Source organism: Roseateles toxinivorans (genome assembly GCF_004362525.1).
Lineage (GTDB): Bacteria > Pseudomonadota > Gammaproteobacteria > Burkholderiales > Burkholderiaceae_C > Paucibacter > Paucibacter toxinivorans.
Window position 1 is genome coordinate 901,264 of record NZ_SNXS01000002.1, and the last position, 56,687, is coordinate 957,950.

The 56,687-nt window shown below is 64.5% G+C and carries 54 protein-coding genes and 1 pseudogene (2 of these 55 only partly in view); 31 read left to right on the top strand and 24 right to left on the bottom strand.

The window, feature by feature from the left end; translation table 11 throughout:
* Together DES47_RS09870 and DES47_RS09875 are read left to right on the top strand one after the other, a co-directional pair.
* Positions 1-985, top strand: the 3' portion of a protein-coding gene (locus DES47_RS09870) for an alpha-hydroxy acid oxidase (protein ID WP_133700485.1). It extends 110 nt beyond the left edge of the window; the window shows 985 of its 1,095 coding nt (coding positions 111-1,095); the start codon falls outside the window, past its left edge; it ends in the stop codon at positions 983-985.
* 217 nt (positions 986-1,202) lie between these two features.
* Positions 1,203-1,628: an SWIB/MDM2 domain-containing protein gene (locus tag DES47_RS09875; protein ID WP_133700486.1), complete on the top strand. Its 426-nt coding sequence runs from the start codon at positions 1,203-1,205 to the stop codon at positions 1,626-1,628.
* Between the two features lie 66 nt (positions 1,629-1,694).
* Here the strand turns inward: DES47_RS09875 and DES47_RS09880 are convergent, their stop codons facing one another.
* The gene (locus tag DES47_RS09880) at positions 1,695-2,090 is read right to left on the bottom strand and encodes a response regulator (protein ID WP_133700487.1); all 396 of its coding nucleotides are present in this window, start codon (positions 2,088-2,090) and stop codon (positions 1,695-1,697) included.
* A gap of 44 nt (positions 2,091-2,134) precedes the next feature.
* Entirely contained in the window at positions 2,135-3,043 is a 909-nt protein-coding gene (locus tag DES47_RS09885; RefSeq protein WP_133700488.1) for an amidohydrolase family protein, read from the bottom strand.
* Between the two features lie 274 nt (positions 3,044-3,317).
* Between DES47_RS09885 and DES47_RS09890 the strand changes: the two genes are divergently transcribed.
* Positions 3,318-4,133 (top strand): MHFG family PEP-CTERM protein, encoded by an 816-nt coding sequence (locus tag DES47_RS09890; protein WP_279537328.1) that lies wholly within the window; start codon positions 3,318-3,320, stop codon positions 4,131-4,133.
* A 59-nt stretch (positions 4,134-4,192) separates the two neighbouring features.
* Here the strand turns inward: DES47_RS09890 and uvrA are convergent, their stop codons facing one another.
* Entirely contained in the window at positions 4,193-7,117 is a 2,925-nt protein-coding gene (uvrA, locus tag DES47_RS09895; RefSeq protein WP_133700490.1) for an excinuclease ABC subunit UvrA, read from the bottom strand.
* A 223-nt stretch (positions 7,118-7,340) separates the two neighbouring features.
* On the opposite strand from uvrA, the gene DES47_RS09900 reads away from it, so the two are divergent.
* From DES47_RS09900 to DES47_RS09920, 5 genes are all read left to right on the top strand, one after another.
* On the top strand, positions 7,341-7,613 hold the full coding sequence (locus tag DES47_RS09900) for a hypothetical protein (RefSeq protein ID WP_133700491.1): 273 nt from the start codon (positions 7,341-7,343) through the stop codon (positions 7,611-7,613).
* A 141-nt stretch (positions 7,614-7,754) separates the two neighbouring features.
* The gene (locus DES47_RS09905) at positions 7,755-7,976 is read left to right on the top strand and encodes a hypothetical protein (protein ID WP_133700492.1); all 222 of its coding nucleotides are present in this window, start codon (positions 7,755-7,757) and stop codon (positions 7,974-7,976) included.
* 225 nt (positions 7,977-8,201) lie between these two features.
* Positions 8,202-10,265 carry an alpha/beta hydrolase family protein gene (locus DES47_RS09910; protein ID WP_166651940.1) on the top strand — a complete coding sequence of 688 codons (2,064 nt, stop codon included), beginning with the start codon at positions 8,202-8,204 and terminating at the stop codon, positions 10,263-10,265.
* 109 nt (positions 10,266-10,374) lie between these two features.
* The gene (locus DES47_RS09915; protein WP_133700494.1) at positions 10,375-12,390 is read left to right on the top strand and encodes a hybrid sensor histidine kinase/response regulator; all 2,016 of its coding nucleotides are present in this window, start codon (positions 10,375-10,377) and stop codon (positions 12,388-12,390) included.
* 89 nt (positions 12,391-12,479) lie between these two features.
* Entirely contained in the window at positions 12,480-14,495 is a 2,016-nt protein-coding gene (locus tag DES47_RS09920) for an alpha/beta hydrolase family protein (protein WP_133700495.1), read from the top strand.
* A gap of 300 nt (positions 14,496-14,795) precedes the next feature.
* Here DES47_RS09920 and DES47_RS09925 read toward each other — a convergent pair whose 3' ends face one another.
* Entirely contained in the window at positions 14,796-15,497 is a 702-nt protein-coding gene (locus DES47_RS09925; RefSeq protein ID WP_133700496.1) for a class I SAM-dependent methyltransferase, read from the bottom strand.
* A 104-nt stretch (positions 15,498-15,601) separates the two neighbouring features.
* Here DES47_RS09925 and DES47_RS09930 point away from each other — a divergent pair, with 104 nt between their 5' ends.
* Complete coding sequence (locus DES47_RS09930) at positions 15,602-16,483, top strand: LysR family transcriptional regulator (protein ID WP_133700497.1); 882 nt, start codon at positions 15,602-15,604, stop codon at positions 16,481-16,483.
* A gap of 51 nt (positions 16,484-16,534) precedes the next feature.
* Here the strand turns inward: DES47_RS09930 and recQ are convergent, their stop codons facing one another.
* Positions 16,535-18,415 carry a DNA helicase RecQ gene (gene recQ, locus DES47_RS09935; protein WP_133700498.1) on the bottom strand — a complete coding sequence of 627 codons (1,881 nt, stop codon included), beginning with the start codon at positions 18,413-18,415 and terminating at the stop codon, positions 16,535-16,537.
* Between the two features lie 14 nt (positions 18,416-18,429).
* Here recQ and DES47_RS09940 point away from each other — a divergent pair, with 14 nt between their 5' ends.
* Complete coding sequence (locus DES47_RS09940; RefSeq protein ID WP_133700499.1) at positions 18,430-18,918, top strand: cupin domain-containing protein; 489 nt, start codon at positions 18,430-18,432, stop codon at positions 18,916-18,918.
* A 1-nt stretch (position 18,919) separates the two neighbouring features.
* Here DES47_RS09940 and DES47_RS09945 read toward each other — a convergent pair whose 3' ends face one another.
* The 3 genes from DES47_RS09945 to DES47_RS09955 are packed head-to-tail and all read right to left on the bottom strand — an operon-like array spanning position 18,920 to position 21,548.
* On the bottom strand, positions 18,920-19,603 hold the full coding sequence (locus tag DES47_RS09945; protein ID WP_166651941.1) for a head GIN domain-containing protein: 684 nt from the start codon (positions 19,601-19,603) through the stop codon (positions 18,920-18,922).
* A 44-nt stretch (positions 19,604-19,647) separates the two neighbouring features.
* Positions 19,648-20,442 carry a LytR/AlgR family response regulator transcription factor gene (locus DES47_RS09950; RefSeq protein WP_133700501.1) on the bottom strand — a complete coding sequence of 265 codons (795 nt, stop codon included), beginning with the start codon at positions 20,440-20,442 and terminating at the stop codon, positions 19,648-19,650.
* Complete coding sequence (locus DES47_RS09955) at positions 20,439-21,548, bottom strand: sensor histidine kinase (RefSeq protein ID WP_133700502.1); 1,110 nt, start codon at positions 21,546-21,548, stop codon at positions 20,439-20,441. The genes DES47_RS09950 and DES47_RS09955 overlap by 4 nt, the downstream gene beginning before the upstream one ends.
* 217 nt (positions 21,549-21,765) lie before the next feature.
* On the opposite strand from DES47_RS09955, the gene DES47_RS09960 reads away from it, so the two are divergent.
* From DES47_RS09960 to DES47_RS09985, 6 genes are all read left to right on the top strand, one after another.
* Complete coding sequence (locus tag DES47_RS09960) at positions 21,766-23,331, top strand: cryptochrome/photolyase family protein (RefSeq protein WP_133700503.1); 1,566 nt, start codon at positions 21,766-21,768, stop codon at positions 23,329-23,331.
* A gap of 188 nt (positions 23,332-23,519) precedes the next feature.
* Positions 23,520-24,062, top strand: a complete 543-nt coding sequence (gene ssb, locus DES47_RS09965) for a single-stranded DNA-binding protein (RefSeq protein ID WP_133700504.1) — start codon at positions 23,520-23,522, stop codon at positions 24,060-24,062.
* Positions 24,063-24,347: 285 nt separating this feature from the next.
* A complete protein-coding gene (locus DES47_RS09970) occupies positions 24,348-25,475 on the top strand; it encodes a tyrosine-type recombinase/integrase (protein ID WP_166651942.1) in 1,128 nt (375 codons plus the stop codon).
* Between the two features lie 12 nt (positions 25,476-25,487).
* Positions 25,488-27,107, top strand: a complete 1,620-nt coding sequence (locus DES47_RS09975; protein WP_133700506.1) for a site-specific integrase — start codon at positions 25,488-25,490, stop codon at positions 27,105-27,107.
* On the top strand, positions 27,097-29,070 hold the full coding sequence (locus DES47_RS09980) for a hypothetical protein (RefSeq protein ID WP_133700507.1): 1,974 nt from the start codon (positions 27,097-27,099) through the stop codon (positions 29,068-29,070). Before DES47_RS09975 ends, DES47_RS09980 begins: the two co-directional genes overlap by 11 nt.
* Before the next feature lie 2 nt (positions 29,071-29,072).
* Complete coding sequence (locus DES47_RS09985; RefSeq protein WP_133700508.1) at positions 29,073-29,468, top strand: hypothetical protein; 396 nt, start codon at positions 29,073-29,075, stop codon at positions 29,466-29,468.
* Positions 29,469-29,561: 93 nt separating this feature from the next.
* Here the strand turns inward: DES47_RS09985 and DES47_RS09990 are convergent, their stop codons facing one another.
* The 14 genes and pseudogenes from DES47_RS09990 to DES47_RS10060 form a co-directional block, all read right to left on the bottom strand.
* Positions 29,562-29,846, bottom strand: coding sequence for a hypothetical protein (locus DES47_RS09990; RefSeq protein WP_133700509.1), 285 nt, complete (start codon positions 29,844-29,846; stop codon positions 29,562-29,564).
* A 106-nt stretch (positions 29,847-29,952) separates the two neighbouring features.
* A pseudogene (locus tag DES47_RS09995) lies at positions 29,953-30,111 on the bottom strand (transposase domain-containing protein); the annotation flags it as partial.
* Positions 30,112-30,195: 84 nt separating this feature from the next.
* Positions 30,196-31,410 (bottom strand): DNA cytosine methyltransferase, encoded by a 1,215-nt coding sequence (locus DES47_RS10000; protein WP_166651943.1) that lies wholly within the window; start codon positions 31,408-31,410, stop codon positions 30,196-30,198.
* 90 nt (positions 31,411-31,500) lie between these two features.
* Complete coding sequence (locus tag DES47_RS10005; RefSeq protein ID WP_133700511.1) at positions 31,501-32,226, bottom strand: DUF6339 family protein; 726 nt, start codon at positions 32,224-32,226, stop codon at positions 31,501-31,503.
* A 20-nt stretch (positions 32,227-32,246) separates the two neighbouring features.
* Positions 32,247-33,176, bottom strand: coding sequence for a hypothetical protein (locus tag DES47_RS10010; RefSeq protein ID WP_133700512.1), 930 nt, complete (start codon positions 33,174-33,176; stop codon positions 32,247-32,249).
* Positions 33,173-34,975 carry a hypothetical protein gene (locus DES47_RS10015; protein ID WP_133700513.1) on the bottom strand — a complete coding sequence of 601 codons (1,803 nt, stop codon included), beginning with the start codon at positions 34,973-34,975 and terminating at the stop codon, positions 33,173-33,175. The genes DES47_RS10010 and DES47_RS10015 overlap by 4 nt, the downstream gene beginning before the upstream one ends.
* 12 nt (positions 34,976-34,987) lie before the next feature.
* Entirely contained in the window at positions 34,988-35,152 is a 165-nt protein-coding gene (locus DES47_RS10020; protein ID WP_208114948.1) for a hypothetical protein, read from the bottom strand.
* Between the two features lie 586 nt (positions 35,153-35,738).
* Positions 35,739-36,107, bottom strand: a complete 369-nt coding sequence (locus tag DES47_RS29715) for a DUF1353 domain-containing protein (RefSeq protein WP_208114949.1) — start codon at positions 36,105-36,107, stop codon at positions 35,739-35,741.
* Positions 36,104-36,799, bottom strand: coding sequence for a hypothetical protein (locus DES47_RS10035; RefSeq protein ID WP_133700517.1), 696 nt, complete (start codon positions 36,797-36,799; stop codon positions 36,104-36,106). Before DES47_RS10035 ends, DES47_RS29715 begins: the two co-directional genes overlap by 4 nt.
* Positions 36,800-36,836: 37 nt before the next feature.
* Positions 36,837-37,343 carry a hypothetical protein gene (locus tag DES47_RS10040; RefSeq protein ID WP_133700518.1) on the bottom strand — a complete coding sequence of 169 codons (507 nt, stop codon included), beginning with the start codon at positions 37,341-37,343 and terminating at the stop codon, positions 36,837-36,839.
* Positions 37,344-37,348: 5 nt separating this feature from the next.
* Positions 37,349-37,672 carry a hypothetical protein gene (locus tag DES47_RS10045; RefSeq protein WP_133700519.1) on the bottom strand — a complete coding sequence of 108 codons (324 nt, stop codon included), beginning with the start codon at positions 37,670-37,672 and terminating at the stop codon, positions 37,349-37,351.
* 510 nt (positions 37,673-38,182) lie between these two features.
* Entirely contained in the window at positions 38,183-39,061 is an 879-nt protein-coding gene (locus tag DES47_RS10050; RefSeq protein ID WP_133700520.1) for a macro domain-containing protein, read from the bottom strand.
* Positions 39,058-39,558, bottom strand: a complete 501-nt coding sequence (locus tag DES47_RS10055) for a TIR domain-containing protein (protein WP_133700521.1) — start codon at positions 39,556-39,558, stop codon at positions 39,058-39,060. Before DES47_RS10055 ends, DES47_RS10050 begins: the two co-directional genes overlap by 4 nt.
* A gap of 314 nt (positions 39,559-39,872) precedes the next feature.
* A complete protein-coding gene (locus DES47_RS10060) occupies positions 39,873-40,763 on the bottom strand; it encodes a hypothetical protein (protein WP_133700522.1) in 891 nt (296 codons plus the stop codon).
* Between the two features lie 54 nt (positions 40,764-40,817).
* Between DES47_RS10060 and DES47_RS10065 the strand changes: the two genes are divergently transcribed.
* Positions 40,818-41,090: an HNH endonuclease gene (locus DES47_RS10065; protein WP_243748245.1), complete on the top strand. Its 273-nt coding sequence runs from the start codon at positions 40,818-40,820 to the stop codon at positions 41,088-41,090.
* Positions 41,091-41,280: 190 nt separating this feature from the next.
* Here the strand turns inward: DES47_RS10065 and DES47_RS29720 are convergent, their stop codons facing one another.
* Positions 41,281-41,589, bottom strand: coding sequence for an MbcA/ParS/Xre antitoxin family protein (locus DES47_RS29720; protein WP_425057421.1), 309 nt, complete (start codon positions 41,587-41,589; stop codon positions 41,281-41,283).
* Between the two features lie 199 nt (positions 41,590-41,788).
* Entirely contained in the window at positions 41,789-42,232 is a 444-nt protein-coding gene (locus DES47_RS10075; protein WP_133700524.1) for a hypothetical protein, read from the bottom strand.
* Positions 42,233-42,303: 71 nt separating this feature from the next.
* Between DES47_RS10075 and DES47_RS10080 the strand changes: the two genes are divergently transcribed.
* From DES47_RS10080 to DES47_RS10145, 14 genes are all read left to right on the top strand, one after another.
* A complete protein-coding gene (locus DES47_RS10080) occupies positions 42,304-42,549 on the top strand; it encodes a helix-turn-helix domain-containing protein (protein WP_208114950.1) in 246 nt (81 codons plus the stop codon).
* A gap of 201 nt (positions 42,550-42,750) precedes the next feature.
* Complete coding sequence (locus DES47_RS10085; RefSeq protein WP_133700525.1) at positions 42,751-44,739, top strand: hybrid sensor histidine kinase/response regulator; 1,989 nt, start codon at positions 42,751-42,753, stop codon at positions 44,737-44,739.
* 174 nt (positions 44,740-44,913) lie between these two features.
* A complete protein-coding gene (gene gspG, locus DES47_RS10090) occupies positions 44,914-45,345 on the top strand; it encodes a type II secretion system major pseudopilin GspG (protein WP_133700526.1) in 432 nt (143 codons plus the stop codon).
* A gap of 21 nt (positions 45,346-45,366) precedes the next feature.
* On the top strand, positions 45,367-46,578 hold the full coding sequence (locus DES47_RS10095; protein ID WP_133700527.1) for a type II secretion system F family protein: 1,212 nt from the start codon (positions 45,367-45,369) through the stop codon (positions 46,576-46,578).
* Positions 46,575-48,119: a GspE/PulE family protein gene (locus DES47_RS10100; RefSeq protein ID WP_133700528.1), complete on the top strand. Its 1,545-nt coding sequence runs from the start codon at positions 46,575-46,577 to the stop codon at positions 48,117-48,119. The genes DES47_RS10095 and DES47_RS10100 overlap by 4 nt, the downstream gene beginning before the upstream one ends.
* Entirely contained in the window at positions 48,112-49,494 is a 1,383-nt protein-coding gene (locus DES47_RS10105; RefSeq protein WP_133700529.1) for a hypothetical protein, read from the top strand. The genes DES47_RS10100 and DES47_RS10105 overlap by 8 nt, the downstream gene beginning before the upstream one ends.
* Entirely contained in the window at positions 49,491-50,045 is a 555-nt protein-coding gene (locus tag DES47_RS10110) for a hypothetical protein (protein ID WP_133700530.1), read from the top strand. Before DES47_RS10105 ends, DES47_RS10110 begins: the two co-directional genes overlap by 4 nt.
* Positions 50,042-50,563 carry a hypothetical protein gene (locus DES47_RS10115; protein WP_133700531.1) on the top strand — a complete coding sequence of 174 codons (522 nt, stop codon included), beginning with the start codon at positions 50,042-50,044 and terminating at the stop codon, positions 50,561-50,563. The genes DES47_RS10110 and DES47_RS10115 overlap by 4 nt, the downstream gene beginning before the upstream one ends.
* Complete coding sequence (locus tag DES47_RS10120) at positions 50,560-52,782, top strand: secretin N-terminal domain-containing protein (protein ID WP_133700532.1); 2,223 nt, start codon at positions 50,560-50,562, stop codon at positions 52,780-52,782. The genes DES47_RS10115 and DES47_RS10120 overlap by 4 nt, the downstream gene beginning before the upstream one ends.
* Positions 52,783-52,788: 6 nt before the next feature.
* The gene (locus DES47_RS10125) at positions 52,789-53,283 is read left to right on the top strand and encodes a type II secretion system protein (protein WP_133700533.1); all 495 of its coding nucleotides are present in this window, start codon (positions 52,789-52,791) and stop codon (positions 53,281-53,283) included.
* On the top strand, positions 53,283-53,663 hold the full coding sequence (locus DES47_RS10130; RefSeq protein ID WP_133700534.1) for a type II secretion system protein: 381 nt from the start codon (positions 53,283-53,285) through the stop codon (positions 53,661-53,663). The genes DES47_RS10125 and DES47_RS10130 overlap by 1 nt, the downstream gene beginning before the upstream one ends.
* Positions 53,650-54,183: a type II secretion system protein gene (locus DES47_RS10135; RefSeq protein WP_133700535.1), complete on the top strand. Its 534-nt coding sequence runs from the start codon at positions 53,650-53,652 to the stop codon at positions 54,181-54,183. Before DES47_RS10130 ends, DES47_RS10135 begins: the two co-directional genes overlap by 14 nt.
* Before the next feature lie 255 nt (positions 54,184-54,438).
* The gene (locus tag DES47_RS28710; RefSeq protein ID WP_166651945.1) at positions 54,439-55,170 is read left to right on the top strand and encodes an NF038120 family PEP-CTERM protein; all 732 of its coding nucleotides are present in this window, start codon (positions 54,439-54,441) and stop codon (positions 55,168-55,170) included.
* Between the two features lie 51 nt (positions 55,171-55,221).
* Positions 55,222-56,687, top strand: partial view of a S8 family peptidase gene (locus DES47_RS10145; protein ID WP_133700536.1) — the 5' end (the start) only. Its footprint extends 1,690 nt past the window's final position; 1,466 of the gene's 3,156 nt are visible here — the first part of the coding sequence; its start codon is at positions 55,222-55,224; the stop codon falls past the right edge of the window.

The following is a 56,687-nucleotide window of genomic DNA, read 5'->3' on the forward strand; positions in this document are numbered from 1 at the left end:
CGACGAACTGACGCTGCGCGCCAACCGCTGCGCCTGGGATGCGATCAAGCTGCAGCCCCGCGTGCTGCGAGACCTCAGCGGCGGCCACACCCGCCTGCCCCTGCTGGGCCGTGAGTTGGCCCATCCGATCCTGCTCGCACCGATTGCCTACCAGCGCCTGGCCCATGAGGACGGCGAGCTGGCCAGTGCCTACGCGGCCGCCGCGCAATCGGCCGGCATGGTGCTCAGTGCCCAATCCAGCGTCGAGATGGAGGCGGTGGCCAAGGCCTTTGCCGACGAGCCGCAGAGCGGTCCGCTGTGGTTCCAGCTCTATTGGCGCAATGATCCGGGCTTCATGCTGGAGTTGATACAGCGCGTCGAATGGGCCGGCTACCAGGCCCTGGTGCTGACCGTCGATGCCCCTGTGCATGGCGCGCGCGACCGCGAGCGCCGCGCCGGTTTCCAGCTGCCGGACGATGTGCGGGCCGTCAATCTGGGCGGGCGCAAGCAACCTATCGAACTGGCGCCGGGTCAGAGCATGATGTTCGACGGCCTGATGCCGCGCGCCGCGACCTGGCGCGAGATCGACTGGCTGCGTACACACAGCCGCTTGCCCCTGCTGCTCAAGGGTGTGAGCCATGCCGACGATGCGCGCGAGGCGCTGCAACGCGGTGTGTCGGGCCTGATCGTTTCCAACCACGGCGGCCGCACGCTCGACACCTTGCCGGCCACCGCCGAGCTGCTGCCGGTGTTGCGCGCGGCCGTCGGCGAGGCCGTGCCGCTGCTGGTCGATGGGGGCATCCGCCGTGGCACCGATGTGCTGAAGGCGCTGGCGCTGGGTGCCGATGCCGTGCTGCTGGGCCGGCCCTATGTGTTTGCTCTGGCGGCTGCCGGTGCGCTAGGTGTGGCCCATGGACTGCGCCTTTTGCGCGATGAATTCGAGATCGCGATGGCCCTCACCGGCTGCAAAACACCGGCCGATGCGGGGCCTCATTTGCTCTGGTAGCGCAGCTATCAAGCCCCGAGTGATGCAAGGCCGCGACAAACCAGGGTAAACAAGGGCCTGTTGAGTGCCACATAGGTCAATCTTCCCCTATGAAAGCCTTCTCAACGCCATAGGTGCGCAGTATCATTGCCCGCGCAGGGTGCTAGAGAGAAATGAAGGCTTATGCGGCCTTCACCCGGCCCGGCACATCAACTAACTTTTGATGGAGAGAATCCAAATGGCAACTGCGAAGAAGGCCGCACCCGCGAAATCGGCGGCACCGGCAAAGAAGGCCGCCCCGGCCAAGAAGGCGGCGGCACCTGCGGCTAAAAAGGCAGCACCGGCCAAGAAGGCGGCAGCTCCTGCTGCAAAGAAGGCGGCTCCCGCGAAGAAGGCTGCTGCTCCTGCAAAGAAGCGCACCCCCAACGCAGCCTTCATGAAGGCCATGACCCCGAGCGCAGCCCTGGCTGCCATCGTTGGCAGCACCCCGCTGCCGCGTACGGACGTGACCAAGAAGGTGTGGGAGTACATCAAGAAGAACAAGCTGCAGGATGAAGTGCAAAAGCGCATCATCATTGCCGACGCCAAGCTGAAGGAAATCTTCGGCAAGGCCAAGGCCGACATGTTCGAGATGACCAAGCTGATCAACAGCCACCTGAAGTGATGTTTGGTTGATCGGCCTGCTCCGTCAGGCCCTGATCAAGAAAGGCCCGGTTCTCCGGGCCTTTTTTTACGTCCGCGCGTTGTTGCTAAGACGGGCTTGCAGCGCGGTGTGCAAGGACTGCACATCAATCGGCTTGAGCCAATAGTCTGCAAAGCCGGCGGCTCGGGCCGCTGCCACTTGCTCGGGCAGTCCGTCGGCCGATAACGCGATACAGGGTGGCAGTGCGCGCGGCTGCAAGCGCAGCGCCTGCAGCAGCTGCAGGCCATTCATGTCGGGCAGGTTCATGTCCACCAGCAGCAGCGCGGGCGATTCGTCCAGCACGCATTGCAGGGCCTCGGCGCCGGTCTCGGCGATCAGCAGCTCCCATTGCGGGGTGTCACGGAACACCTCTTCCATCAGGACGATGTTGAGGCGGTCATCTTCTACGTACAAAACCTTCAGCCCCAGATCAGCGCTGTGCATGCGAACGTCTCCCCGGGCAAAAGCCGGCGCGGCATCATAGCTTCCTAGGGTGCCAGCAGGCCATAGAGCCGCGCGCCATTGCCCCAGGCAATGCTCTGTGCCACCGTCGGCGGCAGCTCGCCAAGCCAGACGCGGGCCTCCTGCATCAGCCCCTCGTAGTAGGCCCAGCGTTGATTGACCCAGGTGTCCGAGCCGATCAGAAATCGCTCGGGAAACTCCAGCATCAGGGCCCGCCAGGCGGTGCTCAGGCGACCGTTCTCGGTCAGGCCCGGGCGGTAGGACAGCTCGCCCATCAGACTCGGGTAGCGCCGCAGCAGCTCGCGCACGCGTGCCTCGGGCACGCCGCCGATGCCGGTATGGGCCCACACCAGCCTGGCCTGCGGCGCATGGGCCAGCAGCTTGTCGATCGCTACATCGTCCACATGGGCCAGCACTACCAGGTTGCGTTGCTGGGCCAGCTTCATCAGCGCCACCGCGGTGCTGCCATCGGCATTGGCGCTGTCGTACAGATGGAACTCACCCAGGCCGCGGTAGGGGCCGGCCGGCGTGCCCTGGGCCAGCTCACGTTCCACCATGGCGATGATGCTGGGGTCGCGGAACCAGCTGGAATAGTCGTCCCGGTTGCGGTAAAGGCGCACAAAAGGCACGACCGTCACGCCCGCCGCAGCGGCGGCCGCCCTGGCTGTGGCCAGGGTCAAGGTGCCATCATTGGGTCGGCTGTTGGCGACGATGGCGCGCACGCCGCTGCGCTGCATGCGGCCCAGCACATCGGTCAGTGGATGCGGCGCTTGCGCCTCCACGTTGTAGTGCAGGTGAGCATCGAACAGGGGCCCGGCATAGGGCGGCGGCGCATCGGCCGCGAGCGCTGCGCTGCTCAGTAGCAGCACAAGGGCAGGTATCAGTGCGATGGCCCTCCGGCTGCGGGGTCGGGTGTTGATAGAGTTCGCGGCCATGCTGACTCCGTGCTGCGCATTGGAGTGGGCAGTCTAGTTCGGTTTGATCATTTGCGCCTTGCGGGGCACAGGGGGCCACAAGGTGTGACAAAGCACCGCCGCCGCTCCCCGCGATCCGGGGGGTTGGGCTGCCCTTCGGGGGGCTTGCCTTTTGTAAACTTCCTGTATCGGATCTGCCCACCGGTGACTCCAGGGTGATTGGGCACACGAGAGCAGCGCGAAGAGGGCAGCAAGGCCCCGGCGTCGCAGGACTCTCACAACAAAAGTAAATACTATGTCGTTGGTTGCCTCTCTCGCGCTTGCCGCATCCGTGTCCGCGCCGACCTTGCCCAGTTGTTCCTGGGACAGGCCCGGGGTGAATCCCTTCATGGGAGATGTGGTCGCGGCCGTGGACCGCTACAAAGACATCCCTGAAGCGGTGCGCAACAAGCTGAAGGCCCGCATGACGGCGCGTAGCTATGACGAGATGGTCAGCATCAAGCGCGACGGCATCGACGGCAAGCAGCTCTACGCCAGCGAGATCCGCGACATGCACTTCGGTGCCGGCAGCGTCTGCGGCACAGTGACCCGCGCCAAGTGGACCGACAAGATGGAAGAGCGCGGCCTCGTCTATTGCGAAGACGGCCACTGCATCCTGGTGCCCACCGTCTGCCGCAACGTCAGTCGCATCACGCGCCTGGCGCCACGCAAGACGGCCGAGGCGCCGGCCCAGGCCACCAACGTGGCCTCGTCTGCGCGCGATGGCGATGACGATGCCGACAGCGAACTGATCTCCGAGGCCCCCGGCGCCGGCGTGCCGGCACTCGGTGCGGGTGGTGGCCAGACGCCTCCGAGCTTCACGCAGATGTCGGGTTCGGGCGGCTCCGATGCGGGGCCCAGCCTGATCGGTGGTGGCGGCGGGCCCGGCCCCTCGGGCGGCCCTGGGCCCGGTTTCCCCGGCACCGGCCTCGTCCCCCCGGGCGGCATTCCCGATGGCGACAACCCCACGCCACCGGTGCCCCCGCCCAATCCGGTGCCTGAGCCCGGCACCTGGGCCTTGATGGCGCTGGGTCTGAGCGCGATGGCCTGGAAGCGCCGCCGCCGCGCTTGATTGTCAGCGCCATATGAAAAAGGGTCGCCTCGGCGACCCTTTTGCTTGGCGCTACCGCATCAGAGCAGCGTCTTCAGATAGCGCCCGGTGTGGCTGCCCTCGAAGGCCGCCACTTCCTCCGGCGTGCCGGCCAGCAACAACTGGCCCCCACCCGAGCCACCCTCGGGGCCCATGTCTATGACCCAGTCGGCGGTCTTGATCACGTCCAGGTTGTGCTCGATCACGACGATGGTGTTGCCTGCGTCGCGCAGCTGGTGCAGCACCTTCAGCAGCAGCGCAATGTCGGCGAAGTGCAGGCCGGTGGTCGGCTCGTCGAGGATGTAGAGCGTGCGGCCGGTGTCACGCTTGGAGAGCTCCAGCGCCAGCTTGACCCGCTGCGCCTCGCCGCCCGACAGCGTGGTGGCGCTCTGGCCCAGCTTGACGTAGCCCAGGCCCACGTCCAGCAAGGTCTGCAGCTTGCGCGCCAGGGTCGGCACGGCGCTGAAGAAGCCATGCGCGTCTTCCACCGTCATGCCCAGCACCTGGGTGATGTTCTTGCCCTTGTAGAGCACCTCCAGCGTCTCGCGGTTGTAGCGCTTGCCGTGGCAGACGTCGCAAGGCACATAGACGTCGGGCAGGAAGTGCATCTCCACCTTCAGCACACCATCGCCCTGGCAGGCCTCGCAGCGGCCGCCGGCGACATTGAAGCTGAATCGCCCCGGCCCGTAGCCGCGTTCCTTGGCCGTGTTCATCTCGGCGAACAGCTCGCGAATCGGCGTGAACAGGCCGGTGTAGGTGGCCGGGTTGCTGCGCGGCGTGCGGCCTATCGGCGACTGATCGACATTGATGACCTTGTCGAAGGCGTCCAGCCCCTCGATCGTGTCGTGCGGCGCCGGCTCCTGGTGGCTCTGGTAGATCTTGCGCGCCACCGCGGCGTACAGCGTGTCGTTGACCAACGTTGATTTGCCCGAGCCCGACACGCCGGTCACGCAGGTGAACAGGCCCACCGGTATGTCCACCGTCACGCCCTTCAGATTGTTGCCGGTGGCGTTGACGACGGTCAGCTTCTGCTGATCCGGCATGTCGGCGAGGCGACGGCGCTGCTTGGGCACCTCGATGCGCACGCGCCGCGACAGGTACTGGCCGGTCAGAGAGTCCGGATGATCGGCCACCTCCTGCGGCGTGCCCTGGGCAATGATGCGCCCGCCGTGCACACCGGCGCCGGGACCGAGGTCCAGCACATAGTCGGCGGCCCAGATCGCGTCTTCGTCGTGCTCGACCACCAGGACGCTGTTGCCCAGATCGCGAAGATGGCGCAGGGTGGCGATCAGCCGGTCGTTGTCGCGCTGGTGCAGGCCGATGCTGGGCTCGTCCAGCACATACATCACGCCGGTCAGGCCCGAGCCTATCTGCGAGGCCAGGCGGATGCGCTGGGCCTCGCCGCCGGACAGCGTGTCGGCGCTGCGATCCAGGCTCAGGTAGTTCAGGCCCACGTCGTTGAGGAACTTCAGCCGCGAGCTGATCTCGCGCACGATCTTGTCGGCGATCTCGGCCTTGTTGCCCTTGAGCTTGATGGTCTCGAAATACTGTTGCGCCTCACGCAGCGTCGCGTGCTCGACCTCATAGATCGGCTTACCCTGCTCGCCGGCTTTGGCATCGGCAGGCTGCAGCAGCACATGGCGGGCCTCGCGGCGCAGGCGCGAGCCCTCGCACTGCGGGCAGGCCTTGGCGGCCTGGTAGCGGGCCAGGTCTTCGCGCACGGCGGCCGAATCGGTCTCTTTATAGCGGCGCTCCAGATTCGGCAGGATGCCCTCGAAGGGATGCGAGCGCTTGACGCTGCGCTTGCGCGCCGTGCCGCCCTCGGCCTGATAGACGAACTCGATGTCATCCGCACCTGAGCCATACAGCAGCACCTGGCGTGCATGTTCGGTGAGCTCCTCGAAGGGCTTCTCGATATCGAAGGCATAGTGTTTGGCCACGCTCTCCAGCATCGAGAAGGTGTAGGCATTGCGTCGGTCCCAACCCTTCACTGCACCGCTGCCCAGGCTCAGGCTGGGGAAGGCAACCACTCGCTCCGGCACAAAGGCCGTCACATGGCCCAGGCCCTCGCAGCTGGGGCAGGCGCCCACCGGCGAGTTGAACGAGAACAGCCGCGGCTCCAGCTCGGCCAGCGAGTAGCTGCACACCGGGCAGGAGAATTTGCTGGAGAACAGATGCTCGGCGCCAGTGTCCATGTCCAGGGCCAGCGCGCGGCCCTCGGCCAGGCGCAGCGCCGCCTCGAAGCTCTCGGCCAGGCGCTGGCGCAGCGCGTCGGCGTTCTCGCGCTTGATCTTGACGCGATCGACGACCACGTCGATGTCGTGCTTCTCGGTCTTCTTCAGCTCCGGCAGCTCGCCTGCTTCGACCGTCGCGCCATCGATGCGAAAGCGCACATAACCCTGGCCCTGCATCTCGGCCAGCAGATCGGCGAACTCGCCCTTGCGGTCACGCACCACCGGCGCCAGCAGCATCAGCTTGGTGTCTTCGGGCAGGGCCAGCGCGGCGTCCACCATCTGGCTGACGCTCTGCGCCTCCAGCGGCAGATGGTGATCGGGGCAGAAGGGCGTGCCGGCGCGGGCGTAGAGCAGGCGCAGATAGTCGTGGATCTCGGTCACCGTGCCCACGGTCGAGCGGGGGTTGTGGCTGGTGGCCTTCTGCTCGATCGAGATCGCAGGCGACAGGCCCTCGATCACATCCACATCGGGCTTGTCCATCAGCTGGAGAAACTGCCGCGCATAGGCCGACAGGCTTTCCACATAGCGACGCTGGCCCTCGGCATACAGGGTGTCGAAGGCCAGGCTGGACTTGCCCGAGCCGCTCAGGCCCGTGATCACCACCAGCTGGTTGCGCGGCAGATCGACGTCGATGTTCTTGAGATTGTGGGTGCGCGCGCCACGCACGCGAATGGCGGGCGTTTCGGCGGCAATGCGCACCGCGCTGGGGCGTGAAGAATCGAAGTCGGGCATGTTGGGCGGAGGCAAGAGAACCCTAGATCATAGGCTGCCGGGCGCTTGACGCCGTATCTGCCGGCGTTGGCTCGATGGCAGCGCACCCTTCATCGCGTGCAGAAGCAGTCTGGCGCGCTGCGCCTGCGACTCATCGCAAGGCCTTGGCGGCGCGCGGTGCGGATGCCGATACTGACTACATCGACACAGCAAAACGTGTCTCTTCAGCCACTCGGAGCCCACCATGAACACCACCGCCAAGACACTGATCCAAGCCCTGATCGCCGGCGCCGTGCTGGCCGCTGCGGGCTGGATGCTCAAGCCCGCGACACCGGCACCCGACATGCAAGTCGTGCAGTTGGAGCGCGTGGTCATCACCGGCAAGCGTATGCAGGAAGGTGTGCAAGAACAGCGGATCGCCCAGCTGCCTCGCGTCGTCATCACCGGCAAGCGTCTGCCGGCCGAGGGCGACACGATGCTGGCGCAGGCGCCGCGCGCCGCTGCTGCCAAGATCTGACGGGGCGCTCGTCCCGTCAATTGGCACCTTGCGGCGCATAAAGCGCCACTCGTCGCAGGTCGCTGGCATGCGCACGCTGGCTTGCCGATACTGGCCACCCTGACCGCAACGACCCGTCTGAGCAAGACCAAGGAAGCCGCCATGAACACCGCCCCGCTCACCGAAGCCTCGGGCCTGATACGCGCCCTGCTGGTGCTGACCGCATTGGCCGTCGGTGCCGCCCTGTTCTGGCCCTATAGCAAGGTCACCTCGGTCGAGGCCGAGACGGCGCAGTTGCGGCAGGTGGTGGAGCCGATCCAGCGCCTGGTACCGACCGAGGCGACCGTGGCCCAGCGCAGTCAGGTGCGAGCAAAGCCGGCCTGATGACCCGCTGAAGCTCGTATCTTCAAGCCCGCGTCTTCAAGCCCGATTTCGCGGGCTTTGTCACTTTTGCACCACCTGCCACCACCGCATGGGCTGGTAAATCCCGTGCGTGCGTTCCGAAGCCTCTGCCAGAATAGGTGAGCGTCGCGCGGGCGCCGGGGCCAGGTCTGAAGATGGCTCCGCGTCTTGCCGCGGGAGTGAATCGAAATGACAGGGAGCGCGTCAATGCAACGCAATCAAGCTATGCCCGGCAAGGGCCGTGGGCAAAGGGCCGTACTGTGGCTGGCCGGTCTGACGGCCGCTGCCTGCCTCGCAATCGGGGCGAAGGCTCAGCCGGCCGCTGTGCCGGCGGTGGCGCCGCCATCCGCGGCCGATTTCTTCCGCATGCCTTTGGCGGCAAGGCCAGTCTTGTCGCCCAGCGGGCGCTATCTGGCCTATGCGCTGACGCAGGAAAAGGCACGCACCGTGCTGGCGGTGCTGGACCTGGGGCAGCCGGGGCCGCCGAAGGCCATTGGGGGCTTTCGGGACAATGATGTGAACCAGATCTGGTGGGTCAATGACGAGCGGCTGGTGTTCGACGCCGTCGACCGTCAGCCGCGCCGTGATGGCCCGACCGGGCCCGGACTCTGGGCGGTGAACCGCGATGGCAGCGACTTTCGCCAGCTGATCCAGCCCGACTACGAGGAGCTCAAGCGCACCGGTTCGCGCGTGCAGGGCAAGGACCGGGTGCTCGACTGGGACTGGCGCCTGTACAAGGTGCTTGCCGACGGCTCCAGCGACGTGGTGGTGTCGAACTTCATCACCAACGGGGTACGCGAGGTGACAGCGATCACGCTGTCGCGGCTGGACACACGCACCGCGCTGCGCACCTCGCTGACCGACGGCGCGCCGCCGAACATCACCGATTGGACCTTGGATACGCAGGGCAAGCCCATTGCCGCCACCAGTGACAAGGATGGCCGCTACACCATGTACCGCCGTAAGCCCGACGGTGATGGCTGGGTGGTCTGGAAAGAGGGCGACTCCGTGCGCGACAGTGCGCCCGAGGTTCTTGCGGTGGGGGCAAACAAGGAGACCTACGTTGTTCAAGCCACGGCCAAGGGCACCAATGCCCTGTTCCGTATCGAGCCAGGTGCGGATCAATCCGGCACCACGCCCGTTTTGAGCCTTGAGGGTTACGACTTCCGTGGCGAGGTCGTCGTGGACCGCGAATCCAAGCGGGTGCTGGGCGTGCACTACGAGACCGACGCCAGTGGCACAGCCTGGTTCGACGCCGGTATGAAGGAGGTGCAGAGGCTGGTTGACGCTCAGCTGCCGAACACGGTGAACCGCATCGAGTGTCTGCGCTGTGAATCTTCGTCCCGCCTGCTTATCGTGGCCGAGTCGGACCAGCGGCCGGTCGAGTACTACGTCTATCTGCGCGACAGCAAAAAGGTCATGGGCCTGTTTCCAAGCATGCCCTGGCTGCGTGGCAAGCCCATGGGTCAGCGCGATATGCAACGCTTTGCGGCACGGGACGGCCTGCCCATTCCGACCCTGGTGACCTGGCCGATCGGCAAGCCCAGGGGCCCGCAGCCGGCGGTGGTGCTGGTCCACGGCGGCCCCTGGGTGCGTGGCACGCACTGGGCCTGGGAGCCCCAGGCACAATTCCTGGCCTCGCGCGGCTATGTTGTGATCGAGCCCGAGTTCCGCGGCAGCACCGGCTACGGCCACCCGCACTTCCGGGCCGGCTGGAAGCAGTGGGGCCTGGCCATGCAGGACGATGTGGCCGACGCGGTGGACTGGGCCGTCAAGCAGGGCTGGGTTGATCCGAAGCGTGTCTGCATTGCCGGCGCCAGCTACGGCGGTTACGCGGCCCTGATGGGCCTGGTGCGTCACCCCGAGCGCTATCAATGCGCGGTCAATTGGGTCGGCGTGACCGACATCGAACTGAAGTATGCGATTCACTGGAGTGACACCGGCGATCAATGGAAGCAGTACGGCCTGCCTGCGCTGGTCGGTGATCGCGTCAAGGACGCGGTCCAGATCAAGGAGACCTCGCCCATCACCCAGGCCGCCAAGATCCGCCGCCCGCTGCTGATGGCCTATGGTCTGGAGGACTGGCGCGTGCCGATCAAACATGGCACGGACTTCAAGGACGCGGTCGCCAAGACCAACCCCGATGTCGAGTGGGTGGCCTATGCCGACGAGGGGCATGGCTGGCTGATGCACGAAACCCATATCGACTTCTGGACCCGGGTCGAGAACTTCCTGGGCAAGCACATCGGCGCCAAGGCCGCGGTGAAATAGTCGCCACCGGCAAGCCCCTCGCCGAGCACACAAAGCGCGCGCGGATCTGAAAAATCCGATACGCTGCGGGCAAAACCTGCACGACAGGCTTTGCTCAGAGAGGGGCACCATGAACGATGCCAGCGGCCCGCCGTCCGAATTGCCGGACCATTCTTCGGGATCTGCCAACGATGCCGGCATCGGGCTTGCGCCCGAGGCGCATCTGCTGCACATCGTCGGCCGCATGGCCCATCTGGGGGCCTGGTCGCTGAGCCTGCCTCGGCGCGAGCTGATCTGGGGGGCGAGTGCCTTGCGCATCTTCGAAGCGCCCGAGCATCACGCGCCCTCGGTCGAGGCGTTGCTGGACTTTGTGGCACCGGTCCACCGTGATCGTGTGGCCGAGGCGCTGCAGCGCTGCATCGAGTGGGGTGACACGCTGGACGAGCAGTACCGAGCCCTGACGGTGACGGGCCGCGAGGTCTGGGTGCATACCTTGGCCGAGGCGGTGCGAGACGAGCAGGGTCACATTGTGCGGGTCGACGGCGTGTGCAAGGACATCACCGAGCAGAAGCTGGCCGAGGTGGCCCTGCAGGAAAGCGAGGCCCGCTTTCGCAGCCTGGTCGAGGGTGTCGAGCGGGTGTCGGTGCAGGGTTATGACAGCGCCCGGCGGGTGATCTTCTGGAACAAGGCCAGCGAACGCCTCTATGGCTACACCCGCGAGGAGGCCATAGGCCAGCAGCTGGAGGACCTGATCATCCCGCCCGAGATGCGCGAGCTGGTGATCGAGGGCACGCGGCAGTGGCTGGAGGCCGGCGTGGTCTCGGTGCCGGCAGAGGAGCTGGTGCTGCGGCACAAGAACGGTTCGCCGGTGCCGGTCTACTCCAGCCACACGATGCAGCGCAGTGCCAGCGGCGAGGCCCAGCTCTATTGCGTCGATGTGGACCTCAGCGAGCGCGTGCAGGCCGAGGCCCTGCGCCATCAGCTCGAGGGCCAGTTGCGCGAGGCCCAGAAGCTGGAGGCCATGGGCACCATGGTCGGCGGCATCGCGCATGACTTCAACAATGTGCTGGGTGCCATCCTGGCCAATGTCATGCTGGCCCGCGAGGCCCTGCCGGCCGATCATTTGGCGCAAAGCCATCTGGGGCTGATCGCCAAGGGCGGGCAGCGCGCGCGCAGCATGGTGCAGCAGATCCTCGCCTTCAGCCGGCGCCAGGCGCAGGAGTTGCGCGTTGTCAATCTGCAGAAGCAGGTGCAGGAGTCATTGGCGCTGCTGCAGGCCGGCCTGCCGCCCCAGGTGGCGCTGGGCCTGAAACAGGGTGACCCCAGCCTGTGCGTGCTGGCCGACCCGGCCCAGCTGCAGCAGGTGCTGATGAACCTCTGCACCAATGCCCAGCAGGCCCTGCCCGCTGGCGGTGGCCGGGTCGAGCTGAGCCTGGAGCGGGTGCGCTTGCGCAGTTCGCCGCACGAGCCGGGGCCCGATCTTCCCGATGGCGACTATGCCCTGCTGACCGTGGCCGACAACGGCTGCGGCATGGACGCCAAGACCCGCCTGCGCATCTTCGAGCCCTTCTTCACCACCAAGCCCACCGGCCAGGGCACCGGCCTGGGCCTGTCGGTGGTGCACGGCATCGTGCTCGCACACCGCGGCGCGATCACGGTGCACAGCGTGCCCGGCGCGGGCACGCGCTTCCAGATCTACCTGCCCCTGGTCGACGCGGTGGCCGACCCGTCGTCCGAGTGGGGTGCGCTGCAGGCCGCCAGCGGCCAGGAGCAGGGCCTGCACATCGTCTATGTCGATGACGACGAGGTGCTGCGCCTGACCGTGGAGAGCCTGCTGCGCCGCGTCGGTTACCGGGTCACCCTGTGCAGCAGCGCCGACCAGGCGCTGGCCGAGGTGATGGTGCCCGGCGCCGGCATTGCGCTGCTGGTGACCGACTACAACATGCCCGGCCGCAACGGCCTGGAGCTGGCCCAGATGCTGTCGCAGCTGCGTCCCTTGCTGCCGGTGCTGTTGAGCTCGGGCTATTTCAGCGACGAGATGCATGCTCAGGCCCTGCGCCTGGGTGTGCGCGGACTGCTGCACAAGGAGCGCCTGCTGGAGGAACTGGTGGACAAGGTGCGGGAGGTGCTGCAGACCGCGGCCTGAGTCCGGCTTGCGGGATTGACCGAGTGACCATCGTCGAGCCGCTCGTTGATACTGATGCACATAACAGATCAGTACAACGGAGAGGTTCGATGTCAATTGCCTGCGTTCTTCGATACGTGTTCGCCGGCTTTGCTGCCTTGTGGCTTGCTGCCCCTGAAGTCCGCGCGGCCGAGCCGTTACTCTCGGCGCCCACGGTGGCCGATTTCTTCCGACCGGCCAAGATGCTCAAGCCGATGTTGTCGCCGAGCGGCCGCCATCTGGCGGCGGCCGTGTCCGGCGATGATGGGCGCATCCGCCTGGCGGTGCTGGACCTGGAGAATCTGCAGGATTCCAAGATCGTCGCCAACTACTCCGACGCCGATGTGCAGCGCTACTGGTGGCTGAACGACAAGCGTCTGGCCTACACCATCACCGACTTGCAGGCCGGCAGCGGCGAGTGGACGCCACCGGGCCTGTGGGCGGTTGACCGCGACGGCAGCGACGCCCGCAAGTTGATCAAGGCCCACTTCCAGTTCATCAGCGACAAGTCCAGCCTCATCGTCGATCGCAGCCTGCCCTGGCATTGGCGGTTTCACAGCAGCTTGAACGACGGTTCGGACGATGTGCTGGTGCAAAACCACCACTTCGGGCTGGATGGCAACGTGGACGACACCTCCCTGTCGCGCTTGAACACCCGCACCGGACTGATGCGCAGCCTCAGTGGCAGCGTGGCGAGCCACGTGAAGAACTGGTGGGTCGATGCTCAGGGCCAACCGGTGGCCAGCGAGGGCTGGCACCAGGGCCGCTACACCAGCCACTGGCGCAATGCCCAGGGCGTCTGGGGTGTGTGGCAACAGGGCAGTACCTACGACTCCGCGCTGCCGCGCATCCATTCGTTCCTGCGCGATGGCACGGTGCTGGCGCTTGCCGCTTCGGCGTCCGGAATCCGGGCGCTGTATCGCGTCGACACCGCGAGTCGCCAGCTCGAGTCCGAGCCGCTGGTCAGCCTCAAGGGCTATGACTTCGATGGCGACTTGATCGTCGACATGGACAGCGGCGCCCTCGTCGGCGTGCATTTCGAGACTGACGCCGAGGGTACGGCCTGGCTGGACCCGACGCTGAGCAAGGCGCAGGCCGAGGTGGACGCCCTGGTGCCGGGCATGGTCAATCGGCTCGACTGCCGGCGCTGTCTTGCCGCGCCGGTGCTGTTGGTCAGCTCGCACTCCGACACCCAGCCGCCGGTGTATTCCATCTACCGCCGGGACAGCAAGAGTCTCAGCGTCGGGGCCCGGTCCCGTCCCTGGATCAATGCCCGGCAAATGGGCCAGCGCGATATGTTCAGCATCAGGGCCAGGGACGGCATGAGCCTGCCCCTGCTGCTGACCCGACCCGCGGGCAAGGCCGCCGCACCGCGCCCGGCCGTGGTGCTGGTGCATGGTGGGCCCTATGTGCGTGGTGCGCATTGGGCCTGGGAGCCTCAGGCCCAGTTCCTCGCCTCGCGCGGCTATGTGGTGATCGAGCCGGACTTCCGCGGCAGCACCGGCTACGGCTTCGCACACTTCAGGGCCGGCTGGAAGCAATGGGGCCTGGCCATGCAGGACGATCTCGCCGACGCGGTGGAGTGGGCCGTCAAGCAGGGCTGGGTCGATGGCAAGCGCGTCTGCATTGCCGGCGCCAGCTATGGCGGCTATGCGACCTTGATGGGGCTGATCAAGCACCATGACCTCTACCAATGCGGCTTCGAGTGGGTTGGTGTCAGCGACATCGAGCTGATGTACACGATCAACTGGAGCGACTCCAGCGATGAGTGGAAGCGCTTTGGCATGCCGGTGCTGGTTGGCGATCGTCAGCGGGATGCCGAGCAGCTGCGCGCCACCTCACCGCTGCAGCAGGCGCAGCGCCTGAGGCGGCCGCTGCTGATCGCCCATGGTGGCAGCGACCGCCGCGTGCCCATCCAGCACGGCAGCGACTTCTACGACGCGGTGAAGAAGACCAACCCGCAGGTCGAGTGGATTGGCTATCCCGATGAGGGCCATGGCTGGCGCAAGCTGGAGACCCAGATCGACTTCTGGACCCGCGTCGAGCGTTTCCTCGACAAGCACATCGGGCCCGGACGCCGTGACTGAGCGTCTTCAGGATTTGTAGCCTACACGGGTTGGGGCGCCAGCCCGGGTTGCGGGCCTATTCCACGCGAACGGAGCCGAGGAGTTCTCGGAGCGATCGAGGGGCAGGCTTTGTGCAGCGTGCTTGTGCTTTGTCGTCGGCGAGGGCTTCAGCAGATGCCGGCGGACCGGCCTTGCCATCGCCATTGCCCTGCACAGCAGTCCCTCGCTCACCGTCACAGGCACTCAGTGCCAGCAGGGCCAGGAGCGATAGACGCCTACGCCATGGCACAGCTGAGCTCGCCGGCACCGAAGACTCCTGCGTCAACTCGGCTTGCGGGCCATGATGAACGCCCGGATGTCTTTGCCCCGGGTGCCGTGCCGCTCGACGCTGACGATCTCCAGACCCTGCCGCGCCATCGCCGCCAGCAGTGCCTCCTCCTTGAAACACAGCACCTGGGGCGCCTTGCCGATGGCCTTCATCAGTGGCAGCGCGAGATAGGGAACGAGCCGGTTCATCTCGCCGATGCAGGGCGTCTTGGAGATCAACAGGCCGCCCGGCCGCAGGGCTTGCACCGCCAGCGCCAACGCGTGGTCGAGATCGTCCACGAGGTGTAGCAGGTTGAAAGCCAATACCGCATCGTAAGCACCCTGCCCGAACTCTGGGGCGTCGGCGTCGGCGACCGCGAAGCTCAGCTGCGGCACCGGCTGGATCGCCAGCTTCTCGCGCGCGATGTCAATCATGCTGGTCGACACATCGGTGGCCAGCAGGCGCCGCGTGAAAGGCGCCAGACGCAGCGCGGTGGTGCCGGTGCCGCAGCCGATCTCAAGCACGTCCTGTTCGGCAGACAGCAGGCCCTGCACGCGCGCCAGGGTGGCCTCGTAGCCGGCCAGGTCGGCAATCGGGTCGGCTGCGTACTTGCGCGCGATGCGATCCCAGAAGCGGGCCTTGCGGGCGGTCGAGGCGTCCGCCGCTGGTGGTGGCGGCGAGGCTTCGGGGTGCGACGTGAGCGTGGGGGAGGGCATCTGGGGTGGGGACGGAATCCGTGCAAGAGGCGGTTGCTGGATGCTATCCATACGCAAGGCCGCTGGAAATAGCGGAAATCTGCACAGGAGATATACATTTACGTATGGAAAAGGTCGACTGGAACCAGCTCAGGGCGTTTCTGGAAACAGCTGAAACCGGCTCGCTGTCGGCGGCCGCCCGCAAGCTGGGCCTGACCCAGCCCACGCTGAGCCGTCAGGTGGCCGCCATCGAGCAGCGCATGGGCGTGACGCTGTTCGAGCGGGTGGGCAAGGCCATGGTGCTCTCGCCGACGGGCATCGAGCTGCTCGAACACGCGCGTGCCATGGGCGCCGCCGCCGAAGCCCTGGGCCTGGCGGCCACCGGCCGCTCGCAGGCCATCGAGGGCGTGGTCTCGGTCTCGGCCACCGATGTGGTGGCCGCGCACCTGCTCCCGCCGCTGGTGCGGCAGCTGCGCGAACAGGAGCCGGGCATTGCCATCGAGGTGATCTCGTCGAATGCGCTGAGCGACCTGTTGCGCCGGGAGGCCGATATCGCGATTCGCCACGTCAAGCCCGAACAGCCGGACCTGATCGCTCAGCTGATACGAGAGGCCTCGGCCGGTTTCTATGCGTCAGAAGACTGGGTCAAGGCCCACGGACATCCGCGCAGCGCCGAGGATGCCGCCCACCTGCCCTTTGTGGGCTCAGACCGCTCCGGCCAGTTCCTGGGCTATCTGCGCCAGCACGGCCTGCCCCTGAGCGAGGCCAACTTCAGCTGCTACTGCGATCACTCGGTCCCCCACCTGGCCCTGATGCAGCAGGGCATGGGCATAGGCGCCATGATGGACGAGATCGCCCGGGACACCCCGGGCCTGGTACGTGTGCTCGACGACGTGCCGCCGGTGCGCTTCCCGATCTGGCTGGTCACGCATAGAGAGCTGCGCACCTCGCGGCGGATTCGGGTGGTGTTCGAGGCGCTGGCGCTGGGCTTGGCTGGTGGCGGCTGATGGCGGCTGAAGAGGGCTACTCGTGGGCGCCGACGAAGCTCGGCCTGCTGATCACCCCTCGTCCAGCACCCTCAAGATTTCCCGCCCATAAGCCTCCAGCTTCTTAGCCCCGACGCCGCTGATCTCGCCCAGCTCGTCCAGCGAGCCGGGGCATTGGCGGGCCATCTCGGCCAGCGTTGCGTCGTGGAAGATCACATAGGCCGGCAGGCCGTGTTCCTTGGCGACTTCGGCGCGCCAGGTCTTCAGCGCCAGATAGCGGGCCTGGGCGATCTCGTCCAGATGGGCTGGAGCGGCCTTGGGCGCACTGCGACTGCCTCCGCTCTTGCTGCTGCGGCCCTTCTTGGGCGCTTCGGCGGGCACGCGCAGCAGCAGCTGGACCTGGCCCTTGAGCACCGCCCGGGCGCTGTCGCTCAGCGCCAAGGTGTTGTACTCGCCCTCGCTGACCACATGGCCCAGCGCGACCAGCTGGCGCAACACCGAGCGCCACTGCTGCTCGCTCAGATCGGCGCCTATGCCGAAGGTGCTTAAAGCTTCGTGGCCGTACTGCGTGACCTTGTCGGTGCGCTTGCCGCGCAGCACGTCCAGCAGATGGCCTGCGCCGAAGCGCTGGCCGCCGTTCTGGTGGAAGCGGTAGATGCAGCTCAGGGCCTTGCGCGCGGCCTCGGTGGCGTCCCAGGTGGCGGGCGGGTGCAGGCAGTTGTCGCAGAGGTTCTGATAGGGCCGGCAGGGCGGGGCGTTTTCGTTGAAATAGGCCAGCAGGCGCACGCGGCGGCAGTCGTGTGCCTCGCTGAGCGCCAGCAGGGCATCGAGCTTGCCGCGCTGCACCCGCTTGAACTCCTCGCCGGCCGGGCTTTCGTCGATCATGCGGCGCTGGTTCACGACATCGGCCAGGCCGTAGGTCATCCAGGCGTCGGCCGGTGCGCCATCGCGCCCGCCCCGGCCCGTCTCCTGGTAATAGCTCTCGATATTCTTGGGCAGATCCAGGTGGGCGACGAAGCGCACATCGGGCTTGTCTATGCCCATGCCGAAGGCGATCGTGGCCACCATGGTGATGCCGTCCTCGCGCAGAAAGCGGTCCTGGTGGCGCTGCCGCACGCCGGCGTCCAGGCCGGCGTGATAGGGCAGGGCGGGGATGCCCTCGCCCTCCAGCCAGGCGGCGGTCTCCTCGACCTTCTTGCGGCTCTGGCAATAGACGATGCCGGCATCCCCCTCATGCTCGTCGCGGATGAAGCGCAAGAGCTGGCCCCGCGGATTGTCCTTCTCGACGATGGCGTAGCGGATGTTCGGCCGGTCGAAGCTGCTCAGGAAGATGCGCGCGTCCTCGAGCTGCAGCCGGGCCAGGATGTCGGCGCGGGTGTGCTCGTCGGCGGTGGCCGTCAGCGCGATGCGCGGCACGCCGGCAAAGCGCTCGTGCAGCACGTTGAGCAGCAGATAGTCTTCGCGGAAGTCATGGCCCCACTGGCTGACGCAATGGGCCTCGTCGATGGCGAACAGGCTCAAGAGGCCGCGTTCGTGCAGCGAGTCGAGCTGGGCCAGAAAGCGGGTGTTGGTGATGCGTTCAGGCGCCGCGTAAAGCATCACCAGCCGGCCGCTCATCATCTCGCGCTCGATGTGCTGCGCCTGCTCGCTGCTCAAGGAGGAGTTGAGGAAGGCGGCATGGACGCCTGCCTCCTCCAGCGCACCGACCTGGTCGTGCATCAGCGCGATCAGCGGGCTGACGACCACGGCCACGCCGCGGCCCTGGCGGTGGCGGGCAATGGCCGGAATCTGGTAGCACAGGCTCTTGCCGCCGCCGGTGGGCATCAGCACCAGGGCGTCGCCGCCGGCGGTCACATGGTCGGTGATGGCGGCCTGCTCGCCGCGGAATGCGCTGTAGCCGAACACCTCTTGCAGGATGCCAAGCGGTGCGTGAAGATCTGAAGTCTGGGACATACCGGGATTAGGCCATGACTGACAAAGCCGCCGAGCTGCGCGCCAAGCTGATACGCAATTTCAACCAGGTGGAGCTCAGACATGACCTGCGCGAGCCGCTCTATGACAGCCGGGGCGCGCGCCTGGCCGAGGGCACCGCCGCGACGAAACTTGGCGCCAGCATAGACATCGTGGCACCCGGCATGCGCAGCTGCCCCTACCACCTGCACTACGCCCAGGAGGAGATGTTCGTCATCCTCGAAGGCGAGGGCACCTTGCGGGTGGCCGGCGAGATGCTGGCGGTGAAAGCCGGCGACACGATCTTCATCCCGCCCGGGCCCGAGTACCCGCACCAGCTGATCAACACCTCCGATGCGCCGCTGAAGTACCTGAGCATCAGCACGCGCGAGAAGCCCGAGATCTGCGAATACCCCGACTCCGGCAAGTACCTGGCCTATGCGCCGGACTTCGACGTGCTGGGCCGTACCAAGGAGACCTTGGACTACTGGGAAGGCGAACCGTAAGCTAAGGCCCCTGGTCGCGAGCCGGCGTGACCGAGCCCACGCCGGAAATCGACTTGTGCACATGAGGGTTGCCCCAGTAGCGCACCGAGCCGGCGCCCGACAGCCGCGCCACCAGGTCTTCGGTGACCCAGAGACTGACATCGCCGACGCCGGCAATCGACACCTTGGCCCGCTCGGTGCGCAGGCGCTGGCCGATGAAGTCGCCGGTGCCTGAGATCATCAGCTGCAGGTCTTGCACACTGCCGGTGACCTTGGCATCGCCCGAGCCGATGATGCTCATCGCCAGCCGCCGGGCATGCAGCTCGGTCAGGCGCAGATTGCCCGAGCCGGTGATCTTGGCCGTCAGCTGCTCCAGCTTCAGCGGGCCGTCGGCGATCACGTCGCCGGCGCCCTGGATATTGATCTCGTCCAGCTCGCGGGCGGTGATCAGCACCAGCGTGCGGCGCGAGTTCCAGAACTTCCAGCCGCCCGCCGGCTCGATGCGCAGGCTGCCACCGTTCAGGTCCACCTCGACGCGCTTTTGCGCCTCGGCATCGCCCTCGATGACCAGCTGGTTGACCTCCCCCTGCACCAGCCGCACATCGGCCGCACCGGCCAGCACGATGCGCTTGAAGCTGCCCAGCGCATAGGTCATCTGCGTGGGCGATGACTGGCCGACCAGCTGGGCCTGGGCGCCGGTGAACATTGCCAGGCACGTCAGCGTTGCCAGCCAACAGGCAAGCCTCGTCTTCATATCGCCTGGCCTCGCAGCATCTTGGACACCTCGCGGCTGGCGGTGAACTTGGTGCCGTCGCGCATCTTGACGATCAGCTGCGAGGTGTCATCGGGCGTCATCGACTCGACGAAATCCATATTGACGATGCAGGAGCGCTGCAGTTTCAGAAAGCGGGTCGGGTCCAGCCGCTGTTCGAAGGCGGCGATCGGCAGACGCACCATGAACTGCTTGCCACGGCTGTTGATGGCGGTGTACTTGGTGTCGGAGCGCAGGTACTCGATGTCGTCGGTGCTGAGCGGGAAGATCTTGCCCTGGTCGCGCACCAGGATGCGCGACAGCGCCTGCACCGGGGCGGCCTCTTCCTCGATGGCCTCCAGCGCCTGCAGCGGCTGGCTTGGTTGATCGGGCTGGGCCAGCTGCGTCTGCAGCGCATGGGCCACCGCCTCGTTGAAGCGCTCCTGCGAGAAAGGCTTGAGCAGATAGTCCGCGGCGTGCAGCTCGAAGGCCGTCAGCGCGTGCTCGTCATAGGCGGTGGTGAAGATCACCGCCGGCGGTGAGGTGCTGCCGTCCCGGGCCAGCTCGCGCAGCACCTGCAGGCCGGTCAGCCCGGGCATGTGGATGTCCATCAGCACCAGTTCGGGCTTCAGCGCGCGGATCTGCGCCAGCGCGCTGTCACCATCGGCGCAAATCGTCAGCAGCTCCAGGCCGTGCAGGCCGGGGGCGCTGAACTGGGCCACCCACTCGGCCAGACTCTCGCTGGCCAAGGGTTCGTCTTCGGCGATGAGGGTGCGGATGCGGGGCTGGTTCATTGCGGAATCCATAGATCGGTGCGAAAGCCCGCGCCGGGCGCGGTATGGGTCTTGAGTCGGGCGCGGCCGCCATAGTCCAGCGCAAAGCGCCTGCGCAGTGCGGACAGGCCGATGCCGCTGCGGCTCTGGCTGGCCTCCAGCCGGGCCGGTTCGCAGCCGGCGCCGTCGTCGCGTACGCACAGGGCCAGGGCTTGCGTCATAGCGTCGCGCTGGGCGCTGATATGCACCTGGCCACCCTGGGTGCGCGGCGCAATGCCGTGCTGGATGCTGTTCTCCACCAGCGGCTGCAGGCTTAAAGGGGGAATCTCGTCGTCCAGGGTCTGCGGGTCCAGCTCCCAGACGACCTGCAGGCGCTTGCCCAGGCGCAGGCTCTCCAGCGCCAGGTAGTCGCGCACGAACTCGATCTCCTCGCGCAGCGCCACGCGGTCGCTGCCGCCACGCTTGTTGTCGAGCACATAGCGCAGCATGCCCGAGAAGCGCAGCAGCGCCTGCTCGGCCGCCTGGGCGTCCTTGCGGGTCAGGGCGATCAGCGAATTCAAGGTGTTGAACAGGAAGTGCGGATTCAGCTTGCCGGTCACCGCGGCCAGCTCGGCCCGTACCAGCGCCGCCTCGGCCTGGGCGGCGGCCAGCGCGCTGGCCCGCGCCCGGCGGGCATTCAGCACCGCCGAAAAGCCGGCGGCCAGCGAGCCATAGACAAAACAGCCCCACAGCGCCTGCCACAGCACCGTCTGGTGCAGGGTGGCCAGCGCATGCTCGAACTCGAACAGGGCCCAGGCCGCCGCAAAGCTGCTGGCCTGCCAGAGAAAACTGAACAACAGGGCGGCAACGGCATGCAGCAGCAGCTGCCAGGGGGCGGCCAGGGCCAGCCGCTGCATCCCGCGCATCCAGGGATAGACCGCCAGACCCCACAGCGCCGCCGGCCACAGGGTCCAGCTCGCCTGATAGACGGCCGACAGCGGCCGCCAGCTGCCGCGCTGCAGGTCGGCCTGGATGCCGGCCAGCATGAACAGCAACCAGGCCAGGGTCCAGACGCCGGCATAGGCCAGCCACAGGCGCAGATTGCCTGGCTTGCCGGGTGTCGGGAGGGGGGCGTCGGGGGACAGCATGGCGCTATCGTAGAGGGAGGCGGCGGCTTGGCCGGGCGACCGGTGACCAAATGCAGGGATCGTGCCCTCAACTGTGGCTCGGATGGGGCGGGATTCAGCGCACGCCGGGCGTGCTCGCAACCAGCCCTTCGGCTTGCCGGCATCGAATCGCAATCAAAGTAGCATCGACGGATGTTGAAACGAATAGGCGATGCGTGCCGACGCGGCACAGCGGCCCATGGCTGAGTTGCGGACACTGATCGTCGTGCTGGGTGATCAGCTGGACATGGAGGCGGCCGCGTTCGATGGCTTCGACCCTGAGCAGGACCGGGTCTGGATGGCCGAGGTTGCCGAGGAGTCCAGCCATGTGTGGTCCGGCAAGCAGCGCACGGCCCTGTTTTTGGCGGCCATGCGTCATTTCGCCCTCGCCTTGCAGGCGGCGGGGCGGCCTCTTCACTACACGCGCCTCGACGCCGTTCAGAACGCAGGCAGCCTCGGTGCACAGCTGCAGGCCGATATCCAGCGGCTGAAGCCGGCTCGTTTGGTGATGACCGCGCCCGGGGACTGGCGCGTGCTGCAAGCGGTCAAGTCGGTTGCCGCCGCCAATGGTCTGCCCCTGGATGTGCGCGAGGACCGCCACTTCTTTGCCTCCGTGCGCGAATTCGCGGCCCATGCCAAGGGCCGCAAATCGCTGCGCATGGAGTACTTCTATCGGGAGCAGCGCAAGCGCCACCGCGTGCTGATGGGGGGCGATGGCGCATCCGACGAGCCTGAGGGCGGCCAGTGGAACTTTGACAGCGACAACCGCGAGGCCTTCGGTGCCGACGGGCCGGGCTTCGTGCCGCCGCGCGCCTGCTTCGAGCCCGATGCGCTGACGCGCGAGGTGATCGCGCTGGTCAACACCCGTTTCGCCGCGCACCCCGGGCGGCTCGACAGCTTTGCCTGGCCCGTCACGCGGGAGCAGGCGCTGCAGTCGCTGCGGGCTTTCATCGAGGACCGGCTGCCGCTGTTCGGTCGCTACCAGGACGCCATCTGGCCGGGCGACCCCTGGCTGTACCACGCCCACCTTTCCGCAGCGCTCAATCTGAAGCTGCTGAATCCGCGTGAGGTGGTCGCAGCCGCCGAGGCCGCCTATCGATGCCGGCAGGCGCCGCTGGCCAGCGTCGAGGGTTTCATCCGCCAGATCCTTGGCTGGCGCGAGTACGTGCGTGGCATCTACTGGACCCAGATGCCGGGCTACGCCGAGCGCAATCTGCTGGACGCCCAGCACCGGCTGCCCGACTGGTACTGGACCGGCGAGACGGACATGGCCTGCCTGCGCGATGCGCTGGCGCAGACCCTTGCCCATGGTTATGCCAACCACATCCAGCGCCTGATGGTGATTGGCCTCTATGCGCTGATGCTGGGCGTGCAGCCGCAGCAGGTGCATGCCTGGTTTCTGGCGGTGTATGTGGATGCGGTGGAGTGGGTCGAGCTGCCCAACACCCTGGGCATGAGCCAGTACGCCGACGGCGGCGTGATGGGCAGCAAGCCCTATGTCGCGACCGGCAAATACATCCAGCGCATGAGCCCGCACTGCAAGAACTGCCGCTACGACCCCGGGCAGCGTACCGGCGACAGCGCCTGCCCCTACACCACCCTGTACTGGGATTTCCTGATGCGCCATCAGGGGCTGCTGGCCAAGAATCCACGCATGGCGCTGCAGGTGAAGAACCTGGCCCGCCTGAGCGATGTGGAAAAGCAGGCCGTGATGGAGCGTGCAACAGCGCTTCGCCGCGAAGTCCAGGGGGCCATCGGGCCCTAGCCCTCGCGCTCTGCGGTAAGCTTCGGCCTACGTGTCCGCATTGCGCTTGGTGTGAGTTGCCCTCAGCCTTGGAACCGCGAACAATGCTTGGCAATCCGGTCCGGATGTACCCCTTTGGCGGCGGGATCGGGCATCGGAATCGCCTGCCGGACAGCAACAATTTTCCCTATACAGCTTCGGAGCGCACCATGGCCTCGGTCAACAAAGTCATCCTCATCGGCAACCTCGGGCGCGACCCCGAGGTTCGCTATATGCCCAGCGGTTCGGCCGTGTGCAATCTGGCCATCGCCACCTCGCGCGGCAGCAAGAACCGCGAGTCCGGTGAGCGCCAGGAAGAAACCGAATGGCACCGCGTGGCGCTGTTCGACCGCCTGGCCGAGATCGCCGGCGAGTACCTGAAGAAGGGCCGCCCGGTCTATATCGAAGGCCGCCTGAAGACCCGCAAGTGGCAGGACAAGGACGGCAAGGACCAATACACGACCGAAATCGTTGCCGAACAGATGCAGATGCTGGGCGGCCGTGACGGCGGCGGTGGCGGCGATGAAGGCGGCGGTGGTGGCGGCAGCTACGGCGGCGGTGGTGGCTACGGCAACCGCGGCGGCGATGCCGGCGAGGGCGAGGCGCCGGCCCGCCGCGCCGCGCCCGCAGCGCGCGCGCCGGCCCCGGCGCCCCGCCCGGCACCGAAGTCCTCGACCGGTTTCGACGATATGGATGACGACATTCCCTTTTAGCGAGCGGTGTTTGAGAAGTGTCAGGATTCCAAGGTGAATTCCTGAGCTTCTCTCTATGAAAATATGACTGAAGTAGCTGCGGAGAATCTGTAAAGATTCTCCGCTCTTTTTTAGCAGCTTCCTATCCGTTTAAGCGGTTAAATTGTTGTAAACTTTAGGCTTCCTTGCTGCCGTTGGAGAGACGCTTTGGGAAGCAGTTGTCCATTCGTAGTCACGCGCATCATCATGCGTGGTGCCGGCAACGCCGGCGAGCGGATGCCAATGATCTTGAGACGGAGTACTCGCGTGCCCGTTGGCAGTGCTATGAACTGGGCGTTGGGTACTTTGAGACCTTCGCTAGCCAGTTCCACGATAGAACGCTATCTCCGGCATTTGGCGCTTTTGCAGTGGTGGATTGAGAACGAGGAGTTGACTCTCGATGAGCCACTCGCACTCATTGACGCCCTTACGCCTTCATTGATTGAGACGGGGCTGAGGCCATGGCTTGGCAAGGACATGTCCGCGCGAAAGGTGAAAAAGCTTGCTGTAGACCCGGAAGAGATTCGCGAGCGCCTGACAGTCGTACGGGACTACATCGATTGGGTATTGCTTTCGGCGCAGCGAGGTCTGTCTGTTCGTACCCAGGCGCAGGAGTGCCTCGCGGTTGAGGCGGCCCGGCACAGCATCAAGAGCAACTTTGATCGGTTGATGCCGGTTGGCTCTGGCTCTTCAGAGAAGCTTGGACTGACCAAAGCTGAGGTCGTGCGTCTGCTGGAGATCGCCAGCCCATCAAGCTCCGAGAACCCCTGGGGCAGAGGAGCCTCAGCGGAAATGGTGGCGCTTCGCGCACGCAATGAGCTCGCCATTCGACTCATGCTGGCGTTCGGCCCTCGCCGTGGCGATGTTTTGAAGATTCACACCGGAGATGTAAAGACTCATGGCGCCGAGCCAACTCTTTGGATTCGACGGCGACCTGATGACCCTAGGGACCCGCGAGTATGGGAGCCGAACGCAAAGACAGAGGAGCGCATGCTTCCGCTGGATATGAGTCTGGCCCGATTGCTTGATGACTACATTCAAGAGTATCGGCCCCTAATCCCTGGGCACAAGAAGTCCCCATATCTCTTCCTGTCGGCATCAGGACTGCCGCTGTCAACGCGAGCGTTCAATGACGTCTTCGCGGCGGTAAGGCCGCTGATTCCCGACTTCCATCCGCACCGGCTTCGACATACGCATAACGATCGATTGATTGAGCATTGCAAGCAGAACGGCGTCCCGGAGAAGGAGACGATTCAGCACGCCAAGTACATAAATGGATGGCTCGGGGATAACACAGGGATCTACACCAAGAGAAGTGCTCGCGAGGCGGCTCGGAAGATCAGCATGGGTGTTCAGCGGCGGGTCTTCGAACTCGTGGAAGATGTACCGTTCTAACTATGAATTTCCATGCAATCTGATAACTTGATTGACTCGGCTCATTCGGCAAGCATTGCAGAGCGCGAGCCGCTTCCTGCTCAGATCGTGGATTCCCACGGATTGCCGATGGATGTCTCCCAAGGGGTCTGGCGATTCAATGTTCCAGCAGACGACGTTTCGTTCAATTTCGACCGTCATTGCATCAAAAATGAACACCTGCTCTATGGACTGAAGCGCCATTTGATCTACTGCGCTAGGCGCGTCTCGCCTAGAGAAGCGTACAACATCATCGTTCTCAATGTGGGCTGGATGAGTAAAACGGGCAGTTGGGCCGAACTGACAACTGCGGATAGCTTGTCGTCACATCAAGGCCTGCTGGGTCGAGTCATGTCTGAAGCGCTCGCATTGATGAGGCGAGACAACGTCGACTACAACTTTCATCGACTCAGAGCTTGGTATTCGTGGTGCACGGACTTCGTTCCGGATTGTGGCTTTGATCCCGAGGATGCTTATAAGTGGGAGCGAGTCCAAATATCGGGCAACGAAAAGGGCGTCGCAGTTCGGCGATCAGATCCAACCGAAGGCCCGCTGAATGACGCCGAGCTCATCCTTCTTCGCAAGGCGTTGCAGCGCGACGAATCAATGGAGTTGCAGCACATTTTCGAGCGATCTGCGGTGTGGCTGGCACTGGTCTACGGACGCAATCCAGCGAACTTCTGTCTGCTCCGTCAGCATGACTTTCACCTTGTAGACGACGATGATGAAGTCTGGGTTCTGGATATCCCACGTATCAAGAAGCGAGCACTGCCACGCGCGCAGTTCAAGGAAGAGTACGTCGCCCCCGCCTTGGTCAAAGTGATTCGCGATCAGATGCAGGCCGCATGTCGCATCATTGATCTCTCGGGAGAGACCCCTCCGGGTGAGCAACTCTTGCCACTGTTCCCTCGATTCGAGCCGCGAACCCATCAGATCGGGACAGCCATGCACCAATGGGCTTGGCATCGACGCTCGACGGAATTTACCCAGCTTATTCAAGCCGCGGTCAAACGCTACGGATTGATTTCGCCCAGAACCAATGAACCGTTGTTTGTCACTACAAGACGCCTGCGATACACCTTTGCCACGAATCGCGTTCGTGAGGGCATCAGCGCTCGCGACTTGGCAGAGGCTCTCGATCACTCGGACCTCCAGCACGTGCGGGTGTATTTCGATGCCCGATCCACTGTTGTCGAAAGACTAGATGCTGCAGTCGCCAAGGAGATCGCACCGAAGCTTCGACTATTCGAGGGTGAACTTGTCAGAAATGCTGTGGAGACCAAGGTCGCTGGCCCCACCCACAAGCGAATTCGCATTATCCCGGAGCTCATAGCGCAGGACCACCATGTTCGCGACCTTGGTGAATGCGGCAAGGAGGAGTTTTGCAACCTTTTCCCTCCCTATAGCTGCTATCCCTGCAGTCGATTCCGTCCGTTCGAGGACTCAGCTGAGGAACATGAGGCAGTGTTCGACTTCTTGATCAAGCGGCGAGAGCGCTTGCGTTCTGATCCCTTGGAGCAAAGCCGGATTGCCGTACAGCTCGACGAGGTCATCTACGCATGTGCTGAGGTGATCGTGACGATCAATGACTTGGAGTCCAAGCATGCGGCCTAAGTACGACGACGCCAGGCGTCGGCCCAAGGCGGATGAGCGCACGAGACGCAACAGCGCAACGAAAGTTCGGTACCTCAGCGCAGTGCATGACAACTGCTACCTCAATACCGAAGCCTTCATCAAACAAGGCAGGCAGTGCGCCATGTACGAAGGGATCGACTTCGACTCGGCAGAGTGGAATGTCACGGGTTCGAAGCAGGCGCGTTCACACAAGCAACGAGATAGCTATCTCAATTTCACCGCGCACAAGACGGATCAGGATGTTGGCAGCAAGGTGGGGGTCGAGTTCAGCAATGAGTCTCAGTTTGCGGAAACGGTTAAAGCGTTCATTCGGCTTCGGGCGGAGATTGGTGGGCAAAGCCCGAACAATCAAAGCGAGATGGTCATTGCTTTTCGGTATCTCTATGACGCGCTGAAAAACGATCAATTCGATCTGAAGCTCCTCACCCGAGAGCATCTGGACATCGCGGCTCGCGTGGTCGCCGCGAGGGAAAAGCCGATCTCACGGTACAAGCGAATTCAAAAACTGGAGGAAATTGCGCGGGTGCTAGACAGCAATCGGCTGACGATGGCGCAGTTGGACTGGCGTTGTTCTTGGAATTCCAAACCAGCCGACCATGAAGGCACTCTGGCTGAGTCGAAAGACAGCGATAGACCGCACCCGAAGTTGCCGAAGGATGGTGTGATCGAAGCCGTCGCCCACCTCTACAAGACAATCCCCAGCGAAGCATGGGCGGACCGTGTCCGAATCTGCCTTGTTGCCCTACTCCCGATTTTGGGCTTCCGAATTGGTGAATTGCTGACTCTGCCAGCGCTGCGACTACAGACCGAAGATGACACGGGTCGAAAGTACCTAATCTATTACCCGGAAAAGGGTGCCCCGCCTCAGAAGAAGTGGCTTATGACCGCAGGCGGCATTCTCGTGGAGCAGATGATCGACGAGATCCTTGGTCTCACTGCGGGGCCTCGCGGCGTAGCTGCATGGCTGTACGACCATCCTGGCTCCATCAATCTGGAGTTTCCCAGCAATGACGGGGAGACGGTCGCGCTCGCCGATATTCAACGTGTGCTCGGTATTGGCTCGCCGTCTGGGACTCGTCAATTCGTGACCGGCGAAGGGCGCGGTCTGAAGGTCAAGCGGGCGAGAGTTGCTAAGTCGGACCTTGTGGCAGTGCTTCGCTCAGAGACCTATTCAGAGCCTGTCAGCGTGGTTGAGGGAACTGGTGAAGAGCTCCTCTTGAAGGACGCTCTCGCCTGTGCGTTCAAGCATGCGTTCCATGCCAAGAAGCTCACCCTCAGCTACGCCGTGCTGCCAATTTCTGAACAACAGATCTCGGACTTCATCTGCGGTCGTGCCGGTATGTCGGCGGTCTTTGCACGCTATGGCATTGAAGGGCCGAATGGTTCGACGCTGAAGGTTTCAAGCCATGCGTTCCGCCACTGGTTGAATGACTGCTACGACCGTGGCGGCTTGTCAGATGTCGAGCAAGCCGTGTACTTCGGACGCCGCAACCCGAAAGACAATCGGGCGTATCAACACAAGTCTCCTCAAGAGCGTGTTCGTGAAGCACGAGAGGCTCTAAAAAAGGGCACCATGAAGGGCCCGTTGGCAGAGAAAATTAGGAGCCTGCCCGTTGGAAGGCAGGACGCAATTCTCGCTGCGCGAGTGCAGGCCGTGCATGTTGTGCCTGGCGGTGCTTGCTTTCACCAGTTCTCGCAGAGCCCCTGTCCGAACCACATGGCGTGCAAGAGCGGGTGCGGTGACTTTCACTGGCAGACTGATGACCAGATTCAGACCAAGGAACTTGAGTTTGAGAAGGGCATCCTTGAGGCCGCCATTGAGGCGGCAAAGCTGGAGCTTGGTGAGGACACCTACGGCGCCGACGTCTGGCTGCAGCACAACTTAGAGAAACTTGCTCAGGTGGATCGGTGCATTGCGGATTCCGCCCCCGTTGGAAATTAGCGATGGCAAAAGTTCCCAAGATGACAGTCGCCGACGTTGAGTATGCAAAGAAGGAACTCGAAGCTTGGCGTGATCAACAGCGCGGACGGCGGCTGACGTGGGAGCTCCTCGCCAAGGCCACGGGTTTTTCGCGGCAGACGCTAACTACCCACGCCGACATTCACGCGCTTTACCTAGAAGCCAAAAAGGCTCTCAAGAGTGGAGTGCGCCCCAGGCCAGCGAGAAGCGACGACTACTTCACCGATCGCATCGCTCATCTTGAGAGTGAACTTGAGCGGTACAAAACGTTGGAGTCGGGGTGGCTAGAGCGCTGGGTCCGGATTGCATATCACGCACGCGGAAAGCGAACGAGCATTGAAGACCTCGACAAGCCGTTGCCTCCGGCTGCACGGAAGTGATGCCCTCGTAATCAGACGGCGTGACGGCAACAACGCGGATCAGTTGTATGCGTTCGGCAAGATCATCTTGAATCCGGCCGGGCACATGCGAACTCAGGAAGTCTGGCTGTCCTTCCACTCTTTGATTGGCACGAAAGACTCCTCGTGGACGTCATCAAAGACGATCCAGCCGCCGCACTCGGCACTCATGGCATTGAGCTGCTGAACTTCCTCGGCTGTCAAACTCAGTGGTGCGCCACCGAACCCGGGCCTGTGCATTGCGCTCCAGACTTCGCGTTCAATGCCTTGCATCCAGCCCGCTCGATAGCTCCGTTCCGAGATACCGGAGATGAAGTCAGCAAGGTTCCTTTGCTCTTGGGTAAGGTCTTTAAGGGCCACACTTCTTTCCTGCGTTCGTTTCGGGCCGAATTGTCTTGACGTAGGCGGCCAGCATTCCCAGGGTATCCGCCCGGCTGGGCTACCTTGACGCGGATAGCGCCGAAGGTCAAGCCGTCGACTTCCACCGATACGGCAGCAATTCGGCCGGTGCAGAGGCCGGCTGCGCAATCAGGCGCTCCAGCTGGTCCTTGAGGTATGCATAGGGCTCATGCCCGTTGAGGTGGGCCGTGTGCAGCAGACTCATGATGGCTGCAGCCCGCAGCCCGCAGCCCGCAGCCCGCAGTCCGAATGCCGAACGTGCGCCATCAGCGCGAAACGGCGCTCTGGCGAGAGCGCATCCATGCCTGGACTACATCCGCACCATCAGCGGTAACGTCGCGGCATAACCTAGCAATGGGGGGACGGCATCCCCGATCCACTTCTGAATGCCGGTACGGCTGGGAGGGTTGGCCGCGTCGACGACAAATGAGAAGGTGTCTGGAAACGACTGGATGCGAGCCGCCTCGTGTGGCGTGATCACTCGAGGCCGCAGCGGATGGACATAACGACCGCGGCCGGGCGTCAAGAAACCTGTGGTGATCGTCTGGGAAGGCTTGTCCCACCACAGCCGGCCGTATACCGACGGATAGGTGTGTCCGTCCTTGTGGCAATCCGGTCGCACCTCGTTGGGTAGATCGTAGAGATCGTTGTCGAAGAGGTGATGGATTCGGGTCAGGTTGTCGGCCGAGAGCATCGGCGTCGTGTCCATGATGCCTGTCTTCGGCTCCTGCGACGGGTCGCTTAGCAGGTCGCCAATCGCCCAGCTCAGCGGGCGGGCGGCGTGCTTCAAGCCCTTCGCCACATCCTTGATTGACAGCTCGGCCACCGGTTCGGAGACGCGCGAGGCGACCAGGAAATAGCGCTTGCGGGTCTGCGCTCCGCCCATGTGGTCGGCGGCCAAGACGCCGCTGTCGATCCACGTATAGCCGGCCGCCTTCAACAGCGCCTTGGCGATGTTGACCACGTCGCTTTTGTCATTGACGACCTCGGGGACGTTCTCGATGACGATGGACTTCGCCCGCAGGCCCACCCCCAACGCCACGGCTGTGACGTAGAGCAGGTTGCGAGGGTCTTCGCGCCGGGTCTTGTTGTTGAGGTTCGAGTGGCCTTGGCAGGGCGGCCCCGCCAGGAATAGGTCGATGTTTCCGATCTCGGACGCGAGGTTGGGGTCGAGGATTTCGGGCTCATAGGCGAAGCGCGACTTCTCGCCTTCGCCGCTGACGTGCCAATCGACCAGGCTCGAAGCGTTGGAGTGCAGGATGTGCTTAGTCTCGAAGTTGGCCTTGTGAATGGCTAGCCCGTCGTCGTCCACGTCGATCGCCGCCACCGACTCAAGGACATGGCCGGTGGCGATCGCCGCCTGCGTCGCGCCCAGGGTCAGGCCGCCGCTGCCGCAGAAGGCGTCAACGCTGCGGATCTTCTTGGGCTTGCCGACGGCCGAGTCGACGTAGACCGTGCCGCCGCGCAGGAAGCTCTGCCACCAGGCTCCGGCGGGCTGCAGGCCCTCGTCAGCTCGGTTGTCCACCGCCGATGTCCACGATCTTTCTCCGACCGAAACGGTCCGCAACACCCGCCCCTCCGACAGGGAGTAGGACTCTAACGATATATCGCTCATTCAATTGGCCACAACGACTGCCGCCTCCGCTTCGATAACGGCACGGCATTCCTCCTCGGGGAGGATTTCTAGGAATAGGTTGGATCGCATCCGGCGCAGCCGCTTGACGAGATCACGGATCTCCAAGAGCTTGAGCTTCGGCTCCGTCGGATTCGACTTCTTTGGGTATTGGAACTGCAACAGCGCCCGGGCGAAGTTGCGGGCGTTCGCGTAACCCTGTCGGAAGAGGTGGCTTCGATAGAAGTCAATCTGTCCCGAGTCCGCAAGATGATAGCGATCGGCTGCCTCTTCGTCGAGCACAAGTTCTGCCCGCAGCCAGAGGCGGTAGAGCAGGTTCTCCGTGCGGGAGCCGACGCCGTAGTTTCCAAGCTGTGCAGCGCAATCTTCCTTGCCGTAGCGGTAGCGCCATTCGATGACATCCGGAAAGTGCGTCACGGCCAACCAGATCCAGAACTCGGGATCGGCCAGGACTTCGCTGCCGACCGTGAGACTCTCATGGATGACGCGGGACGCCTTGCCCTCAAATCCATTGGCCTTCGGGTCCGACTTTGACTTGATGCCCTCGGGGAAGCTCGCCATCAATTTCGTGAGTGCGGTCCGCAGCGGCTGCAAGAACGAGCTGTCGAATTCGTCGCCAGAGCCCGAGAATCGGGCGAGGGATTCAACGTCCACTTGGTTCCCCGCGCGCTTGGCTTGCAGGTAGGTGCTGGCGTCGCCCGCCATCATGGTTGGATATCGCATGTTCCTCAGCCCTCAGCGATGGAGCGGACCGACTGTTGGTCGGCATGGAGCAGAGCCTTGAGCCGCGGCATGCCCGGCTCTTTGGCGTATTCCTTGAATTTTTCGAACGTGAACGCGGGATCTATCCGCTCAATCCGCTTCAAGAAAGCGGACAGCGGGCTGCTGGCGGCGGCCTCGTCTGCGTTCTCCCATTCGGACACGCTGGCCGCGATGATGTGGCCCGTGATCTCGGCGGCCAGCGAAGCCATCATGGGCTTGGCCAGGCGTTGCGCGGATTCAAGCGTCAGCTTCTTGTGCACGTCCGCATGGATGCGCACCGTGGCAAGGTGGCTGTCCTTGGCCACAGGGTCGTTGAAGCCGCCGATGTATTGGACGGAGTAAAGCGTCTTGGCGGGGTAGCCGATCAGCTTCCATTCTTCGTCCGTCATCGGCTGGATCGGGAAGGCCTCGGCCAGCTTGGGAGTCTTGATGGCGAAGCTCTTCTTCGAGAGCCAATGGCCGAGTAAGAACGGGCTGCCGGGCTTCTTCGTAAGCTGCTTGCCAAGGCAAAGAGCCACTTCAATGATCACATTGGAGCCGCCGCCGAGCTTGTCGATGATGTTGCTGCCGACCGCGATCTCGTCGGGGATCTTGCCCGACACCTTGTGGGTTTCGACGACGATGGTTTTCTTCATGAACGGCTGGACCGCCGTCACGGCCAGGACCAGATCGCCTTTGGCCATCGGCATCTCGGCGGGCAGCGCGAGATTGGGCCGAACCACGATGTCGAGCGGCTGGCTGTCCGTCGGCTCCACCGCATGAGCGGTGTCGGGCATGAATGCGCCGTCCTCGTAGAGGCGGATCTCGGCCAGATCGACACTACTTTCCAGCGTCGCCGCGCCGAAGAATGGACGAACGTCTTTGGTGGCGGACTTGCGCCAGGTGATGTTGCTCATTGCGCCTCCATGCGGTCGATGTCAGGGCGCAGGCGGACTGTCCACGCCGGGTCATAAGGAGCCGACTCGACCTTGAATTTCGCCTTTCCGTTCTTGGGCAGCGTGAAGCGATAGGTCCATGGGTTGGCCTCGTCGTTCACCGCTTCCACGCCTTCGACGACGATCGACAGCGGCAGGTTGTCGCCTTCCTCGTTGTTGTCTTCGAGCACGGGGCAGTTCATCTGCAGCCGCAGTGGCACGGAGTCTTCCTCCGATGTGTCATCGAGGCGCACAGTGAAGACGCTCCTCAAGCGCAGCATTCCGCCTTCGGCTGCTTCCGCGTAGGGCGCCTTGGAGAATTCCAGGTGGAGCGGAGACGGTCCCGTGTCTGGCGGAGGCGGATTTCCAGGGCTGCCGCTCGGCTTGAAATACGTTCCCAGTGCGCGCTCGAGCTGAGTCATGCGACGCTGCTTGACCGGAGTGGCCGGAGCCGCCTCGGTCTGGAACTTGCGGAGGTGTTGCTTGATCCGGTTGAGGATCGATTGGACGATGCCATGACCCTTCTGATCCGCGTCGCGCAGATTCGTCGAGTCTGGATCCCAGCGATCGTGTGCGGGCGGCTCGCTCTTGCGCAGGAGCTGCTCCACAACGTCCTCGTCGGGCGCCACGTAGGCGCCGACGATCGCGGGATTCGCCTGCGAAACCGGGTGATAGGCCACCACCATGAGCGGGCCGCGGATCAGCGCGACGGAGTTGACGCGCTCTGGCGGAACGGTCGCATTACCGCTCGGATCGAGCGGCGCGACGACGAAGCCGCAGCGCCCCATCTCCAAGCCGCCTTCCTTGTTGAAGGGGGCGAGCTTATGGACGCCGCTCTTCGCCACCGCGCGGCCCACCGCCACGTCATAGGCTTCGATGAAGGGCTTGATCGCCGGATTCTTCTTGGGCTTCGGATAGTGGTCGGTGCCGCTGCTGTCTTGGATGACCACGTCGAGCTTGTTCTCGATCAGGCGGGGCCACCACCAGTCTTCGATGCCGCGCTCAATGGCCTTGATGTCTACGGCGGCATCGACGATCAGGATCGAGGTGCCGAGCTCGCCAGCCTTGCGCAGCGTGAAGCCGAGCTTGGCCGCAAGCTCATCGGCCTTCGCGCCCTCGATCGGGTCGACGACGACCCGGCCCTTGTCGTCCTTCTTCTCGGGCATGCCGAGCCAGGCGCGTCCGCTATATGGGTTCTTCTTAAAGTCGTGGCTGACGAAGTAGCCGCAGCCGAAGATTCGCGTGCGCTCGGTGTTGCCGTCCTTGAACCGCGTGTAGGCGAAGATGGTCTGGATCGCAGAGCTCGACGAATAGACCGACTTGCCGAACCCGTAGGAGCCGCCGGTGCTGCCCAGCGCAGTCCGCGATTTGGAGCGATCTCCCAGCGAGAGCAGTAAGCGGTAGAAGTTCGAGTCTTTGTCGTGCGGGTTGCCGGAGAGGCCAACGGCGTTGTAGTCCTCAACGTAGAGAAGGCAGAGCTCCTTCTGCGGCTTGTCGAGCGTCGCCAGGCAGTTCGGGCCGGCGAGCATCAGCTCCTTTGAGCGCTCGGCGATGCGGCCGAGGTCGGCGGCTTGGACGAAGGTCGTCTTTTTGGCCCCCTTCACAACGCTCGCGCGGAATCGCACTTCGACCTTCGCGCCGTTGCCGGCGTCGACGGAGTTCTGGATCGCTTCGCGCGCCAGAACGTGCTCGGGCAGCATGCCCGGGGATTTCAGCGTGTTCGCGAACGCTTCGCCTGCGGCGCCCCCCATGGGGTCGCTGGCGTGAAACAACCATGCCATCTTGTCTCTCCCTTAACCGAGCTTGAATTCGTCCTTCGGCCGCTTGCTCAGGGCGGTCTGGAACTTGGCTTTCAACAGCTTCATTTCGGCGTCCAGCGCCGTGAAGATCTTTTGGGCATCCTCAGCCGAATACTCGTAGTTGTTCGAGTTCGCCAGATTGCCGATGAGCCGCAGCATCTGGGTCGCCTTTGTGACCCTTGCTTCACCCAGCTCAATAAACCGACTTCGCTTGTCTCGCATAGCGACCTTTCGATCTCCGTTCACTACTGGTGCAAAATGTAGCACACAAAATCGCCACGTTTTGCGCATTGTTGTGGGGCAGTAGACAAGCTTATTTTCTGCCCAGCTGACGAGCAGCGTGTTGCAGATGGTTACTATCTGGCGGGAGGCGGTCTGGGATGGGCCGCGTTCTCCCTAGGGCGTGGCTGCTGGCCAGCCGCAATTTGCAATGGAGGATCGATGCGCGACCCCGGCAAGCTCTTCGTAGACGATCGCCTGACGGGCATTTGCGTCTATTGCGGAACGCGGCCAGACACAAGGGACCACTCCCCCTCAAAGGTTCTGCTGGATGAGCCCTACCTGCCCGGCAGGTGGCGCGTGATCACGCGGGGCACGAGCGGCAGCACTGACGCCACCAGCATGGGTTGCGCGGCCAGCAGCAAGCGCAGCGGGATCGGCAGTGACAGCACCCACTGGCGCAGCGGCACAGGACCGGAGGGATCCTGCGACACCCGGGTGAGTCGGCGAGATGCCCGATCAACGGCTACTGAGCAACAGCAAAGACCTCTGGTCTCTTTCTCCATTCGTCCCATGTGACCTTCGGGTCAGTCGGAAACGTCTTGAGGATGCGCTTCTCGCCGCTCGCCTTCCGCTTCGCGTTCTCGTCCCACGCTGCCTGGCCTCCAGTGCGAGTTGCGGCGTAGAGCATCGCTGCCGTTCGCGTGTCGACACCAAGGTCGGCCATGGCTTGCTTGAAAATCTCATCGGCCTCACTCCGAGATCGAGTTTGGCTCCAGTACAGGTAGTCATGCAGAACAGCGGCCTGTGCGAAGGTGCCGTCGGGCCTGATGAGAGACCAAAAGGCTCTCGGGATGCTGTCCAATGTGAAAACGAAGCCAGCCGGTACGGTCACAGGTTCCTGCTTCGTTGACAACTCGCTGCTCCATTAGGACTCCACACGAACTTCTCTTGAAGAAAGTATGTCGGATCGGCGAATCGCCCCATTCTCAAGACACCGGACAGCCCACTGCCGATCGGGGGGTCAACAGTTCGTGGATTTCCTGCCGCGCTGCGGTTCTTGGCGACGTATCCAACTTCAGCGTATGCCCAGTCCAAGTTCCGGACCAGTCGAGCGATCTGTACCTCGTCTCGCTCCGGAGCCGAAGACATCGAGGACAGGTCAGCCTCCATCTTGTCGATGCCGGTTCGGATTTCCGTTCGCTTCGATCGAAGGTCGTCCAGGTAGGTGAGCCAATCTTTGCGAGAGGGCTCAGTCGACACGCGCGCGAAGTACTGCGCGAAGCGAATCCGCAATTCAATGTCCTGGTTCAGTGCGTTGCTGATGAACTCCTTGATGTATTGGTCTCGAAACTCCTGCTGCTTCGCTTGCCGTTCGGCGTTCGCCTTCGTGTGCTCAAGCACAGCCGTGGCTAGCTGAAAGAGAGGAGGTATGGCCGCTATGGCGAGTGCAACGAATACGCTGCCCAGCACAAACTTTCTGTAGTCGAGCTGAACCTTATACCGATCCAACTTGAGCCTCTCTCGCTCAAGCTCCAAGATGTCGGATCGCGAGAGAGTAGGTAGCTGCTTGCTAGCTTCGTCCATAGATCCTCACATTTCACCGCACCTCATGCCGAGGGTGCTATTTCTTGGCGTGACTCTTTGGTTGCCGGACCTCACCGTACAGCAGCGCAAGGTCCTCGTCGAGCTTCCGCGCTTCAGCAGTCAGTTCGTCTAAGCGCTTGATGGTGATGGACTTCTCCTCGTCACGGGCGCTGCGAAGCTCGATCAGCAAGAGCAGCTTGCCATCCTGATCCCGGTAAGCGTGCAGGAGCGGCCCGTTGTGCGCCACGAGGTTCCTTGTTCCCGCCAGCCCTTTCAGTCTGCTGAACGCGTCTTCGACGCGCTTGTGCACATCGTCAATCAACCCGATGTCGAGCACCAGCGACTTGGCAAGAGGTGCCCTCGCACCAAGCATCAGGTCGCCCGTCGCATCTCGCAGTCGCTTCGACCCGAATGTCTCAACGAACAGGTACGTCCAGTACTCGCAGCTCGTGAAGGCAACCATGAAGCGCCCAATGGCGAGCGCCCATTCGTCCATGAGCTTCTGATGCTCAGCAGCATCAACGGTGAAAGGATCGCCAGCCATGACTACTACCTTGCCAGTGCTTGTTTGTGCGTCCCGCCTTGCCAACCCATGTTCGAGACTTTGACAAAGTCCGTGAACAGGCATTTGTCGCATAGCAGCTTGAACGCGAGCGTAAAGCCCTTTGGCGCGACAACGTCCACGTGGTCGGCGTACGGGTGCTTCTCTTCCTTGGCTCGAACCTCATAGTCCAGCAGCCGCAGCAGCCGCTTATCCGGACACATGGGGCAGAAGAAATAGAAGTAGTCAGTCCCATCGGTGGCTCCGGTGAGCTTCCCGTCTTGGACCGCCTCAGAGCCGTGGTACGGCTTGCCGTCATTGAAGGTCGTCATGGTTTGTAATGCTACGCCGCCACTGCGACTCGAAACCCCGACGCATACGCCCCCACATCCTGGCCGTCGCAGCCACCAACTTCCCAACTCCACCAGAACAGCAATGTGATCCTATGAATTGCGCAGTGTCCTGATGCCCGACGTCTATGCGGCCCGAGGCAAAGCAGAACTCCAGACGTCGCAGTGGCTTGCGGCCAGCATCAGCCAGGGCGACCAGTTGTCCCGTTCAAGGCAGCAGGTGACTCGCTGAAAAGCAGCCGTTGGCGACCGGCCGCTCCTGGCCGGCTTCGTGAATTCGCCGCCATCCGCCGAATACCCGCTCCCGCTGTGGACCTGCTCGTCGATACGCAGAGGGCAGGTCAAGGCTGTCTGCGGTCAGTCGAACAGTGCGGCCGGGAGAACCGCGTCTCGGGCTATGACCGGACATTCCGGCAGCCTTCCCGGGCCTGTCCAAGCATCTGCGTGCAAGGATTCAAGAGCCCCGACGAAGGTGCGGCACACGCTCTGATCTTAGGCGTGCAAGCTCTGTCCAAGGTAATCCCGGACCTGGAACAGATTCAATGAGAATTTCGACGCGTCCTCTGGGCGCACAACAATGATCAGCTTATTCGAAAACGCCCGTTCGCTCGCCGCATTGGCGAAGGACTGCGCGATGCGCTCAATCATCTTCTTGCGGGGATACGGAACTCGCCCGCGTCCGGTGCCCATCAATGGCATAACGATGTCGCCTACCTCGGCCTTAGACGCCAGGCTAATCCACAGTTTCTCAAGTGCCTCGTCAATCATCTTCAAGTTCGACTGAGCGTTCTTGCTTTCCTCCATTTGCGACATTGCCACGAGGTAGAAATTCTTTTTGTGAGCGCTCACGCGGGCGACGGTGCCGATTGGATATTCCTTCTTCTTGCCAGGTCTCTTGTCGTTGATGGTGTGATGCTCTCTCTCGAGCGACGCCTCTATCTGCCGATCAATCTCCGTGGTCTGGCCGTTGAAGTAGTTTGTGGCCAATTGCCCTTGCAAGCTCGACGCAGCAATCAACCCTGACGCCATGTCCGTATCGAAAGTCGAGCTGGTACTGATAATGACTTCGCCGGGAATATTGAAGATGTCGCCGATCACGACCTCGATCGCAAAGTCCTTCTGCGGAATCTTGTAGCTGACTCGTGAAAGTGGCCGACGTGTGGACAGCACGTACAGCAGCGCGAGCACGACCAAGATGAACAACCCGTAGTAGCTGTACCGATCCTTCTTGTAAACATTGAAGGCGTCTGCCAAGTCAACGCACAAGTACAGAATGCCCATGACGGCGAAGAACTTGCCAATCGCCTCCCCCGAGAAAAGCGCGTAGCGCCAATAGGCCCAGGTCCTGATCGACTCGAAGAAATACCTCACAGGCCGAGCCGCCTGTACACGTCATCGTTATAAAAGCGGGCACCAGTCATGCCGGCGCTGCGCAGGTTCTGGAAATCGGTCGGCCAATTGTCCATTGCGTACTCAATGATGTTGTGGTTGAACGATGTGTACGCAACTAGCTGATCCCGAATGGTAGCCGGGCAACGATCATCCATCTGCCGACTCCCATTCAAGTTCACCCCGATGATCGGAAGCCCCAGCCGCAATCCCACCTCAAGCTCCCACTTCACGAACTTGGTTAGGTACTTGGTATTGGCCCCGATGAGCACCACGAGCAGTTTGGAATTGGCGAAGCGCTCCCGAAGCTGCCGCTTGATACTCTCTTCTTGGCTCGAATCCCGTGCCGTATTCAAGTCATGTGCGTTATGGAAATTGAGCGAAAACCCGTCATTTGCTTGCCACGCCGTCATGAGACGGTAGTAGTGCATGTCGTTGTCGCCGTCGAAGGCGATGTAGGTCTTATTTCGGTATGCCATTAGTCTTCCCTACCACGGTCAACAGATTCTAGAGTGCCTAAGCCGGCCGAGGTACTGGTGAAGACCGTTAAGATTTGAGCAAGTCGCCCTCAAGGGCGTGCAGATCCTCGATTCACGCCGTCGGGCTGCAGGTCGCTATGCCTTGACCTAGCCGTGTGCCCTAGAAGGCATCCCGTGACGACCTGGACCGTTGAGGCACCGGCAGGATCGAAAAGTCAGGGAACGGGGTTCCGGAAGAGTTCAAACCCCAAAGTGCGGTGCGGTAGCGCCTGATCGGCCCCAGCAGGTTCGATTCACCGGGCGGAACATCGGGTTCAAGCGATAACCGCAGGGGCTCCGTTAGGTTCCGAGTACAGGCCATACGAACCCTTGAAGCCCAGAAGTCTTAGCAGGTACTCCCGGACCAGATCCTGAACCTGCTCGTACGCCTTCCAGTTTTCCTTATGCGTCAGGTCAGACACGCCCGAGTGCACGATGGAATTCCGCAAGGACACGATGTCATCAAGGGCTGGCATCATTCCAACGACCTTGAACATCCGTGTCAGCATGGCCTTGAATGAGATGGTTGGGTCCTTTGGACCCGGGCCTACTCGGAAGAAGCCATTGACGAACGGGATCCCCTCGCTCGTTGCATACGTATGCTTTAGGTTCTCCAACAGGACAAAGGCAAATATCAGCCGGCACTCGGTAGGCTGCGCTTCGCGTTCTGCCTGCAACTGGTAGTCGATGGCCACGTTCAGCATGCGGGACTGCTCAAGCTGGGTGTACACCGGATAGGTCTGGTCGATGAACTCTCTAATGACCGCAGCGTCTCGAATCTCAAAGACCGGGCGGAAGACCCGGGTTGTGCCAACCACCGCTTTCCTGGCGCCGGCCTTGCCATCGGCTGGGTAGTCATGCCCATAGCAGACCACCTTTGACTGGCACGCGAAGGAGAGCAGCCAGCAAATGCGGTCGATGGTCGCTAGAACCTTTGGGACGGCTGACTTCGCTACTCCCTGCACCAAGATCTGCGTCGTTGCGGTGAACTGTCCATTGAGTTGGGATACGGGGCCTTTGATCACTTCTGGCTTCTGGGTCACGATGAACTTGCGGCGTTCACACGTGAATGTCACTGTGTCCCGGATGAACGATCCCTTCCCAAGATCGGTGATCGTTTCCCCACCAATCAAACAATTGGCGACATGTGCGCGTAGGTCTGGCATCTTGAACTCCCTGTAGGAGCAGTATTGCCTCGGGCGTTGCGGGACGCTAGCTGGATGACCCCAACAACGCCGTCCGTTGGCGCGCGCTGCGCATGCGCTGGGACTCGGCCGGGTTGTTCAAGCACAGCAGACCTCACCGGGCTTCTGAACATCGACAACGTCGAGAACTACGATCACATCGTCCCTCTGTCGAGCTGGTGGCTCAATGACATCACCAACTTGCAGTTGCTGTGCGTGCCTTGCAATCAATACGACAAGCGCGACGGCGTCCCCATCACGTCCGGGCGTTACCAGTCTTGGTATCCCATGGAAGACAGTGAATCATGATCGGCTGGGGTATCTGCAACGTTACTATACAAGCAAACGCTTTGTATAGTAACTGCTGCGTAGGCGGCACTCAAGGTGTTTGAAACGGCCAAGGTGCATTGCCTGAATAAAGGTATGGCAATGCAAATCGGCCTCCGTCGAAAGGGGATGCCTCAACGGTGCGGAAACTCGAGTTGCGGCCTTGAACGGATTAGGCCGCTAGACCGCCACGCATGCGTTCAAGGAGCGTTTCCAACTCGTGGAGGCCACGCGAACTGGTAATGATCTCGGCTGGAGTCAAGCCACCAAGCTCCGCCAGGGGGCTGTACATCCAACCGTCCAACCAAGTTTCAAGGTCTGCCGATGGGACAGGTTCGCCACTCTGATCAAGCAGATTCCTCAGCCGGGCCAGTAAAACTTCCTTAGCCTGCTGCAAGCAGAGTGGATGATTCACACACGATTTCGATGAGTTGGCGGGGCGATCGTCGCTCAAGCCGCTGTGGGCTTGGCGCGAATCCACGCTGAAAGTAGATCTTTAAAACAGTCCTCGCAGATATCCAATTGAACGAGGCTCCCATCTTCGAATGGGGATGTGTAGCGCGCGCAATACTCAATGGAAATCATCGAATCAAAAATAATATCACCTGGTGTGGCCTCAAGCTTGCATCGATCGCATTCAATTAGCTTGACTACAGAATAGGATATCGAGCCAAGCTGTTTCATAGCGACTTTTCTTCCCGTGAGAATCGCAGCACCTCGGCAACGTCATTTACGCCGAGCTCTGCCACTTCGAGAGGAAAGCCGCCATACCTCGTGCCGTCTTGGCACAAGAAAGTCAAAGGCATGGCATGAGCCATTTCCGGATTGGTCGGGCGCTCAATGCTGATGACTGAATTGGTGTGCCATTGCCTGGTGGGCGATTGATTGGGTGGCGAAACGATCGATAGCCCAATGAATTGGCCCGGCGCAGGAGGCTCTTTGAGAAACGCGCCGACGTCCTTGTCTGTCGACAGAATGAAGGACTGTCTTGCGCCACTCTCCTCGTCAATGATTACGGTGGCGATGAACCATGGCCATTGCGCAATCAACTCGACCGTCTTCCAAAGGGTCCTTTGGGGATCAAGTTGCAGCGGATTCTTGAAAGCTGGACGGGTGGCAAACATGGCGACTCAAATCGCCAATTGTGACTTAAACGCGGCTGACTCAAACGCAGCATCTGGCCAGACTTGCGCCCGTGAGTTCAGAGCGCCGAGAGACAGACCATCCAGGAACCAATGCGCGCGCATTGCTTGCCGCAAATCTGCTTCGTCTGCGCCGTGAGCACGGCTTGACGCAGGAAGCCTTGGCGTTTAACTCGGGGCTGCATCGCACATTCATTGCCCATGTCGAACAGCAGTCGCGGAACATCTCCATTGACAACATTGAGCGACTCGCCGGTGCGCTCGGGGTGCAGACATTTGAGCTCTTGGTGCCGGGCTGAAGTCGCGAAACGAAAGTTATCCACAGAGCCTCCGTCTCCCGGCACGCCTCAGGGTTAGAATCTTCACAAATACAGGAGAAATTCAGTGAGAACTTGTCAATTTGACCGCTCACCTCCCTTCTGACCGGACTTCGCCAGCATGGCAAGCAAGAGGCTCGTGGCTTCCCGGCACGAGCCTTTTTTGTTGGTGGAGCCTGATCAGTGACCGAGCCCCTGCACCTCAGACCCGAGACCATCCCCGGCGTGGGTGAGCTGGGGCTGCTGGGCGGCGGCGGCCTGCCGCTGCTGCGGGCGCTGCTTGACGCCATTCCCGCCCGGGTGGTGGTGCTGGACGCCTGCGAATGCCTGGTCTATGCGAATGACGAGTTCTTTGCCTTCACCGGCCTGCACCCCAAGCAGGTGCTGGGCCAGGCGATAGGGCGGGTGATCGGGCCCGATGCCTATGCTGGCTATGCGCCCTTGCGCGAGCGGCTGAAGCTGGGGGCGCCGGTCAGCTGGGAGGGCTGGGTCACCCTGGCCGGGCGCGGTCGACGCTATATGCGCGAGCAGCTGATTCCCTGCGGTCCGGCCCATGCGCCGATGGACGCCACCATCGTCATCAGCCTGGACTGGACGGCGCTGAAGCAGCGCGAGGCCGAACTGTCGGCCAAGGTGCAGGAGCTGGAGACCACCGAGGCGCTGAAGTCGTCCATCGTCGACCATGCCTTGGCCGCCATCGTCTCCACCGATGCGGCGGGCCGGGTGGTCGAGTTCAACCCGGCGGCCGAGACGATGTTCGGCGTCTCTCGTGAGCAGACCCTGGGCCGACCGGTGGCTGAGGTGATCATCCCCATGCAGCACCGTCAGGCCCATGAGGCCGGCATGCGCCGGGTGACCGAGGGCGGGGCGCCGCGGCTGCTCGGGCGGCGGGTCGAAATGACAGCGCTGCGTGCCAATGGAGGCGAGTTCCCGGTCGAGATGGTGCTGTGGCGCACCATGGTCGGCGGCCAGACCTTCTACACCGCCTCGATGTTCGATCTGACCGAGAGGCGCGACGCCCAGGCCGAGATCGAGCGCCAGCGCGACGCGCTTCGTCAGAACGAAAAGCTCACCGCCATGGGCAGCCTGCTGGCTGGCGTGGCCCATGAGCTGAACAACCCGCTGGCCATCGTCATGGGCCGTGCCAGCCTGCTGGAGGAGAAGCTGGTCAACACCCCCGCCGCCGCCGATGCGCTGCGCATCCGCGAGGCCGCCGAGCGCTGCGGCCGCATCGTCCGCGCCTTCCTGAACATGGCCCGCCAGCGCCCCAGCCTGCGCAGCCCGGTGCTGCTCAACGACCTGGTGCAGGCCGCCACCGACATGCTGCAGTACGCGCTGCGCAGCCACGACATCACGCTGCAGCTGGAGCTGACCCCGGGGCTGCCCGAGATCCATGCCGACCCGGACCAGGTCGGCCAGATCGTGCTCAATCTGCTCGTCAATGCCCAGCAGGCGCTGATGGCGGTGGACGGGGTGCGGCGCCTCAGCGTCGGCACCGGCCTGGAGCAGCGCCGCAGCGACCGCGAACCGCGCCTGTGGCTGCGCGTGCGCGACAACGGTGCCGGCGTGCCGCCCGAGCTGCGCGAGCAGATCTTCGCCCCCTTCTTCACCACCAAGGCCGAGGGGGTGGGCACCGGCATGGGCCTGGCGGTGTCGCGCTCGATCGCCCAATCGCACGGCGGCAGCCTGCTGCTGGAGGAGGGCCCCGGCGGCGCCTCCTTCCGCCTCAGCCTGCCGCTCAGCGGCGAGGCAGGCCCGCCCTCGGCCGCGGCGCCGCTTGATGCCCTGGACAGCGCCGGCGCGGCGCGCCTGCTGGTTGTCGATGACGAGGGCCAGATCGCCGAGCTGATGCGCGATTTCCTGTGCAGCGCCGGCTACGAGGTGGCGGTGGCCGAATCGGGCTCGGTGGCCCTGGCCATGCTGGGCGAGACCCGCTTTGACGCCATCGTGTCCGATCTGCGCATGCCCGATATCGATGGCGCCGCGCTGTGGCGGGCCGTGCGCCAGCATGACCCGGCCCTGGCCCGGCGCATGCTGTTCGTCACCGGCGACACCCTGTCGCCCAGCGCCCGGGTGTTCCTGGACCAGTCGCGCTGCGCCGGCCTGGACAAGCCCTTCACCAAGGCCGAGTTGCTGCGCGCGGTGCAGGAGCTGCTGGCGGGGCCGGCCTGAGGCCCCCCGGCCTACAATCGTCCGAAGGCTTGGCCGAGCCCCCACCCGTTCGCGGGGTGCCCCGGTCAAGCCCGTATTGAACTTGTCATCATCTGCTGCAATAGTGCGCGGTTCGGGTGTCGCGCCGCAGGCGTGCACCGCCTTGTTGAGATCGAAGGTGCCGGTTTGAATCCAATGCTGTCTGTTGGCCGTGCGTCGCGCACCTCGGTGCGCGGCTTTACCCTGCTTGAGCTGCTGGTGGTGATGGTCATCATCGGCCTGCTGGCGGGCTATGTCGGCCCCAAGTTCTTCGGCCAGATCGGCAAGTCCGAGGTCAAGGCCGCCAAGGCGCAGATCGACGGCCTGCAGAAGGCGCTGGACCAGTACCGCATCGACATGGGCCGCTACCCGAGCACCGAGCAGGGCCTGGCCGTGCTGGTCACCAAGCCCTCGGACGAGCCGCGCTGGGCCGGCCCCTATCTGAGCAAGGCCGTGCCCAAGGACCCCTGGCAGCACGAATTCCAGTACCGCTCGCCGGGCGAGCATGGCGAGTACGACCTGCTGTCCTTCGGCAAGGACGGCCGTCCCGGCGGTGAAGGCGAAGATGCCGACCTGGTCAGTTGGTGAGCCGGCTCCCGGCACCAGGCGATGCCTGACTTCCTGATTCGCGTCTTCGACCCCGTGCATGGGGTGCAGCAGAGCCGCATCAGCGCGCCCGACCGCCACGCGGTGGCCGCGCAGCTGGGTGTGGCGCCACAGCGCATTTTGAGCGTCCAAGAGGTGGGTGCGGCGGCGACGGGCGGCCTGAAGCTGTGGCCGGCCGCACGCGGCACCAAACGCTTTCCGCTGCAGCTGTTCAGCCAGGAGCTTGCTGTGCTGCTGGACGCCGGCATTGCCCTGCTCGAAGCCTTGAGCACGCTGCGCGAGAAGGAGTCACGCACCGATGTGCAGCAGGCACTGGACGCGGTGATCGCGATGGTGCGCGAGGGGCGGGCCCTGTCGGTGGCGATGCAGGCCCAGCCGGCGGTGTTCGACGAGCTGGTCTGCGCCATCGTCGCGGCCAATGAGCGCACCGGCCAGCTGGCCCTGGCGCTGAGCCAGCATGCCAAATACCTGGCCTGGGTCGAGGCGTTGCGCTCGCGGCTGGTGGCGGCCTGCGTCTATCCGCTGCTGCTGCTGATCGTGGGCGGTGCGGTGATCATGTTTTTGCTGCTGTTCGTGCTGCCGCGCTTTGCCGGCATCCTCGACGGCCTGGGAGACAAGCTGCCCTGGGCCTCGCAGGTGCTGATCAGCTTCGGCCGCGTGGCAGGCGAGCATCCGGGCCTGGCGCTGGGCGGGGCGGCGATGCTGGTGTTCGCCGGCGTGGTCGTGTGGCGCCATCCGTCGACGCATCAGGCCTTGATCCACTGGGCCTGGCGCATGCCGGGCCTGGGCCCGCGGCTGCGCGTGTTGGCGCTGGCTCGGCTGTACCGCAGCCTGGGCATGCTCTTGGCCTCGGGCGTACCTGCGCTGGCCGCGCTGCGCATCGTGCGCGGCGTGGTCGCCCCGCCCTGGCGTGCGCCGGTTGCTGCGGCCGCCGACATGGTGGCCCAGGGCGAGCGGCTGTCCGCCGCCTTCGAGGCGCAAGACCTGGCCACGCCGGTGGCGCGGCGCATGCTGCGCGTCGGCGAGCGCAGCGGCGAGCTGGCGGCGATGCTGGAGCGGGCCGCCGCCTTCCATGACGAGGAGGCGGTGCGCCTGACCGAGCTGCTGACCCGCGCCATCAACCCCATCCTGATGCTGATCATGGGGGTCGTCATCGGCGGCATCATCGTGCTGATGTACCTACCGATCTTCCAGCTGGTGGAGCAAGTCCAATGACCGACGCAGCACTTGACAGCACCGCCCTGTCCAGCTGGCTGCCGGCCGAATCCGGCCCCTGGCACCTGGACTTCGAGCGCTGGCCACAGGCCCAGGCGCTGCGCTGGCGCGCGGTGCTGGCGGCGGGCGCCAAGAGCGGGCCCATGCTGCTGGCCGACCGCGAGCCGGATCTGATGCTGCTGCAAAGCGTCGAGTCGCGGCTGCTGTGCCCGGTGCGCTGGTTGCGCGTCGATGCCGCGGCGCTGGAGCACTGGCTGGGCGCGGGCGAGGCGGACTTCCGCGCGCTGTCGGGCCTGGAGGAGTCTCTCGCCCAGAACGGCGGCATCAACAATGTCGATGACCTGTCGGCGCGCTCTTTAAGCGAGCAGGCCAATCCGGTCATGCGGCTGCTCGATGCGACCTTGTACGACGCGCTGCAGGACGGCGCCAGCGACATCCACATCGAATGCACGGCCCGCGGCGCGGTGATACGTTTCCGCGTCGACGGCGTGATGTCCATGGTGCGCAGCGTCGATGGCATTCCGGTGGCGGAGCAGCTGGTGTCGCGTCTGAAGGTGATGGCCGAGCTGGACATCGGCGAGCGCCGCCTGCCGCAGGATGGTCGCTTCAAGCTGCGTGTGCAGGGCCGCGAGGTGGACTTCCGCCTGTCCATCATGCCCAGCGTGTTCGGCGAAGACGCCGTCGTGCGCGTGCTGGACCGGGCCAATATCGAGCAGGAGCATGGCCAGCTGACCCTGGATGCGCTGGGCTTCGATGCCTCCGAGCGCGCCGCCGTGCGAGCCCTTGCGCGCCAGCCGCACGGCATGCTGCTGGTCACCGGGCCGACCGGCAGCGGCAAGACGACAACGCTTTACGCGACGCTGTCCGAGATCCACACCGGCCAGGACAAGATCATCACCATCGAAGACCCGGTCGAGTACCAGCTGCCCGGCGTGGTGCAGATACCGGTCAACGAGAAGAAGGGCCTGACCTTCTCGCGCGGCCTGCGCTCCATCCTGCGCCACGACCCGGACCGCGTGATGGTCGGCGAGATCCGCGATCCCGAGACGGCGCAGATCGCGGTGCAGGCGGCGCTGACGGGCCATCTGGTGTTCAGCACCGTCCACGCCAACAACGCCTTCGACGTGATCGGCCGCTTCATGCACATGGGGCTGGACCTGTACAACGTGGTCTCGGCGCTGAATGCGGTGCTGGCCCAGCGCCTGCTGCGGCTGAACTGCAGCCATTGCGCCAAGCCTTTTCTGCCCGAGCCCGAGGTGCTGGCGGCCCACGGCCTGAAGCCGGGCGAGGGCCTATTCAAGAAGGGTGACGGCTGCGGCCATTGCCGCGGCACCGGCTACAAGGGCCGGCGCGCGGTGGCCGAGCTGCTGAAGCTGGATGATGGCCTGCGCGACCTGATTGCGGCGCGGGCGCCGATGTCGCAGATCAAGGAGGCGGCGCGCTCGCGCGGCATGCGCTCGCTGCGCAGCGTGGCGCTGGCGGCCGTCTGCCGCGGTGAAACGACTTTTGAAGAGCTGGATCGGGTGACCCTGGATGACTGAGCTGGCCACCACCTCCACTGTCGGCAGCGCCTTGCGGCGGCTGCGCGCGCGCTGGGCCCGGCCGCAGACGCTGTGGCTGCAGGCCGATGGCGTGCGAGAGCTTCGGCCCGATGGCGCGACCGCCGTGCAGCCCTGGAGCAGCTGGTGCCAGGCCCATGCGGGCGGCGCGGCGCAGGTCTGGGTCAGCGGCGCGCTGCTGCACCATCTGGTCGCCGAGGCCGGCATGCCTTTGGAGGACGACGCGGCGCTGAACGCTTACGCCAGCCAACTGCTGAGTCACTACTTCGGCGCCGCCGCCCAGCGCTGGGCGCTGGCGCCCTGGCGCTCCGGTGAGCGCGGCGGTGCCTGCGCGCTGCAGGGTGCCGATCTGGCCCAGTTGCAGGCGGCAGCGCTTGCCCACGGCGTCGATCTGCGCAGCCTGCGCCCGGCCTGGAGCGTGGCCCTGGCCGCGCTGCAGGCCAGTGAGCCCGACTGGGCGCGTGCGCCGCAGGCGGCGCTGGCCTTCGTCGAGGGTCAGCTGGTGACCTGGGTGGGCCTGCAGCAGGGCCGGTGCGTGACGCTGCGCCATGCCCGGTTGGCCGAGGCAACGCTGGAGTCGCTGGGCGAGGCGCTGAACCATTTGCGCGCCGAGCGGGTCTTGGGCGCTGCCGTCGAAACGCTGGTGCTGGGCTATGGCCTGGCCACGGCGGCCACCCCGGTCTGGCCTGGCGTGCGCGTGCTGGGTCGTCTGGACGGCGATGCGCCGACCCTGGCGCAGCTGAGCCCGCCGGCCAAGGCCGCCGGCGCGAACCTGCCTCAGCCCGATTTCCTGGCCACCGGCCCACGCGGCAGCCCGCTGGGCTGGGCGCTGGCCGCCACCGGCCTGCTGGTGCTGCTGACCGCCGCCTGGTCGGCCTGGGAGAGCCATGCCGCCCGCGACGCAGCCCAGCAGGAGCTGGCCCAGCTGCAGAACCGTGCCCGTGGCCGCCCGGCCGCTGTGGCAGCGCCGGTGGCGCGCAACAGCGCCCAGGCGGGCTCGCAACAACAGGCGCAGCTGCAGGCCCAGCAGGAGGCCACCCGCGCCGCCCGCGAGGTCGCCGGCCTGCTGCAGGAACCCTGGGGTCAGATCTTGAGCCAGGTCGAAGCCGCTGGCGGCAAGCAGGTGCAATGGCTGGGCTTCGACTACACGGCCGTGCGCGCCGAGCTGCGCCTTGAGGGCCTGAGCGCCGACCGCAAGACCGCGCTGGATGTGGTGGACCGGCTAAGCGCGCTGCCCGGCTGGCAGGACGTGGTGCTGAGCCGGTTGATGACCGGCGACCAGGGCCTGACTGGCCTGAAGCTGGATGTCAGTGCCAAGCTGCTGCCCCAAGTCTTGACATCGGAGGCCAAGCCATGACGCGCGGCGAACTGGTACGCCATCTTCGTCGCTTCGGCCTGCCCGGCGCCTTCGGCCTGCTGTGCCTGCTGGGCGCGGCCCTGCTGCTGCTGGGCCCGGTGCGCAGCTGGGAGGCACAGGCGACCGCCAGCTTCGCGGATGCCGATGCGCTGCGCGCCAGGCTGAAGCGCCAGCCGGTGGTGGTCGAGGCGCCGCAGGAAACCCAGCCCCGCCATCTGGTCGCCAGCCTGCCCGAGGTCAGCGACCGGCAGGCCCGGCTGGGCGATCTGCTGACCCTGGCGTTGAAGCAGGGCCTGAACAGCAGCCGAACCGAGCACCGCATCACCCGCGACGACAAGCTCGGCCTGGAACGCCTGCGCATCACCATGCCGGTGCAGGGCACGTATGCCCAGTTGCGCGGTTTCATCGAGCAGGCCCTGCGGCAAGACCCGGCCCTGAGTCTGGACAGCCTGAAACTGCGCCGCAACAACCCGGCCGCGGCCGAGATCGAGGCCGAGCTGGTCTGGTCGCTGCATGCCCGCTCAGCCGTCGTCGAGGGCCGGCAGCCATGAAGCCGCGTCAGCTCGCCCTGGGCGCCGGTCTGGCCGCCACCCTCGCCGCCACCGTCTGGCTGGCGATGAGCCCGGAGGAGGAGACGGTGGTCGCCACCGCCGGTGCACGACGCGACGCTGCACCGCGCGCGGCTGCGGCCAGCACGCCGGCGGCCAAGCCTGCAGCATCCAACTGGCCGATCCGCCTGGTGGCCCCGCCGCGCGAGGCCTGGGCGCCGCCGACCGATCCGCTGTTCGCCGCCTGGTCACCGCCGCCCCCGCCGCCGCCCCCTCCGGCTCCGCCGCCCCCACCACCGCCGCCCCCGCGCGCGCCCAACTTCCCCTATCAGCTGATGGGCCGCATGGAAGAGGGCGGCGTCGCGCAGGCCCTGCTGTCCGGCCCGCTGCGCAGCTTCGGCGTGCGTGCCGGCGATGTGATCGATGGCCAGTGGCGCGTGGAGCAGGTCGGCGCCACCGGCGTGAAGCTCGTCTGGATACCCGGCGGGCTGCCCCAAACTCTCAGCTTCAAACCCTCATGACACGCTCATCACCACTTTCCCCGACGCTGGGCATGCTGCTGCTGGGCGTGCTTGCGCTCCTGGCCTCCTGCGCCAACCCGGCGCTGAAGCAGGCCGACGACCTGGCGCGCGGCAATCAGCCCCTGCAGGCTCACGCCCTGCTCAGCACGGCGCTGGTGCAGGAGCCGGGCAACGCCAATCTGCGCGCCGCGCAGATCCGCATGCGCGAGCGCGCCAGCTCGCAGCTGGTGCTGCAGATCGATGCCTCGCGCACGGCCATGCGCTGGGACGACGCCCGCGACTATCTGGACCGGCTGACCGAGCTGGAACCCAAGCACCCGCGCCTGAAGCAGCTGAGCAACGAGATCGTCCGCGGCCAGAAACAGGAGCGCCTGCTGGGCGAGGCCCGCCAGCTCTTGAAGGCCAATCAGCTGGGTCAGGCCGAGGCGCGTGTGCGCGAGGTCTTGATCGAGACCCCCGGCCACCCCGGCGCCCGCGCGTTGGCACAGCAGCTGCATGACCGCAAGCCGCTGGAGGCGCTCAATACCGAGCTGGCGCCGGCCTTCCAGAAGCCGGTGACCCTGGAGTTCCGCGAGGCGCCGCTGCGCAATGTGTTCGAGGCGCTGTCGCGCAGCACCGGCATCAACTTCGTGTTCGACAAGGATGTGCGCGGCGACAGCAAGGTCACGATCTTCCTGCGCAACGTCACCCTGGACGAGGCCATGCGGGTGATCCTCAGCACCCAGCAGCTGGACCGCAAGCTGCTGAATGAATCGTCGGTGCTGATCTTCCCCAACACCCAGGGCAAGCAGCGCGAGCATCAGGAACTGATCACCCGCACGCTGTACCTGGCCAATGCCGATGTGAAGCAGGTGCAGACCCTGGTGCGCACGATCGCCAAGGTGCGCGACATCTATATCGACGAGCGCCTGAACCTGATGGTGGTGCGCGACACGCCCGAGGTGATGCGTCTGGTCGAGCGGCTGATTGCCTCGGTCGATCTGCCCGAACCCGAGGTCATGCTCGAGGTGGAGGTGATGGAGCTGGCCACCGACCGCGTCGACGCGCTGGGCCTGCAGTGGCCCGATTCGGTGCAGTTCGGTCTGCCGACCCGCGACTTTGCCGGCAACGTCAACGGCCTGGCCACCGGTCAGGTGCCCGTCGGCCGGCGCAACGAGTTCCGGGCCACTATCGCCAACCCGGCCCTCTTGGCTACGCTACGCGGCACCTCGGGCAACGTGAATCTGCTGGCCAATCCGAAGATACGGGTGCGCAACAAGGAAAAGGCCAAGGTGCAGATCGGCGAGAAGCTGCCGGTGTTCACGACCACGACGGCGGTCAACGTCGGCACCTCTGCCTCGGTGTCCTATCTGGACGTGGGCCTGAAGCTGGACGTCGAGCCGACCATTCAGCTGGACAACGACGTCAGCATCAAGGTGGCGCTGGAGGTCAGCAATTTGATACGTCAGGTGCAGGGCCCGGCGGGCTCGATCGCCTACCAGGTCGGCACCCGCGTCACCAGCACGACCTTGCGGCTGAACGATGGCGAGACGCAGATCCTGGCCGGCCTGATCAATGATGAAGACCGCCACACGGCGGCCGGCGTGCCGGGCCTGTCTTCGCTGCCGGTGGTGGGACGCCTGTTCGGCCTGCAGACCGACACGCGCAACAAGACCGAGGTGGTGCTGCTGATCACGCCGCGCATCGTGCGCAATCTGGCCCTGCCGGATTCGAGCTTCACCCAGCTGGCCGGTGGCACCGACAGTGCCCCGGGCGCCTTCAGCAGCCTGCTGCGCTCGTCCGGGGCCAAGGCCGGTGTCGGTATCAGCAGCGGCGGCAGCGCCGCCCCGGCCTTTGCAGCGCCCGCCGCAGCGCCTGCGCAGGCGGCTCCCGTTGATGAAGTGGTGCTGAACTTTGCCGTCACGCCCCAGGTGGCGCCGGGTGGCACCCTGTCGGTGACCTTGAAGCAGGACGGCGGCGCCACCATTCGCGGCGAGGTCGAGTTCGACCCCAGCCTGCTGGCACCCGCCCAGGCCGCGGCCAACACCGGCACCGGCCGCGTGCCCTTCGAGCTGGGCCCGCGCGGCGAGCGGGTGGTCGTGTTCCGCGCCCTGCCGGCCGCCAGCGGTCAGATGCTGGCCGTCAATATCGTCAGCGTCTCGGCCACCGGCCCGGGCGGCGAGGCGCCGACGGTGCGGCTCGATGGCCAGGGCTTGGCGACTGTAGGCAAGGCACCCTGAACCGACATGAGCAGCGAAGAAGCACGCGTCCAGCGTTCGAGTCGTGGTTTCACGCTCGTCGAGATGCTGATCGTGCTCGCCATCATGGGCGTGCTGGCGGCGGCGGCGCGGCCCATTCTCGAGCTGTCGGTGCAGCGCAGCCAGGAGTTCGCCCTGCGCGAGGCGCTGCGCACCCTGCGCACCGGCATCGATGCCTACAAGAAGGCGGCCGAGGCCGGACGGATTGCGGTCGCGGCCGATGCCTCGGGCTACCCACCCAGCCTGCAGGCCCTGGTGCAGGGTGTGCCCGACGCCAAATCGCCCAAGGACATCAAGCTCTACTTCCTGCGTCGCCTTCCCCGCGACCCGTTCTCGGACCCCACGGTACCGGCCGAAGACAGCTGGGGCCAGCGCAGCTCGGATAGTCCGCCCGATGCACCGCAGGCCGGCCGCGATGTGTTCGATGTGTTCTCGCGCTCGGAGCGCGTGGCGCTGGACGGCAGCAAGGTGAAGGACTGGTGATGAAGGCTTCCAAGGGCTTCACCCTGATCGAGCTGCTGGTGGTGATGAGCATCGTCGCCCTGCTGGCCTCCATCGTTGCGCCGCGCTACTTCGCCAGTCTGCAGCGCTCGAAGGAGACGGCGCTGCGCACCTCGCTGAACGTGATGCGCGATGCCATCGATCAATACGCCGCCGACCGTGGCCGCTATCCCGAGACCCTGGAGGAGCTGGCCCAGGCACGCTACATCCGCGGCGTGCCCGAAGACCCGCTGACCGGCAGCGTCGAGACCTGGGTGCTGGTCACCCCGCCGCCCGATCTGCCGCTGAAGGGCTCGCTGTACGACGTGCGCAGCGGCGCCGCCGGTCGTGCGGCCGACGGGCGGCTGTATGCGGATTGGTAGCAGGACAAGGCCGCAGGCCGGGTTTACCTACATCGGCCTGCTGCTGTTCGTCGCCATCACCGGTGCCGCCCTGGCCGCCCTGGGTCAGGCCTGGACCACGGCGGTGCAGCGCGAGAAGGAGCGCGAGCTGGAGTTTCGCGGCCGCGAGATCGCTCAGGCCATTCAGTCCTACCGTATGGCCAGCCCGGCCCAGGCCAATCAGCCGCCGCAGTATCCGCGCAGCCTGGACGATCTGCTGGTCGATGCCCGCCAGCTCAAGCCGCGCCATCACCTGCGCCGGCTCTATCCCGACCCGCTGACCGGCAAGGCCGACTGGGTGCTGATCCCGGACCCGGCCAACCCGCAGGCCTTTCATGGCCTGCGCAGCCGCTCCGAGCAGCAGCTGATGCGCCGCCAGCGGCCCGACGGGACGCCGCTGCTGAAAGCCTCGGAATGGGTCTTTCTGGCCCAGGACGGTGCGCCTGCCGCACCGGCGCAGGGAGCCTCGGCCCCCGATGGCAATGCCTCGGGAATTCCCTGACACGGAATCTGGCCCCGCTCTACCGCGCAGGGCTGGTAATTACCCGAATCCCCCCTTGTTCGAGGGGTGGGCAACTCAGGATGTCAAGTGAATACCGCGCGCCCACAATCGATTACTCAATGTTGTGGAGTGTTTTCACTAATATTTCACATATTGCATCGCCGGGTTTGCTGATGCTTTGGTACCACCAGGGCTGCACAGCTCGCGCCAAACCGTGGTGTGCAACACCAAAACCATTGGTAAAAGGGCTTGTATATGAAGAAGATGTTGAAAACAGCGCTGGCCACCGCGGCACTCGCCGGCATGGGCCTCGCGCAAGCGGCGGTCATCACCTTTGATGGCCTGGCGGATTCGCCATTTGCCACCGGTATGCCTCTGCTGGGCCATGACGACGAGTTCTATCAGGCCGGCTACTGGCTGGCGCCCTTCTCCAACCAGGCCGGCGCCACGGCAGGTGACCTGGTGGGCGCGATTGTTGACGGTTCCGATCTGGCCAACACCTGCTGGAGCGTGGCCTGCCCGACCAATAACTCGAGCAAGTTTTTCACCGCGCTGAATGACGGCGCCTTCGCGATGGGCGCATTGAGCGGTCAGGGCTTCAAGCTGGACAGCTTCCAGGCCAGCTTTGTCGGCGCCGGCGGCGAGGTGTTTCCGAGCACGACGCTGCTGCTGCGCATCCAGGGTGCCAAGGTCGGTGGCGGCTCGCTGACGGCCCAGTTCAATCTGCCGGGTCAGAGCGGCGGTGTGTTCAGCTTCCAGAACTACGCCACCAGCGGCGCATTTGCCTCCCAGCTGTTCACCAATGTGATTTTCTACGGTCTGGCCTGCAATGCCCAGGGCAGCTGCTCGGCCTTCTCGTCCGACAAGGGCCAGTTCGCGCTGGACAACATCGCTGTGACGGCAGTTCCTGAGCCGTCCAGCTGGCTGATGATGGGTCTGGGTCTGGCCGCCTTCGGCGCCTTCGCCCGTCGCCGCAACGCCGCCTGATCCAACGATCAGCGCCGCACGCCGCATCCGCCAAATTTAAAGGAATCTTCAATGAAACTACGTCCCGTTTCCCTGGCCGCCCTGGCCCTGTTCGCCGGCATGAGCACCCATGCCATTGCCCAGGAACGCCGCACCTACATCGTCCAGCTGACCGGTGAGCCCGCCGCCACCTATGCCGGTGGTGTGGACGGCTATGCCGCCACCCGCGTCACCGAAGGCCAGCGCTTCGTGTTCCAGGCCGACGCCGTCCAGGCCTATGTCGGCTATCTGGAAGGCAAGCAGAAGAGCGTTGCCGCCATCGTCGGCAACGCGCCCATCCTGGCCACCTACACCACGGTGCTGAACGGCTTTGCCGCCAGCCTGACCGAGTCCGAAGTGCAGCAACTGCGTGCCAGCTCGCTGGTGCTGGACATCCAGGCCGACGAGCCTCGCCAGCTGCTGACCACCACCACCTCCAAGTTCCTGGGCCTCAGCGCCCCCGGCGGCCTGTGGTCGCAGACCGTGGGCGGCAACCTGAACAAGGGCGAGAACATCGTCATCGGCATCATTGACAGCGGCATCTGGCCCGAGAACCCCGCCTTCGCCGACCGCGTTGACGGCATGGGCGTGCCGACGCACGACCTGAACGGCACGCAAGTCTATGGCGCACCTGCGGGTTGGGCCGGCGCTTGCGTCCCCGGCACCGGCTTCAACCCTGCCACCCATTGCAACAACAAGCTGATCGGTGCGCGCTACTTCAATACCGGCTTCAAGGCCGGCCAGCCGGTCCTGCACTGGACCGACTTCGCCGACTCGCCGCGTGACTCCGGCTCCGGCGGACCCGCCGGCAACAGCGGCCATGGCGGCCACGGCACGCACACCGCCTCCACCGCCGGCGGCAACAGCCTGAACCCGGCCACCGTCAGCGGCATTGCCATGGGCGATGCCTCCGGCATGGCCCCGCGGGCCCGCATCGCGGCCTACAAGGTTTGCTGGACCTTCCCGAACGCCGCTGCCACCGATGGCACCGGCAGCCAGAACACCTGCTACAGCTCGGACAGCGTGGCCGCCATCGACCGCGCGGTGCAGGACGGCGTCAATGTGCTGAACTACTCGATCAGCGGCAGCCAGACCTCGGTCAATGACCCCGTCGAGCAGGCCTTCCTGCGCGCGGCCAATGCCGGCGTCTTCGTCGCCGCCTCGGCCGGCAACAGCGGCCCCGGCAATGCCGTGGCCCACGTCAGCCCCTGGCTGACCACTGTCGCGGCCTCCACGCACGACCGCTTCAACCAGGGTGATGTGAACCTGGGCAATGGCGCCAAGTACTCGGGCGCCTCGCTGAACGTGACACCGCTGGGTTCGTCGCCGATGATCCGCGCCGAAGACGCCGGCATGGGCGGTGGCAACGCCAATCTGTGCTTCAGCTCCAGCCCCCCGGCGGGCCAGGTCCTGCTGGACCCCGCCAAGGTCGCCGGCAAGATCGTCGTCTGCACCCGCGGCAACAACGCCCGTGTCGACAAGAGCTTTGCGGTCGCCCA

Bases quoted from the DNA above. Each gene is read 5' to 3' on its own strand.
- DES47_RS09875 (WP_133700486.1), top strand. From the start codon at position 1,203: ATGGCAACTGCGAAGAAGGCCGCACCCGCGAAATCGGCGGCACCGGCA.
- DES47_RS09880 (WP_133700487.1), bottom strand. From the start codon at position 2,090: ATGCACAGCGCTGATCTGGGGCTGAAGGTTTTGTACGTAGAAGATGAC.
- DES47_RS09885 (WP_133700488.1), bottom strand. From the start codon at position 3,043: ATGGCCGCGAACTCTATCAACACCCGACCCCGCAGCCGGAGGGCCATC.
- DES47_RS09890 (WP_279537328.1), top strand. From the start codon at position 3,318: ATGTCGTTGGTTGCCTCTCTCGCGCTTGCCGCATCCGTGTCCGCGCCG.
- uvrA (WP_133700490.1), bottom strand. From the start codon at position 7,117: ATGCCCGACTTCGATTCTTCACGCCCCAGCGCGGTGCGCATTGCCGCC.
- DES47_RS09900 (WP_133700491.1), top strand. From the start codon at position 7,341: ATGAACACCACCGCCAAGACACTGATCCAAGCCCTGATCGCCGGCGCC.
- DES47_RS09905 (WP_133700492.1), top strand. From the start codon at position 7,755: ATGAACACCGCCCCGCTCACCGAAGCCTCGGGCCTGATACGCGCCCTG.
- DES47_RS09910 (WP_166651940.1), top strand. From the start codon at position 8,202: ATGCAACGCAATCAAGCTATGCCCGGCAAGGGCCGTGGGCAAAGGGCC.
- DES47_RS09915 (WP_133700494.1), top strand. From the start codon at position 10,375: ATGAACGATGCCAGCGGCCCGCCGTCCGAATTGCCGGACCATTCTTCG.
- DES47_RS09920 (WP_133700495.1), top strand. From the start codon at position 12,480: ATGTCAATTGCCTGCGTTCTTCGATACGTGTTCGCCGGCTTTGCTGCC.
- DES47_RS09925 (WP_133700496.1), bottom strand. From the start codon at position 15,497: ATGCCCTCCCCCACGCTCACGTCGCACCCCGAAGCCTCGCCGCCACCA.
- DES47_RS09930 (WP_133700497.1), top strand. From the start codon at position 15,602: ATGGAAAAGGTCGACTGGAACCAGCTCAGGGCGTTTCTGGAAACAGCT.
- recQ (WP_133700498.1), bottom strand. From the start codon at position 18,415: ATGTCCCAGACTTCAGATCTTCACGCACCGCTTGGCATCCTGCAAGAG.
- DES47_RS09940 (WP_133700499.1), top strand. From the start codon at position 18,430: ATGACTGACAAAGCCGCCGAGCTGCGCGCCAAGCTGATACGCAATTTC.
- DES47_RS09945 (WP_166651941.1), bottom strand. From the start codon at position 19,603: ATGTTCACCGGCGCCCAGGCCCAGCTGGTCGGCCAGTCATCGCCCACG.
- DES47_RS09950 (WP_133700501.1), bottom strand. From the start codon at position 20,442: ATGAACCAGCCCCGCATCCGCACCCTCATCGCCGAAGACGAACCCTTG.
- DES47_RS09955 (WP_133700502.1), bottom strand. From the start codon at position 21,548: ATGCTGTCCCCCGACGCCCCCCTCCCGACACCCGGCAAGCCAGGCAAT.
- DES47_RS09960 (WP_133700503.1), top strand. From the start codon at position 21,766: ATGGCTGAGTTGCGGACACTGATCGTCGTGCTGGGTGATCAGCTGGAC.
- ssb (WP_133700504.1), top strand. From the start codon at position 23,520: ATGGCCTCGGTCAACAAAGTCATCCTCATCGGCAACCTCGGGCGCGAC.
- DES47_RS09975 (WP_133700506.1), top strand. From the start codon at position 25,488: ATGCAATCTGATAACTTGATTGACTCGGCTCATTCGGCAAGCATTGCA.
- DES47_RS09980 (WP_133700507.1), top strand. From the start codon at position 27,097: ATGCGGCCTAAGTACGACGACGCCAGGCGTCGGCCCAAGGCGGATGAG.
- DES47_RS09985 (WP_133700508.1), top strand. From the start codon at position 29,073: ATGGCAAAAGTTCCCAAGATGACAGTCGCCGACGTTGAGTATGCAAAG.
- DES47_RS10005 (WP_133700511.1), bottom strand. From the start codon at position 32,226: ATGATGGCGGGCGACGCCAGCACCTACCTGCAAGCCAAGCGCGCGGGG.
- DES47_RS10010 (WP_133700512.1), bottom strand. From the start codon at position 33,176: ATGAGCAACATCACCTGGCGCAAGTCCGCCACCAAAGACGTTCGTCCA.
- DES47_RS10015 (WP_133700513.1), bottom strand. From the start codon at position 34,975: ATGGCATGGTTGTTTCACGCCAGCGACCCCATGGGGGGCGCCGCAGGC.
- DES47_RS10020 (WP_208114948.1), bottom strand. From the start codon at position 35,152: ATGCTGCGGCTCATCGGCAATCTGGCGAACTCGAACAACTACGAGTAT.
- DES47_RS10035 (WP_133700517.1), bottom strand. From the start codon at position 36,799: ATGGACGAAGCTAGCAAGCAGCTACCTACTCTCTCGCGATCCGACATC.
- DES47_RS10040 (WP_133700518.1), bottom strand. From the start codon at position 37,343: ATGGCTGGCGATCCTTTCACCGTTGATGCTGCTGAGCATCAGAAGCTC.
- DES47_RS10045 (WP_133700519.1), bottom strand. From the start codon at position 37,672: ATGACGACCTTCAATGACGGCAAGCCGTACCACGGCTCTGAGGCGGTC.
- DES47_RS10055 (WP_133700521.1), bottom strand. From the start codon at position 39,558: ATGGCATACCGAAATAAGACCTACATCGCCTTCGACGGCGACAACGAC.
- DES47_RS10060 (WP_133700522.1), bottom strand. From the start codon at position 40,763: ATGCCAGACCTACGCGCACATGTCGCCAATTGTTTGATTGGTGGGGAA.
- DES47_RS10065 (WP_243748245.1), top strand. From the start codon at position 40,818: ATGACCCCAACAACGCCGTCCGTTGGCGCGCGCTGCGCATGCGCTGGG.
- DES47_RS10075 (WP_133700524.1), bottom strand. From the start codon at position 42,232: ATGTTTGCCACCCGTCCAGCTTTCAAGAATCCGCTGCAACTTGATCCC.
- gspG (WP_133700526.1), top strand. From the start codon at position 44,914: ATGCTGTCTGTTGGCCGTGCGTCGCGCACCTCGGTGCGCGGCTTTACC.
- DES47_RS10095 (WP_133700527.1), top strand. From the start codon at position 45,367: ATGCCTGACTTCCTGATTCGCGTCTTCGACCCCGTGCATGGGGTGCAG.
- DES47_RS10100 (WP_133700528.1), top strand. From the start codon at position 46,575: ATGACCGACGCAGCACTTGACAGCACCGCCCTGTCCAGCTGGCTGCCG.
- DES47_RS10105 (WP_133700529.1), top strand. From the start codon at position 48,112: ATGACTGAGCTGGCCACCACCTCCACTGTCGGCAGCGCCTTGCGGCGG.
- DES47_RS10110 (WP_133700530.1), top strand. From the start codon at position 49,491: ATGACGCGCGGCGAACTGGTACGCCATCTTCGTCGCTTCGGCCTGCCC.
- DES47_RS10115 (WP_133700531.1), top strand. From the start codon at position 50,042: ATGAAGCCGCGTCAGCTCGCCCTGGGCGCCGGTCTGGCCGCCACCCTC.
- DES47_RS10120 (WP_133700532.1), top strand. From the start codon at position 50,560: ATGACACGCTCATCACCACTTTCCCCGACGCTGGGCATGCTGCTGCTG.
- DES47_RS10125 (WP_133700533.1), top strand. From the start codon at position 52,789: ATGAGCAGCGAAGAAGCACGCGTCCAGCGTTCGAGTCGTGGTTTCACG.
- DES47_RS10130 (WP_133700534.1), top strand. From the start codon at position 53,283: ATGAAGGCTTCCAAGGGCTTCACCCTGATCGAGCTGCTGGTGGTGATG.
- DES47_RS10135 (WP_133700535.1), top strand. From the start codon at position 53,650: ATGCGGATTGGTAGCAGGACAAGGCCGCAGGCCGGGTTTACCTACATC.
- DES47_RS28710 (WP_166651945.1), top strand. From the start codon at position 54,439: ATGAAGAAGATGTTGAAAACAGCGCTGGCCACCGCGGCACTCGCCGGC.